This window comes from Sphingomonas paludis, from assembly GCF_053502515.1.
In genome coordinates, this window is record NZ_CP187558.1 from 955001 (window position 1) to 1009651 (window position 54651).

A 54651-nucleotide genomic window follows, 5' to 3' on the forward strand; every position below is an offset into this window, starting at 1 on the left:
CCGAAGTGAATACATAGCTTTGGTGAAGCGAACCCGGAGAACTGAAACATCTCAGTACCCGGAGGAAAAGACATCAACCGAGATTCCGTTAGTAGTGGCGAGCGAACGCGGACCAGGCCAGTGCCCTCAATTCAACTAGCAGAAGCTTCTGGAAAGGAGCGCCATAGCGGGTGACAGCCCCGTATGCGAAAGTGATGTTGAGGGACTTGAGTAGGGCGGGACACGTGTAATCCTGTCTGAATATAGGGGGACCACCCTCTAAGCCTAAATACTCGTATATGACCGATAGCGAACTAGTACCGTGAGGGAAAGGTGAAAAGCACCCCGATTAGGGGAGTGAAACAGTACCTGAAACGGATTGCCTACAAGCAGTTGGAGCCTCTTTATGGGGTGACAGCGTACCTCTTGCATAATGGGTCTGTGACTTAATGTATCAAGCAAGCTTAAGCCGGTAGGTGTAGGCGCAGCGAAAGCGAGTCTGAATAGGGCGACTGAGTTTGATGCATTAGACCCGAAACCCGGCGATCTAGGCATGACCAGGATGAAGGTGCGGTAACACGCACTGGAGGTCCGAACCGATTAACGTTGAAAAGTTACCGGATGAGTTGTGTTTAGGGGTGAAAGGCCAATCAAGCCGGGAAATAGCTGGTTCTCCGCGAAAACTATTGAGGTAGTGCCTCGGATGAACACCCTAGGGGGTAGAGCACTGGATGGATGCGGGGGTCGCGAGATCTACCAATTCTAACCAAACTCCGAATACCTAGGAGTGATATCCGGGAGACAGACGGCGGGTGCTAAGGTCCGTCGTCAAAAGGGAAACAGCCCTGACCTACAGCTAAGGTCCCCAAGTCACGTCTAAGTGGGAAAGCATGTGGGAATCCCAAAACAACCAGGAGGTTGGCTTAGAAGCAGCCATCCTTTAAAGAAAGCGTAACAGCTCACTGGTCTAAATAAGGGTTCCTGCGGCGAAGATGTAACGGGGCTCAAGACGTGCACCGAAGCTTAGGGTGTGTTCTTTGAACACGCGGTAGCGGAGCGTTCCGTAAGCCTGCGAAGCCGAAGGGTAACCGACGGTGGAGGTATCGGAAGTGCGAATGCAGACATGAGTAGCGATAAACAGGGTGAGATGCCCTGTCGCCGAAAGACCAAGGGTTCCTACGCAAGGCTAATCCGCGTAGGGTGAGCCGGCCCCTAAGACGAGCCCGAAGGGGGTAGTCGATGGGAATGCGGTTAATATTCCGCAGCCTGGTGGTGTGTGACGGATGGCGTAAGTTGTCAGTCCTTAACGGATTGAACTGGCAGCGAAGTTGTCCCAGGAAATAGCCCCACCGTATAGACCGTACCCGAAACCGACACAGGTGGTCAGGTAGAGTATACCAAGGCGCTTGAGAGAAGTGTCCTGAAGGAACTCGGCAAATTGCCTCCGTACCTTCGGAAGAAGGAGGCCCTGCATCAAGGCAACTTTTTGCAGGGGGCACAGGCCAGGGGGTAGCGACTGTTTAGCAAAAACACAGGGCTCTGCTAAGTCGGCTTCAAGACGACGTATAGGGCCTGACGCCTGCCCGGTGCCTGAAGGTTAAGTGGAGGGGTGCAAGCTCCGAAATGAAGCCCAGGTAAACGGCGGCCGTAACTATAACGGTCCTAAGGTAGCGAAATTCCTTGTCGGGTAAGTTCCGACCTGCACGAATGGCGTAACGACTTCCCCACTGTCTCCAGGACATGCTCAGCGAAATTGAATTCTCCGTGAAGATGCGGAGTACCCGCGGTTAGACGGAAAGACCCCGTGCACCTTTACTGCAGCTTCAGAGTGGCATTAGGAAGGAACTGTGTAGCATAGGTGGGAGGCTTTGAAGCATTGGCGCCAGCCGGTGTGGAGCCATAGGTGAAATACCACCCTGTTGTTTTCTGATGTCTAACCACGAACCATGAAACTGGTTCTGGGACCCTCTGTGGCGGGTAGTTTGACTGGGGCGGTCGCCTCCTAAAGAGTAACGGAGGCGTGCGAAGGTTGGCTCAGGTCGGTTGGAAACCGACCGTTAGAGTGCAATGGCATAAGCCAGCCTGACTGCGAGACTGACAAGTCGAGCAGAGACGAAAGTCGGTCATAGTGATCCGGTGGTCCCTCGTGGAAGGGCCATCGCTCAACGGATAAAAGGTACGCCGGGGATAACAGGCTGATAACCCCCAAGAGCTCATATCGACGGGGTTGTTTGGCACCTCGATGTCGGCTCATCACATCCTGGGGCTGGAGCAGGTCCCAAGGGTTTGGCTGTTCGCCAATTAAAGTGGTACGTGAGCTGGGTTCAGAACGTCGCGAGACAGTTTGGTCCCTATCTGCCGTGGGCGTCGAAATTTGAGAGGAGTTGACCCTAGTACGAGAGGACCGGGTTGAACATACCTCTGGTGTACCTGTCGTCGTGCCAACGGCGCAGCAGGGTAGCTATGTATGGACGGGATAACCGCTGAAAGCATCTAAGCGGGAAGCCTCCCTCGAGATAAGATTTCATAGGACGGTCGGAGACCACGACCTTGATAGGCCGGATGTGGAAGTGCGGTAACGCATGGAGCTAACCGGTCCTAATTGTCCTATTCGCGCTTGATGAGTCCCACCATCAACGACAGCTTTGGCTTGATCGTTCGATGTGGATGTCATCTCAGACTTTGGTGCATCGATTTGAAACCCGAATTTCCGCGTTCCACCCGCTCCATTGCTTGGTGGCTATAGCGTCTGTGACCCACCCGATCCCATCCCGAACTCGGCCGTGAAACCAGACTGCGCCGATGGTACTATCGCTTAAGCGATGGAAGAGTAGGTCGTCGCCAGGCATTGCAGCCGGTGGAGCGCGGGCATTCAGGAAGACCCATTCACATTGTCAGGGACGCGCAAGGCGTCCCTTTTTTCGTCGGTTCGAGCCATGGCTCGCCGACAGCGTTGGCGCGGGGTGGAGCAGCCCGGTAGCTCGTCAGGCTCATAACCTGAAGGTCACAGGTTCAAATCCTGTCCCCGCAACCAACCCTTCCGCAGATAAGCGCGGATTCCCTCTGACAAGTTACCGCATTTGCTGGCTGGCCGGCCGTTTCGACGTCGGGATCCTGAACACCATGAGTGCGGCTGCCCATCATTTGCGTGACCCTGATCGCTACGGCGACATCGCTTCAGATCGTTATTGGCCCGCCACGCATCCCGGCGCGGATCCGGCACGGCGTTGCCAATGGAGCGGCGGCCCGTTCTGCAGCCTGAATGCATGGCTTGACAGGATGCTGGCCGGCCAGGTTGCGCTTGTCCTGCGGTAACCGGACCGCACAGGCGACATCTTCATCCCGAAATACCAAAAAGGGCGCAGCGTTCATCCGCTGCGCCCTTTTTTTCGTCCTGGCTGCTGCGCCTTACGGCTTGATCAGCCCGATCTCGATCAGCCGTTCGATCAGATAATCGTGAGCGGTGATCGGTTCGGGATAACGGTTCGGCCGGCCTTCGCTAACGCAGCCGGGCAGCGTCTTGATCAGGAAGTCCGGGGCGGGATGCAGGAAGAACGGCATGGAATAGCGGGAGAATCCCCGGCGTTCCGGTGCCGGATTGACGACGCGGTGCGTGGTCGACGGCAGCACATGGTTGGTCAATCGTTGCAGCATGTCACCGACATTGACGACCATCGCGCCCTCGGGCGGCTTCACCGGCAGCCAGCGGCCGTCACGGTCGAGCAATTCCAGGCCCGCTTCTTCGGCGCCCAGCAGCAAGGTGATCAGGTTGATATCCTCATGCGCCCCGGCGCGCACTTCCGGTGCGTAGACGGGCACCGGCGGATAGTGCAGCAAACGCAGGACCGAATTGCCGTCCTTGACCGCCGGATCGAACCAGTCCGGCTGAAGGCCGAGGTGACGGGCAATGGCGGACAACAGCCGGTCGCCGGCATCGTCCAGCGCGCTGAACAGTGCCAGGAACACGTCCCTGAACCCTTCCGGCTGGTCCGGCCAGATGTTCGGTGACATGAACGATTGATAGCGGTGGCCCTCCGGCAGTTCTCGGCCGACATGCCAGAATTCCTTGAGGTCGACATGGGACGCGCCCTTGGCGATCTCGGTCTTGAACGGGGTATAGCCGCGCGCCCCGCCGCCGCCGGGCAGATGGTAGGCGCGCTTATCCGCCTCAGGCAGGGCAAAGAACGCCTCAGTCATCGCCCAGGCGCGGGCAACCAGATCGGTATCGACGCCGTGATCGCTGACCATGGCAAATCCGAAGCGTTCGAACGAACGGCCCAGTGCCGCGGAAAAACCGTCCGGATCGGTGTCGGCATCGTGCATCGACAACAGGGGCACTTCGGCAAGGGGGGTATCAAGCATCGTCATTCGTTCCGACAGCAAAAAGGTTCGTTGATGTCGCCAAGATAGGATGAACCTTCCGCCCCGAACAGGGTTGAAACACCGCCCGGGCGGGTGCAGAGCCGTTGCGTTGCGCGGTTGCCGGACGCGACCGAGCCTGAATGACGCAGCCTGCCGCAATCGCGGCTGTCCCGATGGAGCTTGACCCTTGCATAGCCCAGCGCGAGCATCGCTCGATCGGTCGCCCCTGCCCTTTGCCGAATTCGTTGCGCTGATCGCGTCGATCATGGCGCTGACCGCGCTGGGGATCGATTCCATGCTGCCCGCCCTCCCGGCGATCGGAGAAGCGCTGGGCGTCGCATCCGACAATGAACGGCAGTTCGTGATCACCGCCTTTCTGCTCGGCTTTTCGCTGGCGCAGCTGGTGCACGGGCCGCTGGCCGACCGGTTCGGGCGAAAGCCGATCCTGGTCATCGGGATCGCGCTCTATGCCGCCACCAATGTCGTCGCTGCCTTTTCCTCGAGCTTTACCCTGTTGCTGGTCGCCCGGTTCCTGTCCGGCATGGCGGTCGCGTCCGGCCGTGTGGTCACGATCGCGCTGGTCCGCGACTGTTTTGCCGGGCGGGCCATGGCACGGGTGATGAGCATGGCGTTCATCGTGTTCATGGCAGCACCGGTGATCGCGCCGGCATTCGGGCAGTTTGTCCTGCTGTTCGCCCCGTGGCGATGGATTTTCGGCGGCATCGCGATCGTGGCTTCGCTGGTGCTGACCTGGTTCGTGCTGCGCATGCCGGAGACGCTGGCTGAGGAGGACCGGACGCCGCTGTCGGTCAGCCGCCTGTCCAGCAGTGCCCGGGTCGTGATCGGCGACCGCTGTTCGGTGGGATACACGCTGACCGCGGCCTGCATATCGGGCGCGCTGTTCGGGTTCGTCGGATCGGTGCAGCAGATCGTGTTCGACACGTTCCGGCGGCCCGACCTGCTGGTGGTCGTGTTTGCCAGCGTCGCTGGGCTGATGGCGGCTTCATCGTTCCTGAACAGCCGGATCGTCATGCGGTTCGGCACCCGCGTGATCAGCCATGCGGCGCTGCTGGCGATGATCGCATTTGCCCTTCTGCACCTGGCGATCGAGCAGATGGGCCAGGAAACGCTGACCAGTTTCGTGGTGATGCAGGCGCTGACCATGGGCTGTTTCGGGCTGGCCAACACCAATTTCTCGGCCATGGCGATGGAGCGGATGGGCCATGTCGCTGGGGTCGCATCCAGCATTCAGGGTTTCGTATCCAGCCTGGGCGGTGCGGTGCTGGGGGCCGTGATCGGTCAGGCCTATGACGGGTCGACGGTGCCGCTGACCCTGGGCTTTGTCCTGTGCGGGCTGGCCGGGCTGAGCATCGTGCTGGTGACCGAGCGCGGGCGGCTGTTTCGGCCCCAATCGGCTTAATTTCAGGCGCGCCGGAACGCCCGGCACGGCGCTTCGTTCGCCCCCAATGCCGGTCTCATCCCGATGACCGGCATCCCTGGAGGGTATGGCGATGATCCCTGTGCTTGGACCCAATGACGATGGGTATGACGAAGACGGCTATGACGAAAGCCAGCGCGCCGAAATCCTGGAAGTCGAAGGCGGCGGCCCCGGCAACGGCGTGATCCAGAACGACCTGAACCCGGACCTGGGTCAGGATCCCGAAGCCGTGCAGGATGAGGAAGAGGACGACCTGACCATCCTGGGCGAAGACGAGGATGAGGATGAGGACGACGAACTGGACGGCATCGAGCCGCTGGACGGCGAGCCGGACGATCTGGACCTGGACGACGAAGACGACGTGTGATGCGCTTCAGGCACGCGGGGCGGCCAGCCGTTCCGCGTGCCATGCAACATGTTCGGCCATGAAGGTCGAAATGCAGTAATAGCTGTGATCATAGCCCGGCTGAAACCGGAGGGTCAGATCGATCCCAGCCCGGGCACAGGCCTGTTCCAGCAGTTCGGGCTTGAGCTGCTCGGTCAAGAACGGGTCCGCTGCCCCCTGATCCACCAGCAGGTCGGAAAGGACCGCGCCATCGTCGATCAGCGCGCAGGCGTCATAGGCCTGCCAGCTGCTGCGATCATCGCCCAGATAGCCGGACAGCGCCTTTTCGCCCCAGGGACAGGCAAGCGGCGAAGCGATCGGGGCGAAGGCGGACACCGAGCGGAACCGATCCGGGTTGCGAAGCGCGATGGTCAGCGCCCCATGCCCGCCCATGCTGTGGCCCATGATCCCCTGGCGTGCCATATCGGCCACCGCGAATTCGCGGGCGATTAGCGACGGCAATTCATCCTCGATATAGGACCGCATCCTGAAATGCGTGGCCCAAGGCGCTTCCGTCGCATCGACATAGAATCCGGCGCCCTGACCAAAATCATAGGCGTCGTCGTCGGGCACATCGTCGCCGCGCGGGGACGTGTCGGGCGCGATGAAGATCAGCCCGTGTTCGGCACAGGCCCGGCGATACTCGCCCTTTTCCGTCACATTGGCATGGGTGCAGGTGAGTCCGGAGAGATACCAAAGTACTGGCAGCTTCGCGCCGGTCGCGTGCGGCGGGACATAGACCGAAAAGGTCATGGACGTGCCCGTCACCTGGGACGCATGGCGATACACGCCCTGCGTCCCGCCAAATGCCCGTGCGGTCGAAACCGTTTCCAAGTTACGGCCGCCAGATCGCACAGAGCTTGTGACCATCGGGATCGCGGATATAGGACAGGTGCATCGGCCCCAGATTGCCGTCGCGCAGGCCGGGCGGATCCTCGCACGACGTTCCGCCGGCGGCGACCGCGACGTCGTGAAAATCCTTCACCTGCTCGGCCGAATGGCATTTGAAGGCAATGGTGCCGCCATTGGCGACCGTCGCCGGCTCGCCGTTGATCGGCTGCGTGACGATGAACATGGTGCCGTCGTGCATGTAGATCAGGCGGGTGTGGCCGCTGGGCGCGATGTTCGGCAGCGGTTCCCCGGCGCCCAGCACGGCCAGCACCTTGTCGTAAAATGCCTTTGACCGGTCGAGGTCGCTTGATCCGACCATCACGTGATTGAGCATCATCATCTCCATAATATGCGCGAATGCGCAGTTCTTGTTGTCGTCAGGAAATCCGGTGAAACCCGCACAGCTTGTTGCCGGCGGGATCGCGCAGATAGGCGAGATAGAGCGTCCGCCCCTCCGTCCCCTGGCGAATGCCGGGTGGATCCTCGATCGCCGTGCCGCCATGCGCCAGCCCGGCCGTGTGCCAGGCATCGACGGCCGCGGGCGATGCCGCCAGAAAGCCGAGGGTCGAGCCATTGGAGGGGGCGACGGGTTCGCCGTTCAGCGGCAGGGTCACGACGAAACGCCCGGTCTCGCCCTGATAGACGATGCGGCCGCGTTCATCGATCCGGCCCGGCGCATGGCCAAGCGCGCCCAGTGTCGCATCGTAAAAGGCGTGGGAAGCCGGAATGTCGTTTGCGCCGATCACGAAATGGCTGAACATCGCTGCATTCCTTTCGCCTGCTGCCTGCCTATGTGGTGACGAAGCGATCAATACACCACCACGCTGCGGATGCTTTGGCCCGCGTGCATCAGGTCAAAGGCGGTATTGATCTCTTCCAGCCCCATGACGTGCGTGATCATCGGGTCGATCTCGATCTTGCCGGTCATGTACATGTCGACGATCTTTGGCACGTCGGTGCGCCCCTTGGCCCCGCCGAACGCGGTGCCCCGCCAGTTTCGACCCGTCACCAGTTGAAAGGGGCGGGTGGCGATTTCCCTACCCGCCTCTGCCACGCCGATGATGATGCTGGTGCCCCAGCCGCGGTGGCACGCCTCGAGCGCAGTGCGCATCACTTCGGTGTTGCCGGTTGCATCGAAGGTGTAATCCGCGCCGCCATCGGTCATCTCGACGATCCTGGCCACGATGTCCTCGCGGCTCATCCCCTTGCTGTTCAGGAACGCGGTCATGCCGAAGCTGCGGCCCCATTCCTCCCGGTCCGGGTTGATGTCGACGCCGATGATCCGATTGGCCCCGGCCAGCCGCGCGCCCTGGATGACGTTCAGGCCGATGCCGCCCAACCCGAACACGACGACATTGTCGCCGACCTGCACCTTGGCCGTGTTGATGACCGCACCGACGCCCGTCGTCACGCCGCAGCCGATATAGCAGCTGGTCTTGAACGGCGCGTCCTTGCGGATCTTTGCCACCGCGATCTCCGGCAGCACGGTGAAGTTCGAAAAGGTCGAGCAGCCCATGTAATGATAGATCGGTTGCCCCTTGTAGCTGAAGCGCGTGGTGCCGTCGGGCATCAACCCTTTCCCTTGCGTCGCGCGGATCGCGGTGCACAGGTTCGTCTTGCCGCTGAGGCACGACTTACACTGGCGGCATTCGGGGGTGTAGAGCGGGATGACGTGATCGCCGGGCGCGACGCTGGTGACGCCGGCGCCGACCTCTCGCACGATGCCCGCGCCCTCATGACCCAGCACGCTGGGGAACAGCCCCTCCGAGTCCAGCCCGTCCAGCGTATAGGCATCGGTATGGCAGATGCCGGTGGCCATGATTTCCACCAGCACTTCGCCGGGCTTCGGCCCTTCCAGATCCAGCTCGACGATCTCGAGCGGCTGCTTGGCCGCAAAGGCGACGGCGGCGCGGGTTTTCATGGGCTCGCTCCTGAATACGAATGAGACATGGGGCCTAGCCGCCGCAAAGCCATCCGCAAAGGGGCGATAGCGGTAACATTGCGTTGCGCGAAAGCCTTTTGCGATGCAGCATCACGCCATGGCCAGCCTTCCCACAATCGCAAATCACCCCGACCTGAAACTGCTCGGCGGAATGCTGGGCGACGTGATCCGCGCCTATGGCGGCGACGCGCTGTTTGAACGGATCGAGGCGATCCGGTCGGCATCGGTCCGGCGCCATATCGTCGCGCCGGGCGGCGAGGCGAGCGGGGCGGAGCTGTCCAGTCTGTCGCTGGACGAAGCCATCCAGTTTGCACGCGGATTCATGCTGTTTTCCATGCTGGCCAATCTGGCAGAGGACCGGCAGGGCGTTTCTGTCGATGCCGGGACCGGCGTGGACGATGCGCTGGCCGAACTGGCGCAGCACGGCATCGGTGCGGATGCGGTCAACGGCTTGCTGGCCGACGCGCTGATCGCGCCGGTGCTGACCGCGCACCCGACCGAGGTGCGGAGAAAGAGCCTGATCGACCATCGCAATCGCATCGCCGAGTTGATGGCGATGCGCGACCGGAGCGAGGCGACCACGCCCGACGGCGATGCAGTCGACGAGGCGCTGGTGCGGCAGATCGCGCTTCTGTGGCAGACCCGCGTGCTGCGTCCCGACAAGCTGAAGGTCGCGGACGAGGTGGAAACCGCGCTCTCCTATCTGCGCGACGTGTTCCTGCCCGCGCTGCCGCTGCTCTATGCGCGGTGGGACCGGTTGCTGGGCGAGCGTGCGCCGGCGTTCCTGCGGCCGGGCAGCTGGATCGGCGGCGACCGGGACGGCAACCCGTTCGTCACCGCCGATGCGATGGCCTATGCGTTCCGCCGCGCGGCCGAGGCCGTGATTGGATATTATCTGGATGCGGTTCACAAGCTGGGGGCGGAACTGTCCATCTCCACCCGGCATGTGGCGGTGACCGACGAGGTGATGGCGCTGGCCGAAGCCAGCGGCGATGCCGCCACCAGCCGCGCGGACGAACCCTATCGCCGGGCGCTGTCCGGCATCTATGCCCGGCTGGCCGAAACCCATCGCCAGCTGGCCGGCAGCGAGCCGCCGCGACCGGGCGGGTTGAAGGGCGAAGCCTATGCCAGCCCCGGCGCGTTTCGCCGCGACCTGGTGGCGATCGCCCACGGCCTGGCGGCGCGGGGCGGGGGGACGCTGGCCACCGGCGGCGCGCTGGGGCGGCTGATCCGCGCGGTCGAGATTTTCGGTTTCCACCTGGCGACGCTGGATATGCGCCAGAACAGTTCGGTGCACGAACGGGTGGTGGCGGAGCTGCTGCGGGTGGCCGGAGTGGAGGCGGACTATGCCGCGCTGGACGAGGAGGCGCGGATCGCGCTTTTGTCGGCCGAGCTGGCCAGTCCGCGCCCGCTGATCGTGCCGCTGGCCGAATATTCGGAGGAGACGGCGGGCGAACTGGCGATCCTGCGCACCGCCGCATCGGTGCATGACCGGTTCGGCACGGCCGCCATCCGGCAATATATCGTGTCGATGACCCAGTCGGTTTCCGACCTGATGGAGGTCAACCTGCTGCTGCGCGAAGTAGGGCTGTATCGGCCCGGCGATCCACCGCACGCCGCGATCATGGCGGTGCCGCTGTTCGAGACGGTCGCCGACCTGGAGGCTGGGGCGGAGATCATGGCGCAATTCCTGGCACAGCCTGCGGTCGCCAGCATCGCGCGGGCGCGCGGTTATCAGGAAGTGATGATCGGCTATTCCGACAGCAACAAGGATGGCGGATACCTGACCTCCACCTGGCAATTGTCCAAGGGGTCGACCGCGCTGAAGCCGGTATTCGATGCCGCCGGGGTCCGGTTGCAGCTGTTCCACGGGCGCGGCGGCGCGGTCGGCCGGGGCGGGGGGTCGGCGTTCAAGGCGATCCGTGCCCAGCCCGCAGGCACAGTCGGCGGGCGCATCCGCATCACCGAACAGGGCGAGGTGATCGCCGCCAAATATGGCTCGGTCGATCAGGCGGCGGCGAACCTGGAAACCATGGTGGCCGCGACATTGCTCGCCAGCCTGGAGCCGGCGCAACTGCCCCATGCCGATCAGGCGAAGTTCGAGGCGGCGATGGACGCGCTGTCGGCCACGGCATTCTCCGCCTATCGCGGGCTGGTCTATGATACCGACGGGTTCAGGCAATTCTTTCGGCAGATGACGCCGATCAACGAGATTGCGGGATTGAAGATCGGGTCGCGCCCGGCCAGCCGCAAGAAATCCGACGCGATCGAAGATTTGCGCGCAATCCCATGGGTCTTTTCCTGGTCGCAGGCACGGGTGATGCTGCCCGGCTGGTACGGCGTCGGCCATGCCATCGCCGCGTTCGAGGACAAGGGGCTGCTGGCCGCGATGGCGCAGCAATGGCCGCTATTCGCCGCCACCCTGTCCAACATGGAAATGGTGCTGGCCAAATCCGACATGGGACTGGCCGCCCGCTATGCCGAGCTGGTCGAGGACCGGACGGCGGCGGACGCGATCTTCGGCCGCATCCGCGACGGCTGGTCGATGACGTGCGAGGGGTTGTTGGGGGTGACTGGCCAGTCGCGCCTGCTGGAACATCAGCCGACGACCGAGGCGTCGGTACGGTTGCGCCTGCCTTATATCGAGCCGCTCAACTTGCTTCAGGTCGAATTGCTGAAGCGCCACCGCGCGGGCGAGGATGATCCCCGGATCGAGGAGGGCATCCTGCTGACCATCAACGCCATCGCCACCGCGCTCAGGAACAGCGGCTAAGGCTGATCGCTTTGACACCCGACCCCTGCCCCTGACAGGGTAGGGCATGGGATTGTCAGGCTCGATCAAGGGGTTGAACACGGTAGGCCGGCTCGCACTTGTGCTGATCCTGGGCACGGGTGCGGTGCTGGCCTATGCGCGGCTGGTGCCCCTGATCGCTGATTACGACACCTATCGGCGGGTGGAGGTGGAGGGTCGCGTCCGCCTTTCGACCGCGACGGGACGATTGCTGTTGCGGGTGGATCGCGGTTCGGGCGATCCGTTGGTGGTCACCTGTTCGGCGCGGCCGCGATCGGGGGCGTGCTTTCGCCCGGCAATTCAGCGCGGCCTGCGCGATGGCGACGTGGCGCGCGTGACCTATCTTTCTCCGCCGGCTAGTGCCTGGTTCCAGGAACCGGTGGTGCTGCAGATCGCCGATGATCGCCGCGCCTATCTTGATTGCGGGCAGCGGTTGCACGAGTTGCGGCTGGATCCGCGCGGCGACGCCGCGAACGGGTGCCGGGCCGCGTTCTAGTCCAGGAACGGCGCCGCGATTTCCGGGGTCACGCGGAGCAGGCGGCGACTGGCGGCGTCGACCAGCGCCCAAGTCGTCCTGGCCTCGACGCGCACCTTGCCGTCGGCACCGGTGAAGCGGACATGGCGGTCGAACCGCGCGCCTTTCGGTTCGCCGACCCAGGTTTCGGCGGTGACGCTCTCGCCCGCGCTGACATTGCCGCGATAGTCGATTTCATGCCGGGTCACGACCCAGACATAGGCCGCCTGATGCTCCGGCGGGGCGACGGCGCGCCAATGGGCGGTGGCGATATCCTGAATCCAGCGGACCCAGACCGCGTTGTTGACATGGCCCAGCTCGTCGATGTCGTCGGGCGTGGCAGTGATGGTCAGCGAATAGGCAGGGGTCATCGACCGGTGCCTAGTCGTTCGCGTCGCGATCCACCAGCGCCAGTTCAACGGGGCCATGCCCCCGCGCGACCAGGCCGATTTCCTGGGCAGCGGCGCGGGACAGGTCGATCACCCGCCCGGCGCGGAACGGCCCGCGATCGTTGATGCGGACGACGACGGACTTGCGGTTTTCGGGATTGGTGACCCGGACCCGCGTGCCAAAGGGCAGGGTGCGGTGCGCGGCGGTCAGCTCGTCGGGATCGCAGCGTTCGCCGCTGGCGGTGCGACGCCCCGCCATTTCCCGCGAGTAATAGCTGGCCGATCCGATTTCGAACACGGCGGGCAACGGCAATCCGTTTTCCCCGCCATGGGACGCGCAAGCAGGCAGGCCGAGTGCCAGCATTGCCGTGATGATGTGAAGCCCCCTTCGCATGTTTCGACCCGATGACGGGAATCGTTACGCAGGGCCAGCGACTTGCGCCGGAAGGTTGGAGTCGAGCGGCGGAACGTGGCTCCGCCGCCCGACCGGTCAGACGTCGAGATTGGCGACGTTCAGGGCGTTTTCCTGAATGAATTCGCGGCGCGGCTCGACCACGTCGCCCATCAGGCGGGTGAACACCTCGTCCGCCACGTCCGCCTGGTCGATGCTGACGCGCAGCATGGACCGGTGGGTGGGATCGAGCGTGGTTTCCCACAGCTGTTCGGCGTTCATTTCGCCCAGCCCCTTGTAGCGCTGGATCGACAGGCCCTTGCGTCCCGCAGCCATCACCGCGTCGAGCAGCTGGCTGGGCCGGGCGATCAGGGTTTCACCCTTGGCCGGAGCTGCCGGCGCTTCGGCCTCCCCCTCATCGACCGGGGCGGCTTCGTCTGCGGCAGCGGCGGCCTTGGCAGAGACAAGCCGCGAAAGGCCCGAATAGCCATCCGCCTGTTCCTCGGCCAGGCCATGCAGCTTGCGCGCCTCGGCAGAGGCGAGGAATGTCGCTTCGACAATGTGATGATCGGTCACGCCGCGCCAGGCACGCTGGAAATGATAGCCGCCGTCTTGCGTGAGCGCGACCGTCCAGCGCGCCTCGTCATCGGTGCGCTGCAGTCGTTCGGCCACCGCCGTCAGCCGCGCCTCGCGGTCGCCGCGCGAGGCACCGGGGTCGAGCGCGCCGCCCAGCGCCAGCGCCTCGATCAGCGACGGATCGTAGCGGCGCGGGACATAGCGCATCAGCGTCTTCATCCGCCGGGCATGGTCGACGAGCGCGGCCAGATCGGCCCCGCTGCGTGCGCCGCCCGGCCCCTCTAGCACCGCCTGGCCGATGCCATGCTCGATCAGATACTGGTCGAGCGCGGCATCGTCCTTCAGATACACTTGGGAGCGGTTGCGAGACGCCTTGTACAGCGGCGGCTGGGCGATGAAGAGATGCCCGCGCTCGATGATCTCCGGCATCTGGCGATAGAAGAAGGTGAGCAGCAGCGTGCGGATATGCGCGCCGTCGACATCGGCGTCGGTCATGATGACGATCTTGTGATAGCGCAGCTTGTCGATGTTGAAATCGTCGCGGCCGATGCCGGTGCCCATCGCCTGGATGAGCGTGCCGATCTCGCGGCTGGACAGCATCCGGTCGAAGCGGGCGCGCTCGACGTTCAGAATCTTGCCGCGCAGGGGCAGGATCGCCTGGAAATGCCGGTCACGGCCCTGCTTGGCCGAGCCACCGGCGGAGTCACCCTCGACAAGGAACAACTCCGACTTGGCGGGATCGCGTTCCTGACAGTCGGCCAGCTTGCCGGGAAGCGAGGCGATGTCCATCGCCCCCTTGCGCCGGGTGAGTTCGCGGGCGCGCTTGGCGGCTTCGCGGGCGGCGGCGGCGTCGATCACCTTCTGGATCACCTGACGCGCGGATTGGGGATTTTCCTCCAGCCATTCGGCCAGCTTGTCGGCCATCAGGCTTTCGAGCGGCTGGCGCACCTCTGACGAGACGAGCTTGTCCTTCGTCTGCGACGAGAATTTGGGATCGGGCAGCTTGACCGAGACGATCGCGGTCAGCCCCTCGCGCATATCGTCGCCGGTCAACGTGACCTTTTCCTTCTTGAGGAGGCCCGACTTGTCGGCGTAATTGTTGATCGTGCGGGTCAGCGCCGCACGGAACGCGGCCAGATGGGTGCCGCCGTCACGCTGGGGGATGTTGTTGGTGAAACAGAGGACGTTTTCGTAATAGCTGTCGTTCCATTCCAGCGCGACCTCGATGATCACCTGATCCCGGTCGCCGACCACGGCGATGGGTTCGGGGATTAAAGCGGTCTTGTTGCGATCCAGATATTTCACGAACGCAGCGATGCCGCCCTCGTAATAGAGGTCGACTTCCTTGTGCTCCTCGTGCCGCTGGTCGCGCAACTTCAGCCGCACGCCGGAATTGAGGAAGGCCAGCTCGCGGTAGCGATGCTCCAGCTTGTCGAAATCATAGTCGGTGATCTTGAACGTCGCGGGGCTGGCGAAGAAGGTGACCCGGGTGCCCTTCTTGCCGTTCGCGGGGCCGACCACCTTGAGCGGGGCGACCGCCTCGCCGTGGGCGAAGCGCATGTTATGCTCCTCGCCGTCGCGCCAGATCGTCAGGTCGAGCCATTCGCTGAGCGCATTGACCACCGAGACGCCGACGCCGTGCAGGCCGCCCGAGACCTTGTACGCATTGTCGTCGGACGTGTTCTCGAACTTCCCGCCCGCGTGCAGCTGGGTCATGATGACCTCGGCCGCGCTGACGCCCTCTTCCGAATGGATGCCGGTGGGGATGCCGCGGCCATTATCCTCGACACTGACCGATCCGTCGGCGTTCAGCGTGATCAGGATCAGGTCGCAATGCCCGGCCAGCGCCTCGTCGATGGCATTGTCCGACACCTCGAACACCATGTGGTGCAGGCCGGAGCCGTCATCGGTGTCGCCGATATACATGCCGGGGCGTTTGCGGACCGCATCCAGCCCCTTCAGGACCTTGATGGAATCAGCGCCGTAATCGTTGGAATTGGGAGTGTTTTCAGGTGTCGTTGCCATGGCGAGCATATAGGCATGAGCGGGGGCAAGGGGAAGCGAAAACGCCCGGTCAGGGCCGGGCCACCGCCGCCTCCAGCCGGGCCAGCCGGGCGTCGAGCGCGCGGGCGTGCGCTTCGGTGCGTTCCGCATGGCGAAGCGCGACGGCAAGCGGGGTTTCCAGCGCTTCCAGCGCCTCCAGTTCATGCGTTCCGAACAGGCTGCCGTCGCTGCGCGGGCCGAGGAGCAGAAGCGCGATCAGCCGGTCGCCATCGCTGACCAGGCTGCGCACCGGGAACAGCGGATCGCGGCGGTCGCTGCCGGTCGTCCAGGGAAGGCCGCCCGACTGGTCCAGCGCATCGGCCCATGCCATCACCGTGGCGCTGTCCGTCCCCCGCACCGCCAGAACGCGGTAGCCGCCATCGGATCCGTCCGGCACCAGCAGGGCAGCGCGGTCGGCGTGGAGCAGCCGTTTCAGTTCCCCCGTTACCCGGTCGCCCAATTCGGCCGCGCTGTCGCCATGCTGCCAGATCTGGACCAGGCGGGGCAGCTTGCGCAGCCGGATGCGTTCGGGCTGCAGCCGCTGTTCCATCCAGCGATTGGCCCGGGTGCGTGCCGGGCCAAGGACGAGCGCGGCCGAAAGCGTGCTGATCACCGCGATGGCCGGCTTGGCGAAGTCGCCGAAACTGTGTTCGATGCCGATCTCGAACAGCTTGGCGCTGACCGTGGCGATCAGGCCGAGCGCAAGGGTCAGGGTGGCGAATACCGCCGAACGACCGAGCGCCGCATCGGCATCCCACAGCCGATAGCGCAGCAGCGACATCAGGAAACCGACCGCCAGCACGGTAAATCCGAGTTGCAGCACGGTCCGGGCGATGGAGGACAAGGGCCCACGCCAATATTCGGTGAAATAGCGGTTGTCGAACAACAGATCCATGAACGCCACCGACGCGGTGTTGATGGCCAGCGCACCCAGCGTGCCGAACAGTGCCCATTTGAGCTGCTGGCGCATCAGCGGATCCTGGTTGCCGCGATACCGTGCGATGACACTGACGGTGATGATCGCCAGCGGGTACAAGTTCATCGCAGTCAGGATACCGCCCGGCAATTGCGGCACATCCCAGTCGTCCCGCACGGTATTCAGGATCGCCAGCAGGCCATAGAAGGGCAGCACCCAGCACACCCACCCGGCCCAGCGGGGAACGAACCTGCCATCGGGGAACGCCGGCAGCGCGACAGTCAACAGGATCATGAACAGCCAGAACATCAGGTCGAGCATGGCCGGATGCCCGACATACCAGTAAAAGGTGTAGGGCATTTCCAGGTTGTTCGCCGCCGCCAGCATGGCCAGCGACATGAGGATGCTGACCGGATCGCGCGGGCGGCGGATGCGCAGCAGCACGGAACACAAGATCAGCGCGATCGCCGCGATCCAGCCGCCGATCATGATCATCAAGGTTTGCACGCGCATGTCGATCGCAAAGCCGGGTTCGGCGGCGTTGCGATCGATGGTGACGGTGCGCCGTGCCGCGCCGTCCGGCTCGATCTGGATGACGACCAAACGAGGCTGGGCCAGCAACAGGCGGCCAATCGCCTCGTGCGAGGCATCGGGGCCGACGGGCTGCCCGCCGACGGCGGTGATCCGAAAGGCGGTGTCGATGCCGGTCGTCGCCGTAAACGGGGGGCCGGGCCAATAGGGGCTGGACGGATCCTCTGGCGAGGTGCCGATCCCGATGGCGGTGGCGGGTTCGACGACGATGGTCTGTTCGATCCAGGACCGCCATGTCCCGACACCCTGGGCAATCAGCGTCAGCGCCAGCAGGGCGCTCCATAACAGGGTGATGAACAGGGCCAGTGGCCGGGACGGCGGCGGCAGATGCGTCGGCGCGCCGGGCGGAAAACGCAGGCCTGCCGTCATTGCCGTTCGATCAACCCCATGGATGCGGCATATCCCGCGCCCGCCCCCATGGCCATGGTCAAACCGTCTCGTTCAGGCGGCGCGGCGCAATTCCATCCGGCCCCAGATTTCGACGAGCGCATCGGTCAGTTCGCGCATCATCGACTCGTCATGGGCGGGGCCGGGGGTGAAACGCAGCCGTTCGGTGCCGCGTGGCACCGTGGGATAGTTGATCGGCTGAACATAGACGCCGTATTCCGCAAGCAGGATGTCGCTGATCCGCTTGGCCTTGACCGGATCGCCGACCATCAGCGGCACGATATGCGTGGTGGAGGCCATCACGGGCAGACCGGCATCGGCGAACATCGCCTTCAGCCGCGCCGCCGCCGCCTGCTGCCCGTCGCGTTCGACGCACGACGTCTTGAGATGCCGGACGCTTGCCAGCGCGCCGGCGACGAGCACGGGGGACAGGCTGGTGGTGAAGATGAAGCCCGGCGCATAGCTGCGGATCACATCGACGATGTTGCGATCCGCCGCGATATAGCCGCCCATCACCCCGAACGCCTTGCCCAGCGTCCCTTCGATGATCGTCAGTCGCCGCGCGGCATCGTCGCGTTCCGAAATGCCGCCGCCGCGCGCGCCGTACATGCCCACCGCATGCACCTCGTCCAGATAGGTGAGCGCGTTGTACTTGTCGGCCAAGTCGCAGATGGCGTGGACGGGCGCGATGTCGCCGTCCATCGAATAGACGCTTTCGAACGCGATCAGCTTGGGCAGGGCAGGATCGTCGGCGGCCAGCAATTCCTCCAGATGCGCCACGTCATTGTGGCGGAACACCCGCTTTTCCGCCCCGGAATTGCGGATGCCGGCGATCATGGAGGCGTGGTTCAACTCGTCGGAATAGATGATGCAGCCCGGCAGGATCTTGGCGATGGTCGACAGGGTCGCTTCGTTCGACACATAGCCGGAGGTGAACAGCAGCGCCGATTCCTTGCCATGCAGGTCGGCCAGTTCCGCCTCCAGATCGACATGATAATGGGTGTTGCCGCCGATGTTGCGCGTGCCACCGGAGCCCGCCCCGACATCGTGCAGCGCCTGTTCCATCGCCGCGATCACATCGGGATGCTGGCCCATGGTCAGATAGTCGTTGGAGCACCAGACGGTGATCGGCTTCGGCCCGTTATGGCCGGCGAAGCAGCGTGCATTGGGGAACATCCCCTTGTTGCGCAGGATGTCGATGAACACCCGGTAGCGCCCCTCGGCATGGAGGCGGTCGATCGCGGCGGAAAAGGCGCGGTTGTAATCGATCGCGGGCGCGGCAGAGGCGTCGATGCTCATTGGGGCCGATTAGCGACTAATTCCCGACATGGCCAGTGGCTAGAAGGCCGTATCGAGGCGTCCCATCCGGCGTCACTCGTCTGTGAAACTGTCAAGAAACTGAAAAGGTTCGCTTTTTGCAACGGTTCATCGCAAAACTGCACGGATGCCCCGATCAGTGTGATAGGGTTTATTTATTGCGATCAATTGAGTCGCATCCAATTTCGGGCCGTTCCAACGGCCGAAAGGAGTTCCGATGATCGAGGATGATCGGACCTATTACCGCCGCCGCGCTGATCAATGCCGGACCATGGCGGAACGCGCGAGCGACAGTTCAGCCAAGATGGCGCAGCGGACGATGGAGACGCATTATCGCCGCCTCGTTGAGGCGTCGGCCCCAGCCGGGCTGCATGCTTAAAAGTGACTGGCTGACCTGAACGAGTTTGTCGCCAAGAGGCAGGATCAGAGCGGTTCGATAACAGAAAGCCCATAGGTCGCCAGGCTGTCGACCAGTTGTCGGGCGTGCCCGTCCAGCCGGGTGAAGATCGCCCGGCCGGGCGGCGCAACCGCCGGCCAGGACTGTCCGTCGAGCAGATGCGCGATGCGCCTGGCGATGCCGGGGCCGCCATCGACGAACGTTACCGGATGCGGTGCCGCAGCCGTCAACTCCGGTTCGACCAGCGGAAAATGGGTGCAGGCGTTGACGATCACGTCGATCCTGTCGCCATCCGGCTGGTCGAACAGCCCGGCCAGCACGGCACGATAGTCGGCGGGCGCAGTCGCCTGGCCGGCCAGTTTGCGCTCAGCCAGATCGACCAGCGCCGCCGATCCATGGCGGATCACCGTGCAGTCGGCCGCGAACCGCGCCGCGAGATCATCGACATAGGGTTGGCGAACCGTCGCTTCGGTCCCGAGGACGCCGATCACGCGGGACCGGCTGAGTTCGGCGGCGGGTTTGATCGCGGGCACGGTGCCGACAATGGGCAGATCGAGCGCGGACCGCACCGCCGCCAGCGCGATGGTGGATGCGGTGTTGCACGCAATGACGATCAGTCGGGGATCGAACCGTTCGGCCAGGCGGCCGAGCAGGGCGGGGACACGCGCCGCAATCTCCGCCTCGCTGCGCGTGCCATAGGGATAGCCCGCCGAATCGGCGGCGTAGATTACCGGCATCTGTGGCATCAACGCGCGGGCCGGGCCGAGCACGGACAGGCCGCCGATGCCGGAATCAAAAAACAGGACGGGGCGTTGGTCGGCGTGCATCAGGGGCGCTGTGTGCGGCGGTTGCATGGGGAGAATCAACCCACTAACCGATTGGACTGAGCCGACCGGGCGGTCGATGCCCGCTGGGGGCGGTGACAGAGAAGAGGGCGATGGAGACGCAAATCCTGTGGCAGGCGCCCGCGCTGGCGTTGCTGATCGGTTATCTGCTGGGATCGATCCCGTTCGGCGTGCTGTTGACCCGCGCGGCCGGGGCGGGGGACCTGCGCAGCATCGGATCGGGCAATATCGGCGCGACCAACGTGCTGCGCACCGGGCGCAAGGGGCTGGCGGCCGCGACGCTACTGCTCGATCTGGCCAAGGGGTTGGCAGCGGTCGCGATTGCCCGCACCTTTCTGCCGGGCGAGGAAATTCTGGCCGGTACTGCGGCGTTCATTGGCCATTGCTACCCGGTCTGGCTGCGCTTTCGCGGCGGCAAGGGGGTGGCGACGTTGATGGGGGTGGCACTGGCGTTCCACTGGCCGATCGGGCTGGTCTATGCCGTCGTCTGGCTGGGGATGCTGGCCAGCATCCGGATTTCGTCGGTGGCCGGGATGGCAGCGGCGGTCAGCGCGCCCATCGCCGCGCTGGTGCTGGGACGCAGCGACCTGATGCCGGCGCTGCTGGCGCTGGCGCTGATCGTGTTGTGGAAGCATGGCGAGAATATCGTGCGGCTGATCCGGGGGCAGGAGCCGCGCATCGGCGGCCGGAAGCGCGCCGCCGAATGAGCGATCCGGTGATCGACCGGTTGCGGCTGATCCGCACCCCCGGCATCGGGCCGGTCAGCTATCGCCAGTTGCTGGCCCGGTTCGGTTCGCCCCGGGCGGCGCTTGCGGCGCTGCCCGACCTGGCGCTGCGCGGCGGCGGCAAGCCCCCGGTGATCGCCGACGAACGCACCGTCCAGCGCGAGCGGGCAGCGGTCGAGCGGCTGGGCGGGCGATACTGGTTCGTCGACGAGGCGGACTATCCGATACTGTTGGGCGAACTGGACAGCGCCCCCGCCGTCATGGTGACGCGGGGCAATCGCGCCCTGACCGAGCGGCCCGTGGTGGCGATGGTGGGCGCGCGCAATGCATCCGCCGCCGCCTGCCGCTTCGCGCGCGCGCTGGCGCTGGCGCTGGGCGAGGCGGGGGTTGCGGTCGCATCCGGCCTGGCGCGGGGGATCGATACCGCCGCGCATCAGGGTTCGATCGGGACCGGGACGATCGGCGTCATCGCCAGCGGAATCGACATCGCCTTTCCCCCGGAAAACCGCGAGTTGCAGGAGCGGGTGGCGAGCGAGGGGCTGTTGATCGCCGAACAGCCGCCGGGGACGGAGCCGCTGGCCCGTTTCTTCCCTGCGCGCAACCGGATCATCGCCGGGCTGGCGCTGGGCACGGTGGTGGTGGAAGCGGCGCCGCGTTCCGGATCGCTGATCACCGCGCGGCTGGCCGGGGAGGCGGGGCGCGAGGTGATGGCGGTGCCGGGCAGTCCGATCGATCCGCGCGCACAGGGATGCAACCTGTTGATCCGCGAGGGCGCGACCCTGGTGCAGAGCGCGGACGACGTGCTGGAGATGATCCGCCCGATCGATACCCGTGCGGTGCGGTCGCCGACCACGGGTTTCGATGCAGGAAGCGGCGGCGATCCGGACGAGGCGGAGCGTCGGGCGGTAACCGGGCTGCTCGGCCCGGCCCCCGTCGCAGTGGACGAGGTGATCCGACAGTCCGGCGTCAGCCCGGCAATGGTGGCGATGATCCTGCTGGAACTGGAACTGGCCGGACGGCTGGAGCGCCACGCCGGCGGACGCGTCAGCCTGGGGGCACCCTGATGCAAACGAGGCTGTCGCTGTCTCTGCTGATCGATCGAGTGGCAGTATTGGCAAGGGGGCGGGCCGCGCTGCTCGCATGTTTGTGGCTGCTGCATTTTGGGTTGGGCATTGGGTCGGATGCGATCCTGCTCACGTCCCCGAACGCGTCGCTACTCGTAGCGTTGGCCAGCACCATCGGTCAGACCATGCTGATCGTGGCGCAGATTCGCAGCGGTTTGGCGATTTTTAGCGACCCACCGATGCGGTGGCGGATCGTCAGCCTGATCCTGCTCACGGTCGTCAGCGGTGCTGGTACCGTTTTGGGCCTGGTGCTGCTGATCCTGCCTGGGATTTATGTCGCTGCGCGGTGGCTGCTGGCTCCCGTCATCCTGATCGACACCAATGCGACGATCGGCGAAAGTCTGTCCGAAAGCTGGCGCGTGACGGGATCATCGGTACCCACCATTGTGGCCGCCTTGTTGCTTTGCAGCGTACCGCTGATCGCGGCATTCGGCGTAATGGTGGTGGTGGAGATTGAGGAAGCGGCCGAGTCGTTCCCGCTCACGCTGGCGATCAATGCCATGATCGCACTCTGGGCGATCGCGCCGACCGAGGTCGCATTGGCCGCGTATGACCTGCTTGGCGAAACACCGGAGGACGCGGCGACGGTTTTCGACTGACCGTGCACAGCAGTGCGCTCAGGCGGCGGTGTCCCGCAAGGGCAGGTGGGCTTCATTCAGCGCCATGGGATAGAGCAGTTCATTCTCTTGGGCGATGCGGGCATCCAGCCGGTCGAGTATCGCCAGCGTCGTCGCATCGAACGATGGCCGATCCCCGGCGATTTCGGCCGGGTTCCATTCGGCCAAATGCGCCACCCAGTCGGATTTCAGGGTGTGGAACCGCTCGATCGCGATGCGCGCCGCCTCTGCCGCTCCGGCATCCCGGCTGAGCATCAATCTGGGATAGATCTCAGAATCCTCTGCCTCCAGATGCCCGATCAAACAGGCCGACAGCGCGTGCATCGCGCTGTGCGCGACGGGCGAATCGACCCCCAGTGCAATGGCATGGCGAAGCCGGGCGCTGAGCTGCGAAATGTAGCGATGTTCGCGAATCAGCCGTTCAAACGACAGCATTGGCGCTCTCCCTGATCACAGGGATGCAGGGGAAGCATTAACATCGCCGCCGCAAATCGCATGCGGAAAACACCGACGCGACGCTTGACGGGAGCGGGATGGCATCCCCACCCTCGCGCGTACACACGTAAGGAAGCGCCCAACCACCATGCAGCTGGTCATTGTCGAATCGCCCGCCAAGGCAAAGACGATCGAAAAATATCTGGGCAAGGACTATAAGGTCCTGGCCAGTTACGGCCATGTCCGCGACCTGCCGCCCAAGGACGGATCGGTCGATCCCGACCAGGGGTTCGCCATGGAATGGGAACCCTATGCCGACAAGGCCAAGCAGCTGAAGGCGATCACGGACGCCGCCAAGGGCGCGGACCGATTGATCCTGGCGACCGACCCCGACCGCGAGGGGGAGGCGATCAGCTGGCACGTTCAGGAAGTGCTGGCGAAGAAAAAGGCGCTGCCGGGGGCGGTGGAACGGGTGACGTTCAACGCGATCACCAAGCCCGCCGTTTTGCACGCCATGGCCAATCCGCGCGCGCTGGATACCGACCTGATCGACGCGTATCGCGCGCGGCGGGCGCTCGATTATCTGGTCGGCTTCACCCTGTCGCCGGTGCTGTGGCGCAAATTGCCAGGGGCGAAATCGGCGGGCCGCGTCCAGTCGGTCGCGCTGCGGCTGATCGTCGAGCGGGAGCGCGAGATCGAAGCGTTCGTGCCGCAGGAATATTGGTCGGTCGTCGCCGAGCTGGAACAGGATGCGACCCGGTTCCAGGCGCGGCTGACCCGGTTCGATGGACAGAAGATCGACCGGCTGACCATCGGCGACGGCGCGACGGCCGAGCGGGCGAAGGCAGCAGTCGAGGGTGGAAGGTTCAGCGTCGCCAGCGTCGAGACCAAGCCCGCCACGCGCAACCCGCCGCCGCCCTTCACCACCTCGACCCTGCAACAGGAAGCGGCGCGCAAGCTCGGCTTTTCCGCCAGCCACACGATGCGCATCGCCCAGGGCCTGTATGAGGACGGCGCGATCACTTATATGCGGACCGACGGCGTGCAGATGGACGGCAGCGCCATCGATGCGGCGCGCAAGGCGATCGTCGAGCGCTATGACGCGGGCTATGTGCCGGACAAGCCCCGCCAGTATCAGACCAAGGCCAAGAATGCGCAGGAAGCGCACGAGGCGATCCGCCCGACCGATTTCGGCCGCGACCGGATGGGATCGGGCGATCATGCGCGCCTCTATGACCTGATCTGGAAGCGCGCGATGGCCAGCCAGATGGCATCGGCGCGGATGGAGCGGACCACGGTCGAACTGGAGGAAGGCACCGGCCGCCATGCCCTTCGCGCCACCGGTCAGGTGGTGCTGTTTGCCGGCTATCTGGCGCTGTATGAAGAGGGCCGGGACGATGAGGCGGACGACGATGCGCGTCGCCTGCCCGTGCTGCGCCAGGGGGATACGCCCGCCAAGCTGGGGGTGAATGCCGAACAGCATTTCACCCAGCCGCCGCCGCGCTTTTCCGAGGCATCACTGGTCAAGCGGCTGGAGGAACTGGGCATCGGCCGTCCGTCCACCTATGCCTCGATCATCCAGGTGCTGAAGGACCGGGCCTATGTCCGCGTCGAGAAGAACCGGTTCTTCGCCGAGGAAAGCGGGCGGTTGCTGACTGCGTTCCTTGAACGGTTCTTCGAGAGATATGTCAGCTACGACTTTACCGCCGGGCTGGAGGAGGAGCTGGACGACGTGTCCGGCGGGCGTGCCGAATGGCAGGCGGTGCTCGACGCCTTCTGGCGCGATTTCAAGCCGCGCACGACCCAGGTGATGGACTTCAAGCCATCCGAGGTGACGGCGGAGCTGGACAGCTTCCTCGAACCCTATCTGTTTCCCGACAAGGGCGATGGCAGCGACCCGCGCCTGTGCCCCAATTGCGGGGTTGGTCGGCTGGCGCTGCGTGGTGGCCGTTTCGGGGCGTTCGTCGCCTGCTCAAATTATCCCGACTGCAAATATACCCGTCGGTTCGCCCAGCCGGGCGGCGCGGAGGAGGGCGCGGATGCGGGGCCGGAGACGCTGGGCACCGATCCCGAAACCGGTTTGCCGATTGAGCGCAAGGCCGGGCGGTTCGGCCCCTATATCCAGCTGGGCGACGGCAAGGAGGCGAAGCGCGCGTCGATACCCAAGGACCTGCCGGGGGAGCTTGATCTCGACTGGGCGCTTAAGCTGTTGTCGCTGCCGCGCATCATCGGCAACCATCCGGAGACCGGCGAGCCGATCGAGGCGGCCATCGGGCGCTATGGTCCGTACCTGAAGCACGCGGGCAAATATGCGCGGCTGGCGAGCACGGCCGAGGTGTTTGAGACGGGCATGAACGCCGCCGTGGTGAAACTGGCCGAGGCGGCGGCAGGAGGGCGGCCTGCACGCGGCGCAGCGCGCGAACCGCTTAAGCTGCTGGGCAAGCATCCGCGTACCGAGGCTGAGATCAAGCTGATGGAAGGCCGATACGGCGCATACGTCACCGACGGCGAGACCAATGCGACGCTGCCCAAATCGGTGGACAAGGACCAGCTGACGCTGGAGGAAGCCGCACAACTGATCGACGCCCGCGCGGCGGCGGCTCCGGCGAAGAAAAAGCCGGTCAAGAAGGCGGCGGCAAAGAAGGCTGGGGCGGGGAAGAAGGCTCCGGCGAAGTCTTCGGCCAAAGCGAAAGCGAACAAATAGCTATCGTGCTCCTGCGAAAGCAGGAGCCCAGGGTTGCTGGCCTTGTTCTGTGAGGCTCTGGGCTCCTGCTTTCGCAGGAGCACGGGGATGGACAAGCGACCGTCATGCCAGCGAAGGCTGGCATCTCAAGCGGTGCACGTCCGCCAGCCGCTTAAGGCCCCAGCTTTTGCTGGGGGGACGGTCTGTTCTCAACTCGCCTCGGCGATCAGCTTCGCCGCTTCCGCCCCGGACCAGTCCATCGGGCCGACGAAACGCCACACTTCCTTGCCCTCGGCATCATAGAGCAGCGTCGTCGGCAGACTGGCGTTGAGGCCGACCGAGAAGCGCAGGTCGGGGTCCAGATAGGGGGGCAGGTTGGCCAGTTTGGCCTTGGCGAGATAGGGGTTCACCTTGTCCGCGCCGTCCATGTCCTGGCTGATGGTCAGCACGGCCAGCTTGCCCGCCTCGCGCTTGGCGAGCGCGTCGAGCGTCGGCATTTCGGCGACGCAGGGCGCGCACCATGTGGCCCAGAGGTTGACCAGCACCGGCTTGCCCCGGAACGCCGCCAGGGTCGTCGGCTTGCCGTCCGGCCCGGTAAAAGCGAAATCGGGGGCCGCCGTGCCGACCTGCGAGCGGTCGAGCGTCCCCTTGGCCTCGGCTGCGCCCGCCGCATTGCCGCTGGCCGCTTCGGTCGGTGCGCCTTGCCCCGCGTCCCCGGATTGCCTATCGCAGCCGCCGATTGCCGCCGCGACGATCAGAACAGGCAGGACGCCCAAGCGCATGACCAAATCGAATACTCCTGTTGCCGCCGGCGCGAACGCCATGTGGGGCGGGCGCTTTGCCGAGGGACCGTCGGCGGTGATGCGGGAGATAAATGCCTCCATCCCGTTCGACAAGCGGCTGTGGCAACAGGATGTGGCGGGATCCAGGGCGCATGTCGAGATGCTGGGCGCGACCGGCATTCTGGCGGCGGAGGATGCGGCGACCATCGCCGAGGGGCTGGATCAGGTCGCGGCGGATTATGCAGCGAACGGCGTCGCCGAGGATCTGGCGCTGGAAGACATCCATATGCAGACCGAGGCGAGGCTGGCCGAAAAGGTCGGCTCCGTCGCCGGGCGGCTGCATACCGCGCGCAGCCGCAACGACCAGGTGGCGACCGATTTCCGCCTGTGGGTGCGCGACGCCATCGATGCGGTGGATGCCGGGCTGGCCGCGCTGCAACGGGGGCTGCTGGCGCGGGCGGAGGAACATGCCGACAGCGTGATGCCGGGCTTCACCCATTTGCAGAGCGCGCAGCCGGTGACGCTGGGCCATCACCTGATGGCCTATGTCGAGATGGTCGCCCGCGACCGCAGTCGCTTTGCCGATGCGCGGGTGCGGATGAACCGCTGTCCGCTGGGCAGCGCGGCGCTGGCGGGGACCGGCTTTCCCATCGACCGCCACCGGACGGCGGCAGCGCTCGGCTTTGACGGGCCGACCGACAATTCGCTGGATGCGGTGTCCGACCGGGACTTCGCGCTGGATTACCTGATGGCGGCGGCTCAGGCGTCGCTGCACCTGTCGCGGCTGGCGGAGGAATTCATCATCTGGGCCAGCCAGCCCTTCGGCTTCGTCCGCCTATCGGACCAATGGTCGACCGGCAGCTCGATCATGCCGCAGAAGCGCAACCCGGATGCGGCGGAACTGGTGCGCGGCCATTCCGGGCGGATCATCGGATGCCTGACCAGCCTGATGATCACCATGAAGGGCCTGCCGCTCGCCTATTCCAAGGACATGCAGGACGACAAGCCGCCGGTGTTCGAGGCGCACGACCTGCTGGCGCTGTCGATCGCGGCGATGACGGGCATGGTAGAAAGCGCGACGTTCCGCACGGACCGGATGCGGGCGCTGGCCGAAAGCGGGTTTGCGACCGCCACCGATCTGGCCGACTGGCTGGTGCGCGAGGCGGGCGTGCCGTTCCGCGAGGCGCACCATATCACAGGCCGTGCCGTGGCGGCGGCGGAGGCGGCTGGATGTCGGCTCGACGAACTGCCGCTCGAGACGCTGACGGGCGTGGACCCGCGGATCGACGCGCGCGTCTATGACGTGCTGAGCGTCGATGCATCGGTCGCCAGCCGCACCAGCCATGGCGGCACCGCGCCCGTGCGTGTACGCGAGGCGATTGCGGCGGCGCGGGCGAGGATGGAGGAACAGGGACGATGAGCCGGACGATTCTGACGCTGGCGGCAGCAGCGTTTGCCCTGTCGGCCTGCGGCGCCAAGCGCGACCTGCGCCCGGCCGAGGGGCAATCGCTGCCCGTCGCACCCTATGGCGCGGTCGCCACACCCGCGCCGGCCGACCTGACCAAGCCGCCGATCGACGCCCGGCCCAAACGCGGGGATCAGACGCTGACCCAGTCGGAGGATCGCCCCGCCGATCCGTTCGACCTGCCCCCCTCTCGCTGAACAAGTAGACCCATGGATCATTTCACCTATCGCGACGGCGAACTTTATGCCGAGGATGTGCCGCTGGCACGCATCGCGGCCGAGGTCGGCACCCCATGCTACGTCTATTCCCAGGCGACGTTCGAGCGCCATGCACAGGTGTTTCGTGAGGGGCTGAGCGCCGTCGAGGCGCCGGTGCATATCGCCTTTGCGATCAAGGCCAATCCAAATCTGGGCGTGCTGCGCGTCCTGGCCAATCAGGGTTTCGGTGCGGATGTCGTGTCGGCGGGCGAGATGTACCGCGCCATCGCCGCCGGGGTAGCCCCGTCTGAGATCGTGTTTTCCGGCGTCGGCAAGTCCGAGCGCGAGCTGATCGCCGCGCTGGAGGCGGGGATCGGCCAGTTCAACCTGGAGCTGGAAGAGGAGGGCGTCGTCCTGTCCCGCCTGGCTGCCGAGCGGGGCCTGCGCGCGCCGTGCGTGATCCGGGTCAATCCGGACGTGGATGCGCGCACCCATGCCAAGATTTCCACCGGCAAGGCGGAGAACAAGTTCGGCCTGCCGATCAGCGATGCGCGCACGATCTTTGACCGGCTGGCCCCGTTGCCGGGGCTGAACCTGCGCGGTGTCGCCTGTCATATCGGCAGCCAGCTGGGCACGTTGGAGCCGCTGCGCGATGCTTATGTGAAGATCGGCGAGCTGGTCGCCGAACTGCGCGGCGCCGGGCACAGTGTCACTCATGTCGATCTGGGCGGCGGGCTGGGCGTTCCCTATCGCCCCGGCGACGCTTTCCCCAGCCCCGCCGAATATGGCGCGATGGTGGCAGGGGTGACCCGCGGCTGGGACGTCACGCTGATGTTCGAGCCGGGGCGGGTGATCGCGGGCAATGCCGGCGTGCTGATGACCGAGGTTCTGTGGGTCAAGCCCGGCGTCGCCAACCCCTATGTCATCGTCGATGCCGCGATGAACGATCTGATGCGGCCCGCGCTCTATGACGCCTATCACGATTTCGTCGCCGTGCGCCCGACGGGCGAGCGGATGACGGCGAACATTGCGGGGCCGGTGTGCGAAAGCGGCGATACCTTTGCCATGGGGCGGGAGATCGACGCGGTTGCGCGCGGCGACCTGGCCGTGCTGCGGACGGCAGGCGCGTACGGCGCGACCATGGCCAGCACCTATAACAGCCGCGACCTGGTGCCGGAGGTACTGGTCAACGGCGACCAATATGCAGTGGTGGCCGACCGGATCGCCGCTGGCACCGTGATGGCCGCCGAGCGGGTGCCGGAATGGCTGACCGCATGATCCTGAATGGCCTGCCCATGCTGATGAAGCTGGCGGGCCGCCCGGTCATCCTGGCGGGGCAGGGGGAGGCGGCGGACGCGAAAAGGCGGCTGCTGGAACGGGCAGGTGCGATCGTCGCGACGATCGATCATCCGTGTGCCCGGCTGGCTGTGGTGGCCATCGACGATGAAGCGGAGGCCATGACTGCGATTGCTACGCTGCGGGCGCGCGGCGTGTTGATCAACGCAGTCGACCGGCCCGACCAGTGCGATTTCACGCTTCCCGCGATCATCGACCGGTCGCCGGTGCTGATCGCCATTTCGACGGGTGGCGCCTCGGCTGGCCTTGCGGCGGCGCTGCGCCAGCGGCTGGAAGCGATCATCCCCGCCGATCTGGGGCGGCTGGCCGAAGGGCTGGGCCGCGCGCGCCGCGTGCTGAAAGCCCGGCTGGCCGATGGGGGCGAGCGGCGACGGGCGCTGGCGGCGGCACTGGCGGCGAGCGGGCCGATCGACCCATTGAGCGCAGGCAGCGCCGACCGGGTGGATCGCTGGGCGAGCGGGATGCTTTCCCGCCCCGCGCCCGCACTGTTCGCGTTCACGCTGGCCAGTGGCGATCCCGACGACCTTACCCTTCGCCAAGCGCGGTTGCTGGCAAGTGCCGACCGGGTGACTCACCGCGCCGATGTGCCCGCCACCATCCTGGACCGTGCCCGCGCCGACGCCGTGCGGCAGGCAACGAGCGCGCCGCCCGCCGACGCGCCCGACGGCCTGTGGATCGATCTGGCGATGGCGCCATGACCCATGCCCTGGCGCTGACAGAAACCGGGACGGTCGAGGGAATGGACCGCGACGCGGCGCTGGCTGCGGCCGGTCCGTTGGTCTGGGTGCATCTGGACCGGGACGGGGATGACACGCTGGACTGGCTGGCGAACCGGGCGCACCTGCCCGAAGCTGCGATCAACGCGCTGACCGCCACGGAAACCCGACCGCGCTGCGATGCGCTGGACGACGGGGCGCTCATCAACCTGCGCGGCCTGTCGCCCGCCATGGATTCGATGTCGGATCCGTTCGCGTCCGTGCGGCTGTTCGCGCGGGGCAACCGCGTCTTTTCGGTCACCCGGTTGCCGATGACGGCGGTGGATACGGTCTGCGGCGAGGTGAAGGGCGGGCAGGTCAAGGATCCGGGCGATCTGATCGCCGCCTTTGCCGATGCGATCACCGCCGAACTCGACCCGGTCGTCGTCGATCTGGGCGACGAACTGGACGATTGCGAAGAGGGACTGGACCAGCGCCGCCTGTTTGCGCTGCGCCGGTCGGTGGGCAAGGTGCGGGCCAGGGCCATCGGCTATCGCCGGTTCCTGGCACCCCAGCGGGATGCGCTCGAGCGGCTGGCGGCACTGCCCGCCGAATGGCTGGCACCCGATGACCGGCTGCATCTTGCCGACGCCGCAGACCGCGCCGCCCGCATGGCCGAGGAGCTGGAGGCGATCCGCGAACGCGCTGCCTTGCTGCACGAAACGCTGACCGACCTGCGCGCCGAACAGATCGATCAGCGGGCACTGGTCATCTCCATCGTCGCCATGGTGTTCCTGCCGCTCACCTTCCTGACGGGCCTGCTGGGCATGAATGTCGAGGGCATACCCTATGCCCGCGAACCCTGGGCATTCTGGGGCGTGGTCGGCGTTTGCGCCGTGCTGGCGGTCGCCATCGCTGCCTATTTCGCCCGGCGGCACTGGTTCAGGGATTGATCCGAAGGCTGGGTGAGGCTGGCGGCTGGTCAATCAGTGCAGTGCCATCGAGCGAGCGGCGAATCAAAAGGGGGCCGGCATCGCTGCCAGCCCCCCATGTCGCCTGATCCTACCGTCGCACCCTTCCGGGCAGACCTGTCGGATGCCTGGCGGCATCGCCTGTCGCCATCTGCCTTTCGGCCCATGCCCGACCGGCGTCGCGGTCGCCACTGCACATCGGCTTGCGTTCGAGTGAACCCGCGCCAAGGTCTGTGACGGCCAGCGGACGTTCGGGCTTGCGCTTTCCCGTCCGCTTTTGGCCGAGAGTGGAGCCGCCGGTGCCCGTTCCCGCCACGCGTAACCGCATGGTGTGGATCAGCAAACCACCTGCCCTTCATCGGCCTGCCCCAGCCGGCCTTCGCCGTCTGCGGCTGAACCGTCCTTCGGATCCCGGATGCCCCGCCCTGACCTGAGCCACGACCGCACATCCGTCTGGACCCTATCGTCCGGTCCGGCTTGACCCTGTCCTGCGGTTTGCTTTCGCCACCAGCAGCCGGTATCGAGCCCCAATCCGTTGATTTTGCTTCGGTTTCCCGCTGCTCTATCGCCGTCTTGATGCATGGATCGTCTCACCCGGCGCGAGTCGGACCAAGCCCGATTCGACACCGTGCGCCTGTGAGTCTTGTGGATAACGGGAATAAGTGTCGGGGCTCAGCCCTGCGGTGCCCAACCGGGAGCGGCCAGCTCGAACCCGGCAAAGTCGAAGCCCGGCACCACCACGCAGCTGACCAGCGCGCCAAGCGGCCCGGCCTCTGCCGCCTGCCACCAGCCCGCCGGCACCAGCCATTGCGGCTGATAGCCAAGCGAGGGGTCCGCGCCAAGCACGATGCGTTGCACCGGGCCATGCTCGTCCGGCGCGATCATCAGTCGAAGCGGCGATCCGCCATGCCAGAACCACAGTTCATCGGCGTCGACGCGGTGCCAGTGCGATCGGCCACCCCCGGCCAGTGCATAGATGATGGCCGTCGCCATGCCTCTGGGATTCGTTTCATCGTCCTTTCGCCACGTCTCGCGGAACCAGCCGCCCTCTGGATGCGGTCGTAACGAATACTGACGAACCCATTCATCCACCATAAAAGCGCGCCCTGTCAGATCCCGATGCAACGATTGGCGAAACGGGAAATGGCTGAAATCCGCCGTTTCTGTCAATCGGTTCATGCAACCATGCCGCAGATGCGGCGTTTGGTGCTCGTAACGAGATTTGAAGGGAGAAGACCAATGCGTAACCTTATCCTGGCTGCTGCCGCTTTTTCGGTCGCTCTGCCTGTTGCGGCCGTCGTGCCGACCCCGGATGCCAGCGTCGAAGCACGCGAGGGCCGCTACAAGTACCGCGAATGGCGCGGTCGTGACGGTCGCCGCTATTGCCGCAAGCCCGATGGCACCACCGGCCTGGTGGTTGGCGGCGTCGCCGGTGCGCTGGTCGGCCGGACCATCGATACGCGCGGCGACCGTACCGTAGGGACCCTGCTGGGTGCAGCCGCCGGTGCCGTCGCTGGCCGCGAGATCGAACGGGCGGGTTCGCGCTGCCGCTGATCGGCGGTAACGCCGCTTGATCGGAAAAGCTTGAGCGGGCGGGGAGCCAAACGGCTTCCCGCCCGTTCTCCATCCGCCACAACCGGAGAAAATCGATGAAGAAGATGCTGGCCGCGGCAATCGCGGTTTCGGCGGCGTCGCTTGGCGCCTGCAGCCAATATGGCGACCCCTATGGCCCCCGTTATGCCGGCGGTGCTGGCGATTGGGATGCCGCCCGCTACTACCGCGACGATCCGCGCTATTCCGAGCGTCGTCTGGGTCGCAACGACGCGGTGTTCCGGGGTCGGGACGGTCGATATTACTGCCGTCGCGACGACGGCACCGCTGGCCTGATCGTCGGCGGCCTGGCTGGCGGCGTGCTGGGCAACGTGATTGCGCCGGGCGGTTCGAAGACGCTGGGTTCGGTGCTGGGCGGTGCTGCGGGTGCGGTGATCGGTCAGCAGATCGATCGCGGCGAGGCCCGCTGTCGCTGACCGACGTCAGGCCAGGCCGTCCAAGACGAGCTTGATGCCAACGGCGATCATCAGCCAGTAGATGGCGCGTTCAAATGGCTCGTGCGGTACCCGCCGCACGAGCCATACGCCTGCCAGGGTCGAAGCGATCGCCACTGGCATCAATGCTGCCGCACTCGTGAGCGCTGCCGGGCCGAATTGGCCAAGCGCGATATAGCCCGGCACCTTGATCCAGTTGACCAGCGCGAAAAACACCGCCGTCGTTCCGACCAGGGTGTCGCGTGCCAGTTTCATCGGCATCACCACCAGTTGGAACGGCGGCGCACCGGCATGGGCGACGTGGCTGGTAAAACCGGATGCAACGCCCATCGCTGCCGCAAATCCCGGCACCATCGGACGGGCCGCCACGGGTCCGCGCCGTTCGAGCCACAGCCGCCATGTTCCGAACAGGATCGAAATGGCCCCGACCATCGCCAGCACGCCCTCTGCCGACACGCGTGCAGAGAACAGCCAGCCGAGCCCGATTCCCGCCGCTGCACCGGGCAGGGTCCAGCGGATCACCCGCCAATCGACGTTGCGCCGGAATGCCCAGACACTCACCGCGTCCTGCACGATCAGGATCGGCAGCAGGATGGCGGCTGCCAGCACCGGATCGATCACCAGGGCGATCATGGGCAGGCTGAGCGATCCTGCGCCGGCAAAGCCGCCCTTGCCCAGGCCGAGCAGCATGACGGCGGGCAGCGCCGCCGCCCAGAACCATGGATCGGAGATCAAAGCGCGCGCGCGCCCGCGATCCGCGCCAGCTGGGCGGTGATCTTCAACAGCACGATCACCCCCGCCGCCGCAAAGCCGGCAAGCGCCAAAACCGCCCAGGTCAGCGCTTCTGCCCAGCGGGCGAGTTCAGGATCAGGCGCAATCGTCGCTGCGACCGCCGGCGTTCCGGCAGCGCCGGGGCGGGGACTGTCGGCACCGGTGTCGCCTGACCTTGGTCGGGTGAGGGGTGTCGCCCGGCGTTCCGCTCGGGATCGGTCAGCGGTCGCGGTCGGGGCCGTGACGCGGTTGCCGTCGCCTGTTCCGTCCGGCTGCCGCAGCTCGCTGCCGATCGACAGCATCGCCATCATCACGGCATAGGTCGCCATGCCCGACAGGATCAGGAACAGCGTGCGCCCGGCCCAATCGGCCGCGCCCCTCACGCGCTCATTTCATCCAGCTTGGCCCGGCGCTTGGCAGTCGCCTGCCGCACGCCCGCATTGCCGCGCGCACGCAGCTGCGCCTTCAGCACTTCGGGTTCCGGGGCGATCAGGAAGCCGAAACTGACCGTCCCCGCCTTCGTCTCGACGGCATGATGCAGCCGGTGGGCGGAAATGATCTTTTTCATATAGGCGGATTTGGGGATGTACCGGATCGGAATGCGCCGGTGCACGATGAAATCGTGAAAGCCCAGATAGATCATGCCATAGGCCGCGATGCCCGCGCCGATCCAGATCGTCACCGGGTTCCAGCCGAGATAGAGGCCGCCGATCATCAACAGGATCGACGGCATGGCGAAGATCACGAAATACAGGTCGTTGAGCTCCCAATTGCCCTCACGCGGCTCATGATGGCTCTTGTGCAGGAACCAGCCGGGGCCGTGCATCACCCAGCGGTGCATGACATAGGCAAAGCCCTCCATCGCGGCGACGGTGGCCAAAAACGCGACTATTCCAATTGCAACGTTCATGGGCGGCGATATAGCGCCGCGCCGTGCGCATTGCGAGCCTTGTCGCCTTAGGGCTTTCGTCCATGCTCCTCTCCGGCTGCGCCGTGCCGGAGGCGCGATTGCGCGCCGGCCTGGTGAATGCGGGGCTGCCGCGTCCGCTGTCCGCCTGCATGGCCGAACGGATGGTCGACCGGTTGAACCTGGCACAGTTGCGGCGGATGGGCGACCTGCCCACGGCACGGGATGCGGCATCGCTCGACCAGTTTCTGCGCCGGGTGCGGGCGCTAGGCGATCCAGAAATCTGGACGGTGACCAGCAGTTCGGCGACCATCTGTGCTGTTGCGGGATAATTTTTGCGACTGCATCGCAACTGCAAGCGCTGGGGGTGGATTCAGGGCGGAGCCTGTGCTTAAGCGTGGCGCATTCGATCCGACCCCTTGAACACTGAAAGGGCACGCGCATGAACATCCATGAATATCAGGCCAAGGAACTGCTGGCGAAGTTCGGTGTGCCGGTCCCTGCCGGCTTTGCCGCACTGACCGTCGAGGAAGCCGTCGAGGCGTCGAAGAAGTTGCCCGGACCGCTTTTTGTCGTGAAGGCGCAGATTCATGCCGGCGGGCGCGGCAAGGGCAAGTTCAAGGAACTCGGCCCCGATGCAAAGGGCGGCGTCCGCCTGGCCAAGACCGAGGACGAAGTGCGCCACGCGGCCACCGAAATGCTGGGCAACACGCTGGTGACCATCCAGACCGGCGAAGCCGGCAAGCAGGTCAACCGCCTCTATGTCACCGACGGCGTCGACATCGCCAAGGAATTCTATCTGGCTCTGGTCGTCGACCGGGCCAGCGGCCGGATCGGCTTCGTCGTGTCGACCGAGGGCGGCATGGACATCGAAACCGTCGCGCATGACACGCCGGAGAAGATCCACAGCTTCTCGGTCGATCCCGCGACCGGATTCCAGGCGCATCACGGCCGCGCCGTTGCCGCCGCGCTCGGCCTGTCGGGCGACCTTGCCAAGCAGGCCGCAAAGGTCGCGGCCAAGCTCTATGACGCGTTCCTGGGCACCGATGCCGAGCAGATCGAAATCAATCCGCTCGCCGTCACCGACGATGGCAAGCTGATGGTGCTCGATGCCAAGGTCGGTTTCGACGGCAACGCGATGTTCCGTCACCCGGACCTGATGGAACTGCGCGACGAGACCGAAGAGGACCCGATGGAGCTGGAGGCGTCGAAGTACGACCTGGCGTACATCAAGCTCGACGGCGACATCGGCTGCATGGTCAATGGCGCCGGCCTGGCCATGGCGACGATGGACATCATCAAGCTGAACGGCATGTTCCCGGCCAACTTCCTGGACGTGGGCGGCGGCGCATCGAAGGAAAAGGTGACGGCGGCGTTCAAGATCATCCTGAGCGATCCGGCGGTGAAGGGCATCCTGGTCAATATCTTTGGCGGCATCATGCGCTGCGACGTCATTGCCGAAGGCATCGTGGCGGCGGCCAAGGAAGTGAACCTGTCGGTTCCGCTCGTCGTCCGGCTGGAAGGGACGAATGTTCAGCAGGGCAAGGAGATCCTGGCCAATTCGGGCCTGGCGATCGTGCCGGCCAACGATCTGGGCGATGCCGCCAAAAAGATCGTCGCCGAGGTCAAGAACGCGGCCTGATCGGGGCCAGCGCATCGGAACGGACGGGGGCCGGGACAGCGATGTTCCGGCCCCTGGCATATCGGCGGTGCAAGGGGCCAAGGATTCCGTACCGGACTTGCGAAGCCGACGCCCAAGCGCCATTTTGACGCCAGAGATTGCCGCTGAAAACTGCTGCACGAAAAGGAATGCGGAATGAAGCTGTTGGTACCGGTCAAGCGGGTGCTTGATTACAATGTGAAGCCTCGGGTGCGGGCTGACGGGTCTGGTGTGGATCTGTCGAATGTGAAGATGAGCATGAACCCGTTTTGCGAGATTGCGGTCGAGGAGGCGATCCGGCTGCGGGAGCGGGGTGCGGCGACCGAGGTGGTGGTGGTCTCGATCGGCGAGGCGAAGTGCGTTGAGACGCTGCGCACGGCGCTGGCGATGGGGGCGGACCGGGCGATCCATGTGCTGAGCGAGACGGTGGTGGAGCCGCTGGCTGTGGCGAAGATCCTGGCCGGGATCGTGAAGGAGGAGCAGCCGGGTCTGGTGATCCTGGGCAAGCAAGCGATCGACGGCGACATGGGCCAGACGGGCCAGATGCTGGCGGCGCTGACCGGCTGGGGCCAGGGGACGTTCGCCAGCAAGGTCGAGGTGGACCCCGGCTCGGAGGCCGGGGCAGGGGCCGTCACCGTGACCCGCGAGGTGGATGGCGGGCTGGAGACGGTGCGGCTCACGCTGCCTGCGATCGTGACCACGGACCTGCGCCTCAACGAGCCGCGCTATGCGAGCCTGCCCAACATCATGAAGGCCAAGTCCAAGCCCTTGGCCAGCAAGACCCCCGAGGACTACGGCGTCGACGTGACCCCGCGGCTGACCACGCTGAGCGTTGCCGAGCCGCCGAAGCGGACTGCGGGGATCAAGGTGGCGAGCGTCGATGAACTGGTCGAGAAGCTGAAGGCGATGGGAGTTGCGGCATGAGCGTGCTGGTATGGGTCGAGCATGACGGTCAGGTCGTGAAGGATGCGACGCTGAGTGCGGTCACTGCCGCGTCGAAGCTGGGCGAGGTGCATCTGTTGGTCGCGGGCGAGGGCTGTGCTGCGGTCGCGGACGAAGCGGCGAAGATCGCGGGCGTTGCCAGGGTGCATCTGGCCGATGACGCGGCCTATGGCCATGCGCTGGCCGAGAATGTCGCGCCGCTGATCGCCGGGCTGATGAGCGGGTTCGATGCGTTCGTGGCCCCTGCGACCACGACGGGCAGGAACATCGCGCCGCGGGTCGCAGCCCTGCTGGACGTCATGCAGATCAGCGACGTGCTGTCGGTGGAGAGTGCCGACACGTTCACCCGGCCGATCTATGCCGGCAACGCCATCGCCACCGTCCAGTCGAGCGATGCGAAGAAGGTGATCACGGTGCGCGGCACCGCGTTCGACAAGGCGGCGCGGGACGGCGGCTCGGCCGAGGTGGTGCCCGCCGCCGCCACGGGCGATGCGGGCCTGTCCAGCTTCGTGTCCGCCGAGCTTGCCCAGTCGGAGCGGCCCGAGCTGACCAGCGCGAAGATCATCGTGTCCGGCGGCCGGGCGCTCGGCTCCGGCGAGCAGTTCCAGGCGCTGATCGAGCCGCTCGCCGACAAGCTGGGCGCCGCGGTCGGCGCATCCCGCGCGGCGGTGGACGCAGGCTATGTCCCCAACGACTATCAGGTCGGCCAGACCGGTAAGATCGTCGCACCGGAGGTCTATCTCGCCATCGGCATCTCCGGCGCCATCCAGCACCTGGCCGGGATGAAGGACAGCAAGACCATCATCGCCATCAACAAGGACGAGGACGCCCCCATCTTCCAGGTCGCAGACATCGGACTGGTCGGCGACCTGTTCACCCTGGTGCCGGAACTCACCGAAAAACTATAGGCGATTTGCCGTCGCCCATCGATCGGACGGGAATTAACCGGATTTTCAGTGGCTTGGTTGCAGAATGCGCCAGCCATGCTGAATATGGTTTGCCATGTCGGCCCCGTGCCGATCCCGTCCATCGACGGACGCCGCCACAAGCGGCGGTCCGTCGTGATGAGCGCGGCCATGCGTACCACAGCCCATGGGCGGTTCGCGGCGGTATTGCAGGACCTGTCGATCAGCGGTTGCCGCCTCGTCACGTCCAAATCGATGCAGATCGGCGAGCGGGTGTTCGTCCGGTTGCCGGGGTTCCAGCCCTTTGTCGGCGAAGTCCGCTGGATCGGGGACAAGGAAGCTGGCATCCGGTTCGACGTGCCGCTGCATCCTGCCGTGGTCGAACATATCAGCCAGGCATCGCCACTGCGCTGATCGCTGCGGATCGGGTCAGCGCGGTCGTGCGAACTGCATCACCTGCGCCATCATCACATCGATCGAGCCGCCCGCATCGGCAAGCCAGTCGCCGGGCCCCACCGTATTGATGGCGACCCCCATCGGCGTCGGCCAGCCGCGCAGGGCATGGACCACGGTGCGTAGCGTCTGCATGGTCGAAACGGCAGCCTGCCATCCCGCCGCCGTTGCGATAATGCCCACCGGCAACCCGTCGAAATAGACGCGGGCGTCGCCCCGGGTCAGCTCGACATGATCCAGCGCATTCTTGACCAGTCCCGACAAGGTGCCGTGATAGCCGGGGGAGCCGATGACGAGGCCGTCGGCCGACCGGATCGTATCGACAAAGGCGCAGATCGCGTCATTCGCCAGGGCCGTTTCCGGGTCGAAATTGGGAAAGTCGATCGCCGGACCGGTCAACAGCGTGGTGCGCGCGCCCGACCGTTCGGCAGCGGCCAGCGCGCGCGCCAGGGCGGCGGCCGTACCCGATTGCGGGCGAAGCGTGCCCCCGATGGCGACGATGTGCGGCTGGCTCATGCCCGCCGCGCTAAACCAATGGTGCGATGCTTTCCAGCCCGTTCAGGCCCGGACGGATCGCCACGCCTCGGCAATTTCCTGAAGATCGGCGGCAACGGCACGAAATGGCGCGGAATCATTGCCGATGCTGGCATCGACGACCTGTTGGCGCAGACCGGCATATAGCGTCGCCAGCGTGCGCGACACGTCGCGACCCTGTTCGAAGTCCAGCCCCGCCTCCAGCGCGAACAGGATGGCGATGGCGCGGGTGACGCGTTCGCTCTTGATCCGGAAATTGCGGTTGTCGGTGGCCCAGGCAGCGGTCGTGAGGGCACGGATCAATTCGTCGTACAGCAACGTGACCAGCGCATGGGGATCGGCCCCGCCGGTGCGGCCGGCAAGATCAACGGAGCGGTAGACCTGCTCCGGATTGGCGAGGCGAAAGGCAATGCTCATGCCGGATCAGCGCTGAGCGTTCCATGCGTCGATCTGTTGCGTCAGGAAGCTTTGCGTGGATTTATAGGCGGCGACGCGGGCATCCATGCTGGCGAACTGGCGGGTCATGCGGGTGCGTGCTGCCTCTGCCTGTTCCGTCGCCTTTACCTGTTCGTCGGCCAATGCGGACTGAAGCCGGGTATAGCGCTGTTCCGAAGCACCGAGCCCGGTCGACCGGCTGGTCGCCGCAGTGGAGATGGCGAACAGGGCGCCCGATAGCCCGCCCGACCCGGCGGCGAACATCCGGCCGACCGTTTCCGGATAGCTAGTCAGCGCCCGGTTCAGCGTCGCGCTGTTGACGCTGAGTGTGCCGTCGCGGCCGGTCGCCACGCCCAGTTCGGCCAGCGTGCGCGGTGCATTCCCATCGGCGGGGGTCAGTTGGCGCAAGGTCAGGTTGCGCAGTTCCTGCATCATGCTGCGCGCGCCCGGATCGGCACGCAGCGGCCCGGAGATCGGATCGGTCGCCTCCGTCAGCAATGCGTAGAGGTCGTTATAGGTGGCGACGACATCGTTGACCGCCTGGCGCAGGGCGTCGGTCTGGGGCGATGCGCCGATCGCCACCTGCGTCCCCGTGCTGGCGGAAACCAGGTCGAGCCGCACGCCGGGGATCAGATCGGTGATGTTGTTGCCGGTGCGGCGCACCGCCACGCCGTCGACCGCGACGATCGCATCGGCGGCGCGGGTGCCGAACTGCATCCCGGTGGTGCCGTCGTTCACCGCCAGCGCCGACAGGCCGGGGACGGCGGGGTCTTCGGTCACGCTCATGGTGAAGGCGCTGGCTTCGCCGGTCGCGCCCTTCAGCACCAGCCGCGCGCCCTGGCTGTCGCTGACGATGGATGCGGTGATCCCGGCACCGGCGGTGTTGATGGCATTCCGGATGCCGGTCAGCGATGCGTTGCTTGCATCGATGGTGATGTCGATGGCGGCACCGGTGCCGACCTGAATCGACAGCACGCCCTGGCCCACCGCAGCGCTGGCATCGGCGACCGGATCGCTGAACGCCACTTGGGCCGAAGCAAGCTGGCGCACCTCGACGCTGTTGTTCAGGCCAGTGATCGACGCACCGTTCAGGCTGGTTGCCCGCACGATGCCGGTATTGCTGCTGGTCGCCTGGGTGGTCAGCGTGCCGCCGCTGACCAATTGGGACAGCGCGGTCGAAAATCCGCTGATCCCGCTTTTCAGCTGGGCGATCAGCGACAATTGCGACGTCAGCGTTTCCTGGCGTTGTTCGATCGAGGCGTTCTTCGCGGCGAACTGCGCATCGACCAGTGCGGTCACCAGCGCAGTCGTGTCGATGCCCGACCCGGTGCCCAGCGTCTTGGTGATCGATTCCATGGCTTACTCCGCTTTACGCCGCACCAGTCCGCAGAACGACCGGATGCGGGCAATGCTTAGGGTTTTGCGGCCAGTTGATTGCCGTTTTCGTCAAACCAGGCGGTGCTCGGCACATCGATATCGGGCAGGGTGCCGCGCGCATCCGCATTCAGGTTGAAGATAAAGGCGAGCACGGTGGCGATCGCCATGTACAGGTCGTCGCGCACCTCCTGCCCCTCGCGGCTGGTGTAATAGACCGCACGGGCCAGGGTGGGGGATTCCAGCACCGGCTTGCCCAGCTCTGCCGCCAGTTCGCGGATGGCGAGCGCAGTATCGCCGCGGCCCTTGGCAACGACGACGGGCACCATATCCTGTCCCGGCAGATAGCGTAGCGCGACCGCGAAATGGGTCGGGTTGGTCAGGACGACATGCGCCTCCGCCACCGACTTGCGGAAGCCGCCCTTCAGGATCTGGCGCTGGCGCTGGCGCTGGGCGGCCTTGTTCTCCGGGTTGCCCTCGGCCTCCTTATGCTCGTCCTTGATCTCCTGTTTCGACATCTTCATCCGGTTCATCCGCCGGATCATGGCAATGGGCAGGTCGATGGCGGCGATCGCGGTGAGGCCAGCCGCCATCGCGAAGACGAGCAGAATGAAGGTGTCGCCCAATGCGCCGGTGGCGCCGGCAATGTCGGTGGTAAGCAGGCCCGTCATCTGATGGGCGGCCGACCAGAGGATGGTCCCGCCGATGCTGCCGAGCAGGATCGCCTTCAAAAGCGATTTGCCAAGTTCGATCCAGCCTTGGGGTCCAAAGATGCGCTTAAGGCCCGATGCCGGGTTCATCCGGTTGCCCTTGGGCGCCCACAGCTTGCCGTTGAAGCGCAGTCCGCCGATCCCGGCTTGTGCGCCGATCGCGGCCAACGCCGTCAGCGCAAGCAGGCCGCCAAGCGCTGGGGCGATCTTCCACCCCGCCTCGACAATCGGTTGCCAGGGCTGAAAATCCTCGATCTCGCCGCGTCCGAAGGCGAAGCTGGCACGCATCAATTCCTTGCACGCGCCCAGCAGGGACGGGCCGAGCATCGCCATCCACAGACATCCCGCCAGGATGACGATGGCGGCGTTCAGATCCTGGGATTTAAGGACATCGCCGTCGTCCAGCGCCTTTTGGCGGCGCTTTGGGGTTGGTGCTTCTGTCCGTTCGCCAGCGCTCTCAGCCATCAGCCGAACACCAGGCCTTGCGTGGCATCAAGTCCCTCGCGGGCGATGACGAGCATGTAATCGCTCATCGCGGGCAGCGCGACGAACAGTGCGATGACCCCGACCAGCAGGCTGGCGGGCAGGCCAACGGCGAACAGGTTGAGCGACGGGGCGGAGCGCGACAGCATTCCCACCGCGACGTTCATGCAAAGCAGCAGGAACCCGACGGGCAGGGCGAGCAGCAGCCCGGCGCTAAAGGCATAGCCACCGAACAGGGCGATATCCTGAAGCCGTTCGGGAGCCAGCCACGACACGCCCGGCGGCATCACCACGTAACTGCGCACGATCAGGTCGACCAGGATCAGGTGTCCGTCGACCGACAGGAACAACAGGGTCAACAGCACGGACAGGAAATTGCCCAGCGCCGGGCTTTGCTGGCCGTTCTGCGGATCGACGGCGGCGGCAAAGCCGATGCCCATGCTCATCCCGATGGTTTCGGCCGCAACCAGCGGTGCGGCAAAGGCGATCTGGAGCACGAAGCCCAGTGCAAGGCCGATCAGCGCCTCGGCACCGATGGCGAGGAAGGTGGTGAGCGCGAAGATTTCGGTCGGCGCGGGCACGGTGGTGACGTTCAGCGTCAAAATGCCGATGGCGGCGGACAGGATGACACGCACCTGCACCGGCACCGCGACCGCGCCAAAGATGGGCGCGGCGAGGAACGCGGCGCCGATCCGGACCATGCTGAAGATCAACGTCCAGAGCTGCGGCTCGATCGAGAGGCCGAAGCCGAGCATGTCAGTGCAGCGTCCGGCGTTCCTTCGCGCTAGCGGGTGCGAGCAGCGGGGGCAACACGATGTGACGCTGGCCGGGAAAAGGCAGCGAGCCGGTGGGGGCGGGCGCGACGGCCGGGCAGGGGGTCATCGCACGAGCTCCGGAATGCGTTCGAAGATGCTGACGGTAAAATCGCCGAGCAGGGTCAGGATCATGCCGCCGAACACGACCAGCGAGACGCCGACGATCGCCAGCTTGGGCACGAAGCTGAGTGTCTGTTCGTTGATCGAGGTCGCCGCCTGGATCATGCCGAGGATCAGGCCAGAGAGCAGCGCGGGGATCAGGATGGGCGTCGCGGCCAGCGCCAGCACCCAAAGCGCCTCCCGCGCGACGGACATGAAATAATCGGATTCCATCGGTCAAATCCTAGAAATGGCTGAACAAGGAAGGCCCTCACCCTTCCGGGGCTGCGCCCCTCCCTCCCTCTCCCGCGAGCGGGAGAGGGAAGCGGCGGGAAGGGTGAGGGTCTTCTTCTTCAAGTGACGAAACTGTTGGCCAGGCTGCCCATCGTCAGCATCCAGCCGTCGACCAGGACGAAGAGGAGCAGCTTGAAGGGCAGCGAGATGATGGTCGGCGACAGCATCATCATGCCCAGGCTCATCAGCACGGTGGCGACGACTAGGTCGATGATGATGAAGGGCAGGAAGATCAGAAAGCCGATCTGGAACGCGGTCTTCAGTTCGCTGGTGATGAAGGCGGGCAGCAGGACAGAGAAGGGGACATCGGCGGTATTCTGGAACGGCCCGACCTTGGCCATGTCGGCGAACAGCTTGATGTCCTTTTGCCGGGTCTGCGCCATCATGAAGGCGTGAAGCGGCTTGCCCGCATCCTCGATCATCTGCGTCGCGCCGATCCGCCCTTCGGCATAGGGCTGGATCGCCGTGGTGTTCATCCGCTCGATGGTCGGAGCCATCACGAAAAAGGACAGGAACAGCGACAGGCCGATCAGCACCTGATTGGGCGGCGTCTGTTGCAGTCCAAGCGCCTGGCGCAGGATCGACAGCACGATCAGAATGCGGGTGAAGCTGGTCATCATCAAGAGGATGCTGGGCAGGACCGTCAGCAGGCCCATGATGATCAGCACCTGCAGCGACAGGCTGAGCGGTGCATCGCCGCCGCCCAGGTCGCCAAGCGCCCGGTCGATGGCATCGCCCGCACCCGGCGCGGCCGGGGCCACCGGCGGCGTTACGGCGGCGGCACTGGCCGGATCCGCGATCAGCAGCACGGTTGCTGTGACCAGAAAGGTCATGAGCGTCAGCACCCAACCGGGGATGCGCCGCGCACGATCAAGGACAAGAGCCGTCATCGGTTCAGACCTTGTCGATCAGGGTGACGCCGCTGCGAGCGACGGAAAGGAGGAGCGTCCGCCCCTCGAACTCCACGACGGCCAGCCGCGTGCCCGGCGAGACCATCATGGTCTCCTTCACCTGGATCCGGCGGTCGGTAGGCTGGCCGGGCAGCCGCGCCTCCAGCTTGCGCCACAGCCACAGGCTGCCGACCAAAAGGCCGCAGACCAGGGGCAGCAGCACCACCAGTTTCAGGATATATTCCCACATCATCAGCGGGCGGCCCGCTTTTCAGGGGATACCAGTTCGGTCATGCGCACGCCGAAGCGGTCGCCAACGGTTACGACTTCGCCCCGGCCGATCAGCGTGCCATTGACGAACACGTCGAGCAACTCGTTCGCCTGACGGTCCAGTTCGATGACGCTGGATTCGCCGAGCGCCAGCAGCTCGCGCAGGGTCAGCTGCGTCGAACCGATCTCCACCGTCAGCCGGACGTCCACGTCCTGGAGCAGCCGGAAATTGGCTGCGACGGCGCCGTCCACGGGAAAGTCCCCGGTGATCGCGTTCATTGGAAATCCTCTTCAGGCAGGGGTTCGATGGAAGTGAGGCGGATGGCCGCATGGCCATTGGCAGTGCCGACGGTGCCCGCACCCAGGCGGCGGTTGCCGACCATGACGGGGACGTTGGGGCCGAAGCTGATCGGGATGATGTCGCCTTCCTTCAGCTCCATCAGCTTGCCGAGCGAAATGCTCGGTTCGGCCAGGACGGAACGGACGGGGAAGCGCACGCCCATGGCAGCGCGGGTCAGCCCGGCCAGCCAGCGTGCATCGGGTTCGGCGGACTTGCCGTGGACCTTTGCGGTCAGCGACGGCCCGTGGGGCTTCAATGCGGCGACGGGATAGAGGATGTCGATCATCGCCGGGTGCCCGCCATCGGCGGCAATGCCGAACCGGGTGACGATCACCGGATCCTCGCTGTCGATGCTGGAGAGCATCGCGGCGTTGATCTCGATATTGCCGGGCGTAAAGCCGATCCGGGCGACCGGTTCCCAGGCATGGGCCAGCGGATCGCACATGGATGCGGCCATGCGGCGGATCACCGCTTCGGCTGCCGGGGAAAATTCCGTCGGCAGGCTGTGCGGCGCGTCGCCGAAGCCGCCGAAGAACAGGTCGAGCAATTCAAGCGCAAAGCGGCCGGGCACGACCATCAGCGCCTGGCCGCCATCCGGGGTCATCGCGACCGGCAGCCATGCGGTCAGGCCCATTTCGCGGTTGGCGCGATACTGGCCGAAACGCTCCACCTCGACCGGCTCCGCCCAGCTGCGCACCGCGCGCCGCAGCATCGGTTCGAACACGCCCCGCAAGGACCGGGCAAAGCGTGCCGACAGATGCTGCAGCGTGTGCAGATCGCCGAACGGATTGACGTTGGAAATGCCCAGCGCCAGCGCATGTTCGGCCGCAATGCGCGGCCGGCTGCGCCGATCCGTTTCCAAAGAAGGTGAAGCGTCGTTAACCATCGACGTTCACTGAACGATAAAATTGGTAAAATAGACGTTACCAACGCCGCCAAAGCCCTCTTTTTCCTTCAGCGTATCGTTGATCGCCTTGGTCAGTCGCCGCTGAAGCTGGGTCTTGCCCTGGGCGGTGAACACCTGATCCTCGTCGGTTTCGCCCAAAGCCATCAGGATGGCCGAGCGAACCGCGATTTCATGGGTCTTCAGGTTGTTGATGACGGTGTCGTCATAGGGGGTGGAAACGGCGACACCGACCTGGATGAAATGCACGCTGTCGCGCAGGTTCGACGTGAACTCCTTTTCCATCGCATAATAGTTGCTGGCATATTGATCGCCGCCTTCGCCCTTGGGCGTCGGCATGCCGCCGCCCTCGCCGCCGCCTTCGCCTTCGCCCTCGCCGCCTTCCTTGGCGGCCTCGGCACGCTTCTGTTCGGAATGGGGCACCAGTTTCGGGCCGGATGCTTCGGCGCTGTGATCGCCGCCGCCGATGAAGCCGCCGAAATACAGGCCAGCGCCGGTGCCGCCGCCGGCGAGCACCAGCACGCCGACGCCGATCAGCACCCATTTCATCGCGCCGCCCTTTTTCTTCTTGGGCGCATCCTCGGTCGTCTTGGTGTCACTCATGGTTCAGTCCTTCCCCGGTCAGGCAATGCGGTCGTCCGGCCGGGCTTCCGCCTCGGCCAGCACGCTGGATTGGGCAGGCGCGGGCCGAACTGGCTGCGTCTGCGGTGATGGATTGGGTGGTCGGCCATGCGAGTGGCGATCCCCGTCCTGCATCTGCGCGCTCAGTCGCAGGCCCCGGGCTTCGGCAAGCTCGGCCAGCTTGGGCGCGGCTTCGGCAAGGGTGGCGCGGGCGGCGGCATGATCGGCGCTGATCCGTACCTCGGTTTCGCCGTCGCGTTCGACCAGCCGGATGTCGACGGCCCCCAGCGCGTCGGGCGTCAGCCGGATTCGTATTTCTTGTCGCCCCTCGCTGCGCAGCGTTTCGATGCGGTCGATCATCGACGTCATCCATTCGCGGGCATCCAGATCCAGAGCAGGCGCGGCGGGCGCGACAACCGGCGTGGCGGGCGTGGCCGAGGGATCGACGGCGGGCGCCAGGATCGATGCGGTGTCGATGCCGGTCGCGGGCAATACCGCCGTCCGGCGAAGCGCATGGTCCTGCACGGCGGCGGCGATCCGGTCGGCGAACAGCGCCGCTGCCGGGGCGATCGACCCATCGACGCGCAACACCGCCGGGGCCGGTAGCGGCTGAGCCGGTTCGGGGTTGGCATTTTCGGCCGCTGCCGCTGATACCACCGGCAACGACGGCAAGCGGGGACCGCGCATCGGCGCTGATCCGGCCGCCACGGTCGGCATCGCGCCGGTCGATAGCGGCACCGGCACGCGTGCGGTCGGTTCCTGGCGCCGCGGGGCGGGGGCGGCGACAGGCTCCGTCGCCGGTCGCAGCACACTGCCGCCGGTCGAATCGGCCGCATCAGCCGTGATAGCCATTGGCTTCGGACCCTCGCCATTGGCGGCGACATCCTGCGGCACGAACGCGGGAAGCGGCACTGATGCCGGGGGCGTATCGAGCTGGCCGGGCCGAGCCGGAAAAGCGAGCGGCTGAGGAGCGGATGCAGGATCGGACGACGGACCCGTCACCGCATCGGGAAGAGCAGTGTCTGTCGTGTTCGCCGCGGCATCCCGCGTGGCCGGTGTCGGCAGGGACAAGGGTTGGGGTGGCAGCGGCAATGCCTGCATCGATGCGGTCGGCAACTCACGGGTCACGGCGACGGCCTCGTCGGGGAGAGATGCGTTCGTATCGGTCGCCGCCGGTTCGGACGCCTCTTCAACTGCTCTGTCCAGCTGGTCGGGCGCGTCGTCGAGCGACGCTTCCGCAATGGCGATCGGCTGGACTGGCGACGGTGCTTGCAGCGCCCAGTCCGGGGCCGCAGCCATCGCCAGCGGCAGATCATTGCCGGTGGCGGCAAAATCTTGCCGTCCCGCTGCGATTGCGGGGATGGCGACGGACGCTGCATTGTTGCGGATGACAAAGGGGGATTGCCGGACGAGCCTTTCGATCACGCCCGCAAATTCGCGGCCCTGATCGCCACTGACCGACGCAGGCATGCCGCCAGCGGCAGGGCTGGCAGGATTGGCGACAAAAGATGGCAACAGGTTCGGCATCGGTTCAAGTCCCATGCCGATCGGTTCAGCAAGGATCGTGCCGTTTTGCGGGCTTGCCGGGCGGCAATGCCTCCATCGCGCGGCGGGCGCGGGCAGCGGCCTCTTCGGCGGCCCGCTGCATCAGCTTTTCCATCGCACTTTCGTCGCGCCGGGCCTCGATGGTTCTTGATCGCGCCCGGTCGAGCTGACGCTCGGCCCCGGCCAGCCGCTCCGCCACGGCGACGGCGGTCTGGTTCAGCCGTTCGCGGTAATGGGCCGATGCGATCATGCTGAGCGCGGCATCTGGCGCTGGCGTGGGCACGGGGGCGACCTCTGCCGCCAGCTGGGCGATCCGCGTGCGCAGTGCCTGTTCCTCGGCCAGGCGCTGCGCTGCGCGCGCCTCGTCCGCCTGCACCATCGTCAGCTGCAAACCCCGAACCCGGTGCAGCCGCGCCAGCCGGGCGGCCTTGTCAGCCATCGCCGAACACCCCGATCAATTCGGTCGCCGCTTCCTCCAGCGGCACGACTGCGTGAGCATCCTGGCGGATATAGTCCATGATCGCCGGGTGGCAGGCGATGGCAAGGTCGAGCGCGGCGTCGGTGCCGGTGCGATAGGCGCCCATCAGCACCAGATCGCGATTTTCCTCATAGGTTGCCAGGTGACGGCGCAGGATGCGCGCGGCCTGTTGGTGCGGGCGGCCGGTAATGTCATTCATCACCCGGCTGACCGACGGGCCAAGGTCGATGGCGGGATAGACGCCGCGCTCGGCCAGCTGGCGCGACAAGACGATGTGCCCGTCCAGGATCGACCGCGCCGAATCGACGACGGGATCGTTGCCGTCATCGCCGTCCGCCAGCACGGTATAGATGGCGGTGATCGATCCGCCGCTGTGCACGTCCGTGCCCGCGCGTTCGATCAGGCCGGGCAGCATGGCGATGGCACTGGGCGGATAGCCGCGTGCACTGGCCGGTTCGCCCAAGGCCAGCCCGATTTCGCGGCCCGCATGGGCGACGCGGGTCAGCGAATCCATGATCAGCAGCACCTGCTTGCCCTCGGCCCGGAAAGCCTCGGCAATGGCCGTGGCGCGCAGGGCGCCGCGAATGCGCAGCACCGGCGAATGATTGGCGGGCACGGCGACGACCACCGAGCGGGCGCGCGCATCGCCGGCGACCTTGGTTTCCAGAAAGTCGGCGACTTCGCGGCTGCGCTCGCCGATCAGGCCGACGACGATGACATCGGCCTTTGCCGCGCGAACCATCATGCCGAGCAGCACCGATTTGCCGACGCCCGATCCGGCCATGATGCCGACGCGCTGTCCCTGGCCGATCGTCAACAGACCGTTGATCGCGCGAACGCCGACGTCCAGGGGTTTGAGCACCCGGCCCCGGTCCAGCGGATTTTGCAGCCGGCCGGCCAGCGGCCAGCTGCCCGCGCCGCGGATCGGCCCCAGGCCGTCGATCGGTTGACCGGCACCGTCGACCACCCTGCCGAGCAGCGCCGCGCCGACTTCCGCCTCTCCCGGCGCGCCGATGGGGCGGACGGGGGTGTTGGGCAACAGCGGCGCCGGGCCGCCCAGGTTCATCATCAGCGTGCGGCCGCCGCGAAAGCCGATGACTTCGGCCTGCACCAGTCCCGCGCCCTCGCCGATCGCGCACACGGTGCCGACCGGCAGCGACAGGCCGACCGCCTCCATCAGCAACCCGTCATAGCTGGCCAGACGGCCGGCAATGCGGGGTCGCGGCGTGAAATCGGTCTGCTCGATCGCATCCAGATAGGTTTCGGAGAAGCGCACCAGCATTAGTCGGGGACCGCGATCCGATTGATCGCCGCATCCAGCTGTTCCAGCCACAGGTCGGGACCGTCCTCGACCACCGTCGTCGCCGATTCGAGCGCGAAGCTGCCACGCGCCAGGCTGGAATCGCCCACCGCAAAGACGCTTGGCGGCAGATGCCCCTCGATCAGCGGCAGATCGTCGGGATGCAGGCGCAACAATGCCGATTCGGTGCCGTCGGCCAGCATCTCGACCGCCGCATCGATCCGGCTGGTCAGCCGTTCGGCGGACACCCCGGTTTCGCCGACGACGGCATGGACCAGTTTAAGGACGGTCGAGCGCAGCCGCTGTGCCATCCGGTCGCGGTCGAGCTGCACCCCGGCTGCCAGCGCAGCGCCGATCCGGTCGCCGAGCGTTTCCCCCCGGTCGCGCTGCTGGGTCAGGTCGGACAGCGCGGCTGCCATCCCCTCGGCATAGCCGGCGGCACGGGCAGCCTCGATCGCGTCGCTGCCGTCATCCTGATCGGCGGCGGTCAGCGGGTCCCAGCCCTCGGTCGGATTGCGGTCCGGGTCAGCGGGGCGGAAATGACGCGGGCCGGGAGATTCGGGGCTGAAGCTGCGCGGTTCGATGAACGCGGCGCTCGGCAACGCACCGATCGGCTGTTCGGTAAAGCCGGCGGCCGGGGCAAAGGCGCGGGCCAGCACCTCGGCTGCCATCCGGTGGCGGCTGACGAAACCGGGGGCGAAATCAGACATAATCGTCCTCCCCGGCGCCCATCATGATCGTGCCGTCCTTGGCGAGCTGGCGGGCGAGGGTGATGATCGCCTTTTGCGCTTCCAGCACTTCGGACAGGCGCATGGGTCCGCGCGATTCCATCTCGTCGCGGATCTGGTCGGCGGCGCGGCTGGACATGCAGCCCAGGAAGCGCTTGCGCGCTGCCTCGTCCACGCCCTTCAGCGCGCGGGTCAGCGTATCGCTGTCGATGTTGCGGATGAGGGTGCCCAGCGACTTGTCGTCCAGGTCGAGCAGGTTGTCGAACACGAACATCGCCTCTTCGATCGCGCGAGCGACATCGCGGTCGATCTTGGCCAGTTTCGGCATTACCCGCGTCTCGGTTGCCTTGCGCGCCGACGAAAGGATCTTGGCGGCATCGCGCGTGCCGCCGATCTGAAGGCCCGAGCCGCCGCCGCCGGTGCCGGCGCGCTTGGCCAGCATCGCCTTTAAGGTCTCGATGGCCTCGGGCGTGATCGGACCCAGCTTGGCAATGCGGTGCAGCACCTGGGGCTGGACGGTTTCGGGCAGCAGCTCCAGCACCTTGGCGGCGATGGCGGGATCCAGATTGGCGATCAGCACCGCCGCGATCTGGGGATGCTCGTCCTCGATCAGCGAAGCGATCTCGGTCGGGTCCAGCCAGTCGAGCAGGTCGATGGCACAGGCGGCAGACGGCGGGGTGATGCGCGCCAGCACGCTTTCGGCCTTTTCGGGGCCGAGCGCGCGGTTCATCATCCCCTCGATCCGGGGGCGGGGGTCAAAGCTGACCGATGTGCGTTCGCGCGCGCGGTCGACGAAATCGTCGAGCACGGCTTCGACCTCGACCTCGCTGACATCCGCGACCGAGAACATGGCCTTGCCAAGCTGGCGGACTTCCTCCGGCTCCAGCTTTTGCAGGATGGCGGCAGCTTCCGCCTCTCCGACCAGCATCATCAGGACGGCGGCGCGCTCGACGCCGGTATAGCTGCGCGGTTCTTCGTTCATGACTTGCCATCCGCATGGATCATGTCGCGCACCGCCAGGGCGGCGCGGGCGGGATTGTCGCGGGTAAAGCCACGCACCAGCCCGACGCGGTCGTCATAGCTGCGCGCGCTTTCCAGCATCTCGACGCTGACGACCGGTTCCTGTGGCGCCTGATCGGCGGCGGCGTCGTCGGCGGCGGCGAAGGCGTTGGCCAGGCTTGCCTGCCGGGGCGCTGGGCCGGGTTCGACCGGTACCTCCTTCTTGCGGGTCATCGCCTTGACCAGCGGACGGACGCCCATGAACAGCACGAGCAGCGCGATCAGCAGCGCGGTGCCATGGCGCAGCACCATCGGCACCCAATCCGCCTCATACCATTCCGGTTCGACCGTCGAGGTCACTTCGGTCGAAAACTTGCGGCTAATGACGGTCACCTGGTCGCCGCGCGCCGCATTGTAGCCGACTGCGGCCCGGACCAGCTGGGTGATCTGCTGCAGTTCCACGGGGCTGCGCGGCTTGCCGCCATCAGGTTCGCGCAGCAACACGGCGACCGACAGCCGCCGGACCTGGCCCGGCATCTGGCGAGTCACCGAAACCTCGCGGTTTACGTCATAACTGCGGGCGAAATTCTCGCTGGCTTTGACCAGCGGCGCCACGGCCGTTGCCGCGCCAGCCTCGGCGGTCTGGCCGGGGGCGGGGGGCGTTGCGTTGGGCCGTTCGACCGTGGTTGCCCCCGGGACGGCGTTGGACAGGGCACCCGGAATGCCGCCGGGTGCCTGGGCATCGGCCTGGGGCGTGGTGTAATTGCCCTGTTCGGCACGGACGACGGCGTTTTCCTTGTCATAGGTTTCGCGCGTCGCCTGATTTTCGTCCAGATCGACATCGGCCTGGATTTCGGCGGAGAAATTGCCCGCGCCCAGCAATGGAGTCAGCAGCTTGGCCAATTGGTCGCGGTATTTGTCCTCGACCCGGCCCTGGAAATCGATGCGCGCATCGCCGCCTGATCCCGTCCCGTCGCGGTCGTCGGACTGGCTGAGCAGCGCACCCATCTGATCGACGATCGTCACCTGTTCGGGCTTCATGCCGGGCACGGAGGAGGCGACGAGGTTGACGACCGAGCGCACCTGAGCGTCGCTCATGGTGCGGCCCTGTTGCAGTTTGACGATCACCGATGCGGACGGCGCCGCCTTGTCGCGCACGAAGACGCTGGCTTCTGGCGTGGCCAGGTGCACCCGCGCCTCTGCCACGGTGTCGATGGTGGCGATGGAACGGGCAAGTTCCGTCTCGCGCGCCTGTCGCAGCCGTTCGCCCTCGACCGCCCGGCTGACCCCCATGGGCAGCGCATCGAGCAGCGCATAGCCGCCGGGTGCCGCCTTGGGCAGGTCCTGCGATGCCAGCAGCATCCGGGCGCGGTGGTAATCGCCCTCTGCCACGGTGATCGATCCGGCGTCGTCGAACGCGCTGGCGATGCCGGCGGCGGTCAGCGCCTCGGCCACCTGGCCCTTGTCGCTGTCGGCCAGATTCTGGAACAGCACGCGCTGCGGCGGGGTGGCGAGCACCATCCAGGCAAGCGCAGCGGCGGCGACCAGCCCCAGCACAAACAGGAACGGCAGCGCGCGTTTGACCGCGGGCTGCTCGATCAGGCCAGTGACCTGTTTCAGCGGATCGGCGAACCGGGCAACGACCGGATTGGGCGCGGCAGCGGCGGGAGTGATCGCGTTTTCCATGGGTTACACCGGCATGCTCATGATGTCCTTGTATGCGGACAGGAGTTTGTTGCGGACCTGCAGCGTGGCTTCGAACGCCACGGAGGCTTGCTGGCGGGCCATCATCACCTTGGCGATGTCGATGGTTTCGCCGCGTTCATACTGGGCGGACAGGTCGCCGGCCTGCGTCTGGGTCTGGTTCACCTGCGCCAGCGCGGTCTGCATCGTGTCGGCAAAGCTGACCGGGCGCGCGGCCTGATCGACGGGCGTCGCCGACTGCGCCTGATTGGCCCGGGCCAGCGCCTGATTGCGCTCCAGGATCTGGGCGCGAAGCTGCATCACCCGGTCGATGCCCATCGCATCGCCAGCACCGCGAATGCCGGTCATGCCGATACCGCCTGGGCAACGTCGTCACCCTGTTCGCGCAGCCGTGCCAGGCGATAGCGAAGCGTGCGTTCGGAAATGCCCAGCCGGCGCGCCGTTTCAATCCGGCTGCCGCCGCATGCCTTCAGCGTTTCGCGGATCGCCTGGAACTCGCTCATCTGGACGATGTTGCTGAGCGGCATCGCCGCATCGCCGTCGATGGCGGTCACCGCCGCTACCGGCGCCGATGCGCGGCGCGTCGCAGGACGGTCGAAAATAATGTCCCCCGCCTCGATCCGGTCCAGCGTCGCCAGCAACAGTGCGCGCTGAATGACGTTTTCCAGCTCGCGGGCATTGCCGGGCCAGTCATGGTTGATCAGCAATTCCAGCGCATCGGCGCTGATCGCGGGTAATAGCTGGCGGGTGCTGGCATGGCGGACCACCATGGCAGCGGCCAGCGCTGCGATATCGCCCGGGCGATCCGCCAGCGCGCGGGTGGCCAGCGGAAAGACGCTGAGCCGGTAGTAAAGGTCGGCGCGAAAGCGGCCTTCGGCCACTTCGGTCTGCAGATCGCGGTTGGCACAGGCGATGACCCGCACGTCGATCGGTTCGGCTGCCGTGGCCCCGATCGGTACCACTTCGCGTTCCTGAAGCGCGCGCAGCAGCTTGGCCTGCAGCCCCAAGGGCATTTCGGCGATTTCGTCCAGCAGCAGCGTGCCGCCGTTCGCGGCCCGGAAAAAGCCCTCTCCGCCCGATGACGCGCCGGTGAAGCTGCCCTTCACATGGCCGAACAGCATCGCCTCCAGCATGGTTTCCGGCAGTGCGGCGCAATTGATGGCGATGAAGGGGCCGTCCCGGCGCGGCGAGGCGGCGTGGATGGTGCGTGCCATCACTTCCTTGCCGGTGCCGGTCGGCCC

57 protein-coding genes, 1 tRNA gene and 2 rRNA genes (2 of these 60 only partly in view) are annotated in these 54651 nt (G+C 65.8%); 24 read left to right on the forward strand and 36 right to left on the reverse strand.

The genetic code is table 11. The features are described from left to right. The 3 genes from ACPVPU_RS04585 to ACPVPU_RS04595 all read left to right on the forward strand — a co-directional run. Positions 1 to 2601: ribosomal RNA gene (locus ACPVPU_RS04585) — 23S ribosomal RNA — on the forward strand; it begins 191 nt to the left of the window's first position. A gap of 110 nt (positions 2602 to 2711) precedes the next feature. After that, a 5S ribosomal RNA gene (gene rrf, locus ACPVPU_RS04590) occupies positions 2712 to 2826 on the forward strand. Positions 2827 to 2936: 110 nt separating this feature from the next. After that, positions 2937 to 3013 (forward strand) — tRNA-Met (locus tag ACPVPU_RS04595). Between the two features lie 374 nt (positions 3014 to 3387). Here ACPVPU_RS04595 and ACPVPU_RS04600 read toward each other — a convergent pair. Further along, positions 3388 to 4341 carry an isopenicillin N synthase family dioxygenase gene (locus tag ACPVPU_RS04600; protein WP_448659799.1) on the reverse strand — a complete coding sequence of 318 codons (954 nt, stop codon included), beginning with the start codon at positions 4339 to 4341 and terminating at the stop codon, positions 3388 to 3390. A gap of 187 nt (positions 4342 to 4528) precedes the next feature. Here ACPVPU_RS04600 and ACPVPU_RS04605 point away from each other — a divergent pair, with 187 nt between their 5' ends. Then, positions 4529 to 5761, forward strand: coding sequence for a multidrug effflux MFS transporter (locus ACPVPU_RS04605; RefSeq protein ID WP_448659800.1), 1233 nt, complete (start codon positions 4529 to 4531; stop codon positions 5759 to 5761). A 91-nt stretch (positions 5762 to 5852) separates the two neighbouring features. Next, positions 5853 to 6146: a DNA primase gene (locus ACPVPU_RS04610; protein WP_448659801.1), complete on the forward strand. Its 294-nt coding sequence runs from the start codon at positions 5853 to 5855 to the stop codon at positions 6144 to 6146. A 6-nt stretch (positions 6147 to 6152) separates the two neighbouring features. On the opposite strand, the gene fghA is transcribed toward ACPVPU_RS04610, so the two are convergent. Genes fghA through ACPVPU_RS04630 form a run of 4 tightly spaced genes read right to left on the reverse strand, consistent with a single transcriptional unit; the run spans position 6153 to position 8976 of the window. Further along, a complete protein-coding gene (gene fghA, locus ACPVPU_RS04615) occupies positions 6153 to 7034 on the reverse strand; it encodes an S-formylglutathione hydrolase (protein WP_448659802.1) in 882 nt (293 codons plus the stop codon). Next, a complete protein-coding gene (locus ACPVPU_RS04620) occupies positions 7000 to 7389 on the reverse strand; it encodes a VOC family protein (protein WP_448660415.1) in 390 nt (129 codons plus the stop codon). The genes fghA and ACPVPU_RS04620 overlap by 35 nt, the downstream gene beginning before the upstream one ends. A 43-nt stretch (positions 7390 to 7432) precedes the next feature. Beyond that, positions 7433 to 7816: a VOC family protein gene (locus ACPVPU_RS04625; protein ID WP_448659803.1), complete on the reverse strand. Its 384-nt coding sequence runs from the start codon at positions 7814 to 7816 to the stop codon at positions 7433 to 7435. 47 nt (positions 7817 to 7863) lie between these two features. Then, positions 7864 to 8976, reverse strand: coding sequence for an S-(hydroxymethyl)glutathione dehydrogenase/class III alcohol dehydrogenase (locus ACPVPU_RS04630; RefSeq protein WP_448659804.1), 1113 nt, complete (start codon positions 8974 to 8976; stop codon positions 7864 to 7866). A gap of 118 nt (positions 8977 to 9094) precedes the next feature. Between ACPVPU_RS04630 and ppc the strand changes: the two genes are divergently transcribed. Together ppc and ACPVPU_RS04640 are read left to right on the forward strand one after the other, a co-directional pair. Beyond that, positions 9095 to 11770 carry a phosphoenolpyruvate carboxylase gene (gene ppc, locus ACPVPU_RS04635; protein WP_448659805.1) on the forward strand — a complete coding sequence of 892 codons (2676 nt, stop codon included), beginning with the start codon at positions 9095 to 9097 and terminating at the stop codon, positions 11768 to 11770. Between the two features lie 46 nt (positions 11771 to 11816). After that, positions 11817 to 12284, forward strand: coding sequence for a hypothetical protein (locus ACPVPU_RS04640; RefSeq protein ID WP_448659806.1), 468 nt, complete (start codon positions 11817 to 11819; stop codon positions 12282 to 12284). Here ACPVPU_RS04640 and ACPVPU_RS04645 read toward each other — a convergent pair. The 5 genes from ACPVPU_RS04645 to hemA form a co-directional block, all read right to left on the reverse strand. Further along, positions 12281 to 12673, reverse strand: a complete 393-nt coding sequence (locus ACPVPU_RS04645) for an acyl-CoA thioesterase (RefSeq protein ID WP_448659807.1) — start codon at positions 12671 to 12673, stop codon at positions 12281 to 12283. The two genes, ACPVPU_RS04640 and ACPVPU_RS04645, sit on opposite strands and share 4 nt — an antisense overlap. 10 nt (positions 12674 to 12683) lie before the next feature. Beyond that, on the reverse strand, positions 12684 to 13085 hold the full coding sequence (locus tag ACPVPU_RS04650) for a septal ring lytic transglycosylase RlpA family protein (protein ID WP_448659808.1): 402 nt from the start codon (positions 13083 to 13085) through the stop codon (positions 12684 to 12686). 96 nt (positions 13086 to 13181) lie between these two features. After that, a complete protein-coding gene (gyrB, locus tag ACPVPU_RS04655; RefSeq protein ID WP_448659809.1) occupies positions 13182 to 15683 on the reverse strand; it encodes a DNA topoisomerase (ATP-hydrolyzing) subunit B in 2502 nt (833 codons plus the stop codon). A 49-nt stretch (positions 15684 to 15732) separates the two neighbouring features. Beyond that, on the reverse strand, positions 15733 to 17577 hold the full coding sequence (locus ACPVPU_RS04660; protein ID WP_448659810.1) for a hypothetical protein: 1845 nt from the start codon (positions 17575 to 17577) through the stop codon (positions 15733 to 15735). A gap of 72 nt (positions 17578 to 17649) precedes the next feature. Next, positions 17650 to 18894 (reverse strand): 5-aminolevulinate synthase, encoded by a 1245-nt coding sequence (hemA, locus tag ACPVPU_RS04665; protein WP_448659811.1) that lies wholly within the window; start codon positions 18892 to 18894, stop codon positions 17650 to 17652. Between the two features lie 235 nt (positions 18895 to 19129). Here hemA and ACPVPU_RS04670 point away from each other — a divergent pair, with 235 nt between their 5' ends. After that, positions 19130 to 19291, forward strand: coding sequence for a hypothetical protein (locus ACPVPU_RS04670; RefSeq protein ID WP_448659812.1), 162 nt, complete (start codon positions 19130 to 19132; stop codon positions 19289 to 19291). Positions 19292 to 19335: 44 nt separating this feature from the next. On the opposite strand, the gene murI is transcribed toward ACPVPU_RS04670, so the two are convergent. Continuing rightward, complete coding sequence (gene murI / locus ACPVPU_RS04675; RefSeq protein ID WP_448659813.1) at positions 19336 to 20136, reverse strand: glutamate racemase; 801 nt, start codon at positions 20134 to 20136, stop codon at positions 19336 to 19338. Between the two features lie 110 nt (positions 20137 to 20246). On the opposite strand from murI, the gene plsY reads away from it, so the two are divergent. Genes plsY through ACPVPU_RS04690 form a run of 3 tightly spaced genes read left to right on the forward strand, consistent with a single transcriptional unit; the run spans position 20247 to position 22602 of the window. Further along, complete coding sequence (gene plsY, locus ACPVPU_RS04680; RefSeq protein WP_448659814.1) at positions 20247 to 20861, forward strand: glycerol-3-phosphate 1-O-acyltransferase PlsY; 615 nt, start codon at positions 20247 to 20249, stop codon at positions 20859 to 20861. Then, positions 20858 to 21943: a DNA-processing protein DprA gene (gene dprA / locus ACPVPU_RS04685; protein WP_448659815.1), complete on the forward strand. Its 1086-nt coding sequence runs from the start codon at positions 20858 to 20860 to the stop codon at positions 21941 to 21943. The genes plsY and dprA overlap by 4 nt, the downstream gene beginning before the upstream one ends. Continuing rightward, entirely contained in the window at positions 21943 to 22602 is a 660-nt protein-coding gene (locus ACPVPU_RS04690) for a hypothetical protein (protein ID WP_448659816.1), read from the forward strand. Before dprA ends, ACPVPU_RS04690 begins: the two co-directional genes overlap by 1 nt. 18 nt (positions 22603 to 22620) lie before the next feature. Here the strand turns inward: ACPVPU_RS04690 and ACPVPU_RS04695 are convergent, their stop codons facing one another. Then, positions 22621 to 23055, reverse strand: coding sequence for a hemerythrin domain-containing protein (locus ACPVPU_RS04695; RefSeq protein WP_448659817.1), 435 nt, complete (start codon positions 23053 to 23055; stop codon positions 22621 to 22623). A 148-nt stretch (positions 23056 to 23203) separates the two neighbouring features. Here ACPVPU_RS04695 and topA point away from each other — a divergent pair, with 148 nt between their 5' ends. Continuing rightward, positions 23204 to 25759 carry a type I DNA topoisomerase gene (gene topA / locus ACPVPU_RS04700; RefSeq protein WP_448659818.1) on the forward strand — a complete coding sequence of 852 codons (2556 nt, stop codon included), beginning with the start codon at positions 23204 to 23206 and terminating at the stop codon, positions 25757 to 25759. A 188-nt stretch (positions 25760 to 25947) separates the two neighbouring features. Here topA and ACPVPU_RS04705 read toward each other — a convergent pair whose 3' ends face one another. Continuing rightward, positions 25948 to 26520 carry a TlpA family protein disulfide reductase gene (locus ACPVPU_RS04705; protein ID WP_448659819.1) on the reverse strand — a complete coding sequence of 191 codons (573 nt, stop codon included), beginning with the start codon at positions 26518 to 26520 and terminating at the stop codon, positions 25948 to 25950. Between the two features lie 40 nt (positions 26521 to 26560). Between ACPVPU_RS04705 and argH the strand changes: the two genes are divergently transcribed. From argH to ACPVPU_RS04730, 5 genes are read left to right on the forward strand one after another with little or no spacing between them, the layout of a single operon-like run. Continuing rightward, positions 26561 to 27940 carry an argininosuccinate lyase gene (gene argH / locus ACPVPU_RS04710; RefSeq protein WP_448660416.1) on the forward strand — a complete coding sequence of 460 codons (1380 nt, stop codon included), beginning with the start codon at positions 26561 to 26563 and terminating at the stop codon, positions 27938 to 27940. Beyond that, positions 27937 to 28182, forward strand: coding sequence for a hypothetical protein (locus ACPVPU_RS04715; protein WP_448659820.1), 246 nt, complete (start codon positions 27937 to 27939; stop codon positions 28180 to 28182). Before argH ends, ACPVPU_RS04715 begins: the two co-directional genes overlap by 4 nt. A 12-nt stretch (positions 28183 to 28194) precedes the next feature. Then, positions 28195 to 29460: a diaminopimelate decarboxylase gene (gene lysA, locus ACPVPU_RS04720; RefSeq protein ID WP_448659821.1), complete on the forward strand. Its 1266-nt coding sequence runs from the start codon at positions 28195 to 28197 to the stop codon at positions 29458 to 29460. Next, positions 29445 to 30236 (forward strand): NAD(P)-dependent oxidoreductase, encoded by a 792-nt coding sequence (locus ACPVPU_RS04725; protein WP_448659822.1) that lies wholly within the window; start codon positions 29445 to 29447, stop codon positions 30234 to 30236. The genes lysA and ACPVPU_RS04725 overlap by 16 nt, the downstream gene beginning before the upstream one ends. Further along, positions 30233 to 31186 (forward strand): zinc transporter ZntB, encoded by a 954-nt coding sequence (locus tag ACPVPU_RS04730; protein ID WP_448659823.1) that lies wholly within the window; start codon positions 30233 to 30235, stop codon positions 31184 to 31186. Before ACPVPU_RS04725 ends, ACPVPU_RS04730 begins: the two co-directional genes overlap by 4 nt. Before the next feature lie 690 nt (positions 31187 to 31876). On the opposite strand, the gene ACPVPU_RS04735 is transcribed toward ACPVPU_RS04730, so the two are convergent. Further along, positions 31877 to 32383: a cupin domain-containing protein gene (locus tag ACPVPU_RS04735; protein ID WP_448659824.1), complete on the reverse strand. Its 507-nt coding sequence runs from the start codon at positions 32381 to 32383 to the stop codon at positions 31877 to 31879. A 60-nt stretch (positions 32384 to 32443) separates the two neighbouring features. Here ACPVPU_RS04735 and ACPVPU_RS04740 point away from each other — a divergent pair, with 60 nt between their 5' ends. Then, positions 32444 to 32758, forward strand: coding sequence for a glycine zipper 2TM domain-containing protein (locus tag ACPVPU_RS04740; RefSeq protein WP_448659825.1), 315 nt, complete (start codon positions 32444 to 32446; stop codon positions 32756 to 32758). A gap of 95 nt (positions 32759 to 32853) precedes the next feature. Further along, entirely contained in the window at positions 32854 to 33231 is a 378-nt protein-coding gene (locus tag ACPVPU_RS04745) for a glycine zipper 2TM domain-containing protein (RefSeq protein ID WP_448659826.1), read from the forward strand. A 6-nt stretch (positions 33232 to 33237) separates the two neighbouring features. Here the strand turns inward: ACPVPU_RS04745 and ACPVPU_RS04750 are convergent, their stop codons facing one another. Genes ACPVPU_RS04750 through ACPVPU_RS04760 form a run of 3 tightly spaced genes read right to left on the reverse strand, consistent with a single transcriptional unit; the run spans position 33238 to position 34930 of the window. Beyond that, positions 33238 to 33984, reverse strand: coding sequence for a sulfite exporter TauE/SafE family protein (locus tag ACPVPU_RS04750; protein WP_448659827.1), 747 nt, complete (start codon positions 33982 to 33984; stop codon positions 33238 to 33240). After that, complete coding sequence (locus tag ACPVPU_RS04755) at positions 33981 to 34403, reverse strand: hypothetical protein (RefSeq protein WP_448659828.1); 423 nt, start codon at positions 34401 to 34403, stop codon at positions 33981 to 33983. Before ACPVPU_RS04755 ends, ACPVPU_RS04750 begins: the two co-directional genes overlap by 4 nt. Next, entirely contained in the window at positions 34400 to 34930 is a 531-nt protein-coding gene (locus ACPVPU_RS04760; protein WP_448659829.1) for a sterol desaturase family protein, read from the reverse strand. Before ACPVPU_RS04760 ends, ACPVPU_RS04755 begins: the two co-directional genes overlap by 4 nt. A 62-nt stretch (positions 34931 to 34992) precedes the next feature. Between ACPVPU_RS04760 and ACPVPU_RS04765 the strand changes: the two genes are divergently transcribed. From ACPVPU_RS04765 to ACPVPU_RS04785, 5 genes are all read left to right on the forward strand, one after another. Beyond that, positions 34993 to 35259, forward strand: a complete 267-nt coding sequence (locus ACPVPU_RS04765; protein WP_448659830.1) for a hypothetical protein — start codon at positions 34993 to 34995, stop codon at positions 35257 to 35259. 110 nt (positions 35260 to 35369) lie between these two features. Beyond that, positions 35370 to 36569: an ADP-forming succinate--CoA ligase subunit beta gene (gene sucC, locus ACPVPU_RS04770; RefSeq protein ID WP_448659831.1), complete on the forward strand. Its 1200-nt coding sequence runs from the start codon at positions 35370 to 35372 to the stop codon at positions 36567 to 36569. A 174-nt stretch (positions 36570 to 36743) separates the two neighbouring features. Continuing rightward, positions 36744 to 37511 carry an electron transfer flavoprotein subunit beta/FixA family protein gene (locus tag ACPVPU_RS04775; protein ID WP_448659832.1) on the forward strand — a complete coding sequence of 256 codons (768 nt, stop codon included), beginning with the start codon at positions 36744 to 36746 and terminating at the stop codon, positions 37509 to 37511. Then, entirely contained in the window at positions 37508 to 38437 is a 930-nt protein-coding gene (locus ACPVPU_RS04780) for an electron transfer flavoprotein subunit alpha/FixB family protein (protein ID WP_448659833.1), read from the forward strand. Before ACPVPU_RS04775 ends, ACPVPU_RS04780 begins: the two co-directional genes overlap by 4 nt. A 75-nt stretch (positions 38438 to 38512) precedes the next feature. Next, positions 38513 to 38848 (forward strand): PilZ domain-containing protein, encoded by a 336-nt coding sequence (locus tag ACPVPU_RS04785; RefSeq protein ID WP_448659834.1) that lies wholly within the window; start codon positions 38513 to 38515, stop codon positions 38846 to 38848. A 15-nt stretch (positions 38849 to 38863) separates the two neighbouring features. Here the strand turns inward: ACPVPU_RS04785 and ACPVPU_RS04790 are convergent, their stop codons facing one another. The 19 genes from ACPVPU_RS04790 to ACPVPU_RS04880 form a co-directional block, all read right to left on the reverse strand. Next, positions 38864 to 39403, reverse strand: coding sequence for an NADPH-dependent FMN reductase (locus ACPVPU_RS04790; RefSeq protein WP_448659835.1), 540 nt, complete (start codon positions 39401 to 39403; stop codon positions 38864 to 38866). A 42-nt stretch (positions 39404 to 39445) separates the two neighbouring features. Then, the gene (gene fliS / locus ACPVPU_RS04795; RefSeq protein WP_448659836.1) at positions 39446 to 39838 is read right to left on the reverse strand and encodes a flagellar export chaperone FliS; all 393 of its coding nucleotides are present in this window, start codon (positions 39836 to 39838) and stop codon (positions 39446 to 39448) included. Positions 39839 to 39844: 6 nt separating this feature from the next. Next, positions 39845 to 41212, reverse strand: a complete 1368-nt coding sequence (gene fliD / locus ACPVPU_RS04800; RefSeq protein ID WP_448659837.1) for a flagellar filament capping protein FliD — start codon at positions 41210 to 41212, stop codon at positions 39845 to 39847. 56 nt (positions 41213 to 41268) lie between these two features. Beyond that, the gene (locus ACPVPU_RS04805) at positions 41269 to 42405 is read right to left on the reverse strand and encodes an EscU/YscU/HrcU family type III secretion system export apparatus switch protein (protein WP_448659838.1); all 1137 of its coding nucleotides are present in this window, start codon (positions 42403 to 42405) and stop codon (positions 41269 to 41271) included. Further along, entirely contained in the window at positions 42405 to 43178 is a 774-nt protein-coding gene (gene fliR / locus ACPVPU_RS04810; RefSeq protein ID WP_448659839.1) for a flagellar biosynthetic protein FliR, read from the reverse strand. The genes ACPVPU_RS04805 and fliR overlap by 1 nt, the downstream gene beginning before the upstream one ends. A 123-nt stretch (positions 43179 to 43301) precedes the next feature. Then, on the reverse strand, positions 43302 to 43571 hold the full coding sequence (gene fliQ / locus ACPVPU_RS04815) for a flagellar biosynthesis protein FliQ (protein WP_448659840.1): 270 nt from the start codon (positions 43569 to 43571) through the stop codon (positions 43302 to 43304). 119 nt (positions 43572 to 43690) lie between these two features. Then, positions 43691 to 44464, reverse strand: a complete 774-nt coding sequence (gene fliP / locus ACPVPU_RS04820) for a flagellar type III secretion system pore protein FliP (RefSeq protein WP_448660418.1) — start codon at positions 44462 to 44464, stop codon at positions 43691 to 43693. 61 nt (positions 44465 to 44525) lie between these two features. Continuing rightward, positions 44526 to 44774 carry a flagellar biosynthetic protein FliO gene (locus tag ACPVPU_RS04825; protein ID WP_448659841.1) on the reverse strand — a complete coding sequence of 83 codons (249 nt, stop codon included), beginning with the start codon at positions 44772 to 44774 and terminating at the stop codon, positions 44526 to 44528. Next, a complete protein-coding gene (gene fliN, locus ACPVPU_RS04830; protein ID WP_448659842.1) occupies positions 44774 to 45070 on the reverse strand; it encodes a flagellar motor switch protein FliN in 297 nt (98 codons plus the stop codon). Before fliN ends, ACPVPU_RS04825 begins: the two co-directional genes overlap by 1 nt. Further along, a complete protein-coding gene (locus ACPVPU_RS04835; protein WP_448659843.1) occupies positions 45067 to 46017 on the reverse strand; it encodes a flagellar motor switch protein FliM in 951 nt (316 codons plus the stop codon). The genes fliN and ACPVPU_RS04835 overlap by 4 nt, the downstream gene beginning before the upstream one ends. Before the next feature lie 6 nt (positions 46018 to 46023). Further along, positions 46024 to 46638, reverse strand: coding sequence for a flagellar basal body-associated FliL family protein (locus ACPVPU_RS04840; protein WP_448659844.1), 615 nt, complete (start codon positions 46636 to 46638; stop codon positions 46024 to 46026). 18 nt (positions 46639 to 46656) lie between these two features. Further along, positions 46657 to 48198 carry a flagellar hook-length control protein FliK gene (locus ACPVPU_RS04845; RefSeq protein WP_448659845.1) on the reverse strand — a complete coding sequence of 514 codons (1542 nt, stop codon included), beginning with the start codon at positions 48196 to 48198 and terminating at the stop codon, positions 46657 to 46659. Positions 48199 to 48208: 10 nt separating this feature from the next. After that, complete coding sequence (locus ACPVPU_RS04850; protein WP_448659846.1) at positions 48209 to 48640, reverse strand: hypothetical protein; 432 nt, start codon at positions 48638 to 48640, stop codon at positions 48209 to 48211. Then, the gene (locus ACPVPU_RS04855) at positions 48633 to 49961 is read right to left on the reverse strand and encodes a FliI/YscN family ATPase (protein ID WP_448659847.1); all 1329 of its coding nucleotides are present in this window, start codon (positions 49959 to 49961) and stop codon (positions 48633 to 48635) included. The genes ACPVPU_RS04850 and ACPVPU_RS04855 overlap by 8 nt, the downstream gene beginning before the upstream one ends. Next, complete coding sequence (locus ACPVPU_RS04860) at positions 49961 to 50689, reverse strand: FliH/SctL family protein (protein WP_448659848.1); 729 nt, start codon at positions 50687 to 50689, stop codon at positions 49961 to 49963. The genes ACPVPU_RS04855 and ACPVPU_RS04860 overlap by 1 nt, the downstream gene beginning before the upstream one ends. Next, the gene (gene fliG / locus ACPVPU_RS04865) at positions 50682 to 51689 is read right to left on the reverse strand and encodes a flagellar motor switch protein FliG (RefSeq protein ID WP_448659849.1); all 1008 of its coding nucleotides are present in this window, start codon (positions 51687 to 51689) and stop codon (positions 50682 to 50684) included. The genes ACPVPU_RS04860 and fliG overlap by 8 nt, the downstream gene beginning before the upstream one ends. Beyond that, positions 51686 to 53392 (reverse strand): flagellar basal-body MS-ring/collar protein FliF, encoded by a 1707-nt coding sequence (gene fliF / locus ACPVPU_RS04870; RefSeq protein ID WP_448659850.1) that lies wholly within the window; start codon positions 53390 to 53392, stop codon positions 51686 to 51688. The genes fliG and fliF overlap by 4 nt, the downstream gene beginning before the upstream one ends. Positions 53393 to 53395: 3 nt before the next feature. Further along, positions 53396 to 53758: a flagellar hook-basal body complex protein FliE gene (gene fliE / locus ACPVPU_RS04875; RefSeq protein ID WP_448659851.1), complete on the reverse strand. Its 363-nt coding sequence runs from the start codon at positions 53756 to 53758 to the stop codon at positions 53396 to 53398. Beyond that, positions 53755 to 54651 carry the 3' portion of a sigma-54 interaction domain-containing protein gene (locus ACPVPU_RS04880; protein WP_448659852.1) on the reverse strand. 381 nt of this gene lie beyond the right edge of the window, so the window shows 897 of its 1278 coding nt (coding positions 382–1278); its start codon lies off the right edge, out of view; it ends in the stop codon at positions 53755 to 53757. The genes fliE and ACPVPU_RS04880 overlap by 4 nt, the downstream gene beginning before the upstream one ends.

Coding starts and splice junctions, on each gene's coding strand:
- ACPVPU_RS04600 (WP_448659799.1), bottom strand. CDS start 4,341: ATGCTTGATACCCCCCTTGCCGAAGTGCCCCTGTTGTCGATGCACGAT.
- ACPVPU_RS04610 (WP_448659801.1), top strand. CDS start 5,853: ATGATCCCTGTGCTTGGACCCAATGACGATGGGTATGACGAAGACGGC.
- fghA (WP_448659802.1), bottom strand. CDS start 7,034: ATGGTCACAAGCTCTGTGCGATCTGGCGGCCGTAACTTGGAAACGGTT.
- ACPVPU_RS04620 (WP_448660415.1), bottom strand. CDS start 7,389: ATGCTCAATCACGTGATGGTCGGATCAAGCGACCTCGACCGGTCAAAG.
- ACPVPU_RS04625 (WP_448659803.1), bottom strand. CDS start 7,816: ATGTTCAGCCATTTCGTGATCGGCGCAAACGACATTCCGGCTTCCCAC.
- ACPVPU_RS04630 (WP_448659804.1), bottom strand. CDS start 8,976: ATGAAAACCCGCGCCGCCGTCGCCTTTGCGGCCAAGCAGCCGCTCGAG.
- ppc (WP_448659805.1), top strand. CDS start 9,095: ATGGCCAGCCTTCCCACAATCGCAAATCACCCCGACCTGAAACTGCTC.
- ACPVPU_RS04640 (WP_448659806.1), top strand. CDS start 11,817: ATGGGATTGTCAGGCTCGATCAAGGGGTTGAACACGGTAGGCCGGCTC.
- ACPVPU_RS04645 (WP_448659807.1), bottom strand. CDS start 12,673: ATGACCCCTGCCTATTCGCTGACCATCACTGCCACGCCCGACGACATC.
- ACPVPU_RS04650 (WP_448659808.1), bottom strand. CDS start 13,085: ATGCGAAGGGGGCTTCACATCATCACGGCAATGCTGGCACTCGGCCTG.
- gyrB (WP_448659809.1), bottom strand. CDS start 15,683: ATGGCAACGACACCTGAAAACACTCCCAATTCCAACGATTACGGCGCT.
- ACPVPU_RS04660 (WP_448659810.1), bottom strand. CDS start 17,577: ATGACGGCAGGCCTGCGTTTTCCGCCCGGCGCGCCGACGCATCTGCCG.
- hemA (WP_448659811.1), bottom strand. CDS start 18,894: ATGAGCATCGACGCCTCTGCCGCGCCCGCGATCGATTACAACCGCGCC.
- ACPVPU_RS04670 (WP_448659812.1), top strand. CDS start 19,130: ATGATCGAGGATGATCGGACCTATTACCGCCGCCGCGCTGATCAATGC.
- murI (WP_448659813.1), bottom strand. CDS start 20,136: ATGCACGCCGACCAACGCCCCGTCCTGTTTTTTGATTCCGGCATCGGC.
- plsY (WP_448659814.1), top strand. CDS start 20,247: ATGGAGACGCAAATCCTGTGGCAGGCGCCCGCGCTGGCGTTGCTGATC.
- dprA (WP_448659815.1), top strand. CDS start 20,858: ATGAGCGATCCGGTGATCGACCGGTTGCGGCTGATCCGCACCCCCGGC.
- ACPVPU_RS04690 (WP_448659816.1), top strand. CDS start 21,943: ATGCAAACGAGGCTGTCGCTGTCTCTGCTGATCGATCGAGTGGCAGTA.
- ACPVPU_RS04695 (WP_448659817.1), bottom strand. CDS start 23,055: ATGCTGTCGTTTGAACGGCTGATTCGCGAACATCGCTACATTTCGCAG.
- topA (WP_448659818.1), top strand. CDS start 23,204: ATGCAGCTGGTCATTGTCGAATCGCCCGCCAAGGCAAAGACGATCGAA.
- ACPVPU_RS04705 (WP_448659819.1), bottom strand. CDS start 26,520: ATGCGCTTGGGCGTCCTGCCTGTTCTGATCGTCGCGGCGGCAATCGGC.
- argH (WP_448660416.1), top strand. CDS start 26,561: ATGTGGGGCGGGCGCTTTGCCGAGGGACCGTCGGCGGTGATGCGGGAG.
- ACPVPU_RS04715 (WP_448659820.1), top strand. CDS start 27,937: ATGAGCCGGACGATTCTGACGCTGGCGGCAGCAGCGTTTGCCCTGTCG.
- lysA (WP_448659821.1), top strand. CDS start 28,195: ATGGATCATTTCACCTATCGCGACGGCGAACTTTATGCCGAGGATGTG.
- ACPVPU_RS04725 (WP_448659822.1), top strand. CDS start 29,445: ATGGCTGACCGCATGATCCTGAATGGCCTGCCCATGCTGATGAAGCTG.
- ACPVPU_RS04730 (WP_448659823.1), top strand. CDS start 30,233: ATGACCCATGCCCTGGCGCTGACAGAAACCGGGACGGTCGAGGGAATG.
- ACPVPU_RS04735 (WP_448659824.1), bottom strand. CDS start 32,383: ATGAACCGATTGACAGAAACGGCGGATTTCAGCCATTTCCCGTTTCGC.
- ACPVPU_RS04740 (WP_448659825.1), top strand. CDS start 32,444: ATGCGTAACCTTATCCTGGCTGCTGCCGCTTTTTCGGTCGCTCTGCCT.
- ACPVPU_RS04745 (WP_448659826.1), top strand. CDS start 32,854: ATGAAGAAGATGCTGGCCGCGGCAATCGCGGTTTCGGCGGCGTCGCTT.
- ACPVPU_RS04760 (WP_448659829.1), bottom strand. CDS start 34,930: ATGAACGTTGCAATTGGAATAGTCGCGTTTTTGGCCACCGTCGCCGCG.
- ACPVPU_RS04765 (WP_448659830.1), top strand. CDS start 34,993: ATGCTCCTCTCCGGCTGCGCCGTGCCGGAGGCGCGATTGCGCGCCGGC.
- sucC (WP_448659831.1), top strand. CDS start 35,370: ATGAACATCCATGAATATCAGGCCAAGGAACTGCTGGCGAAGTTCGGT.
- ACPVPU_RS04775 (WP_448659832.1), top strand. CDS start 36,744: ATGAAGCTGTTGGTACCGGTCAAGCGGGTGCTTGATTACAATGTGAAG.
- ACPVPU_RS04780 (WP_448659833.1), top strand. CDS start 37,508: ATGAGCGTGCTGGTATGGGTCGAGCATGACGGTCAGGTCGTGAAGGAT.
- ACPVPU_RS04785 (WP_448659834.1), top strand. CDS start 38,513: ATGCTGAATATGGTTTGCCATGTCGGCCCCGTGCCGATCCCGTCCATC.
- ACPVPU_RS04790 (WP_448659835.1), bottom strand. CDS start 39,403: ATGAGCCAGCCGCACATCGTCGCCATCGGGGGCACGCTTCGCCCGCAA.
- fliS (WP_448659836.1), bottom strand. CDS start 39,838: ATGAGCATTGCCTTTCGCCTCGCCAATCCGGAGCAGGTCTACCGCTCC.
- fliD (WP_448659837.1), bottom strand. CDS start 41,212: ATGGAATCGATCACCAAGACGCTGGGCACCGGGTCGGGCATCGACACG.
- ACPVPU_RS04805 (WP_448659838.1), bottom strand. CDS start 42,405: ATGGCTGAGAGCGCTGGCGAACGGACAGAAGCACCAACCCCAAAGCGC.
- fliR (WP_448659839.1), bottom strand. CDS start 43,178: ATGCTCGGCTTCGGCCTCTCGATCGAGCCGCAGCTCTGGACGTTGATC.
- fliQ (WP_448659840.1), bottom strand. CDS start 43,571: ATGGAATCCGATTATTTCATGTCCGTCGCGCGGGAGGCGCTTTGGGTG.
- fliP (WP_448660418.1), bottom strand. CDS start 44,464: ATGACCTTTCTGGTCACAGCAACCGTGCTGCTGATCGCGGATCCGGCC.
- ACPVPU_RS04825 (WP_448659841.1), bottom strand. CDS start 44,774: ATGATGTGGGAATATATCCTGAAACTGGTGGTGCTGCTGCCCCTGGTC.
- fliN (WP_448659842.1), bottom strand. CDS start 45,070: ATGAACGCGATCACCGGGGACTTTCCCGTGGACGGCGCCGTCGCAGCC.
- ACPVPU_RS04835 (WP_448659843.1), bottom strand. CDS start 46,017: ATGGTTAACGACGCTTCACCTTCTTTGGAAACGGATCGGCGCAGCCGG.
- ACPVPU_RS04840 (WP_448659844.1), bottom strand. CDS start 46,638: ATGAGTGACACCAAGACGACCGAGGATGCGCCCAAGAAGAAAAAGGGC.
- ACPVPU_RS04845 (WP_448659845.1), bottom strand. CDS start 48,198: ATGGGACTTGAACCGATGCCGAACCTGTTGCCATCTTTTGTCGCCAAT.
- ACPVPU_RS04850 (WP_448659846.1), bottom strand. CDS start 48,640: ATGGCTGACAAGGCCGCCCGGCTGGCGCGGCTGCACCGGGTTCGGGGT.
- ACPVPU_RS04855 (WP_448659847.1), bottom strand. CDS start 49,961: ATGCTGGTGCGCTTCTCCGAAACCTATCTGGATGCGATCGAGCAGACC.
- ACPVPU_RS04860 (WP_448659848.1), bottom strand. CDS start 50,689: ATGTCTGATTTCGCCCCCGGTTTCGTCAGCCGCCACCGGATGGCAGCC.
- fliG (WP_448659849.1), bottom strand. CDS start 51,689: ATGAACGAAGAACCGCGCAGCTATACCGGCGTCGAGCGCGCCGCCGTC.
- fliF (WP_448659850.1), bottom strand. CDS start 53,392: ATGGAAAACGCGATCACTCCCGCCGCTGCCGCGCCCAATCCGGTCGTT.
- fliE (WP_448659851.1), bottom strand. CDS start 53,758: ATGACCGGCATTCGCGGTGCTGGCGATGCGATGGGCATCGACCGGGTG.